Annotated in this window: 63 protein-coding genes and 1 pseudogene (1 of these 64 only partly in view); 19 read left to right on the forward strand and 45 right to left on the reverse strand. The window is 70.1% G+C overall.

The genetic code is table 11. From position 1 onward, the window contains the following. Positions 1-410: 410 nt before the first annotated feature. Together IE136_RS31785 and IE136_RS31790 are read left to right on the forward strand one after the other, a co-directional pair. Positions 411-1,496 carry a hypothetical protein gene (locus IE136_RS31785; RefSeq protein WP_229819362.1) on the forward strand — a complete coding sequence of 362 codons (1,086 nt, stop codon included), beginning with the start codon at positions 411-413 and terminating at the stop codon, positions 1,494-1,496. After that, a complete protein-coding gene (locus IE136_RS31790) occupies positions 1,493-4,159 on the forward strand; it encodes a DEAD/DEAH box helicase (protein WP_189602026.1) in 2,667 nt (888 codons plus the stop codon). The genes IE136_RS31785 and IE136_RS31790 overlap by 4 nt, the downstream gene beginning before the upstream one ends. 78 nt (positions 4,160-4,237) lie before the next feature. Here the strand turns inward: IE136_RS31790 and IE136_RS36885 are convergent, their stop codons facing one another. The 3 genes from IE136_RS36885 to IE136_RS31805 form a co-directional block, all read right to left on the reverse strand. Beyond that, the gene (locus IE136_RS36885; protein ID WP_373309188.1) at positions 4,238-4,975 is read right to left on the reverse strand and encodes a cofilin family protein; all 738 of its coding nucleotides are present in this window, start codon (positions 4,973-4,975) and stop codon (positions 4,238-4,240) included. 146 nt (positions 4,976-5,121) lie between these two features. Continuing rightward, a complete protein-coding gene (locus IE136_RS31800) occupies positions 5,122-7,128 on the reverse strand; it encodes an FtsX-like permease family protein (RefSeq protein WP_189602028.1) in 2,007 nt (668 codons plus the stop codon). Then, the gene (locus IE136_RS31805) at positions 7,125-7,847 is read right to left on the reverse strand and encodes an ABC transporter ATP-binding protein (protein WP_189602029.1); all 723 of its coding nucleotides are present in this window, start codon (positions 7,845-7,847) and stop codon (positions 7,125-7,127) included. The genes IE136_RS31800 and IE136_RS31805 overlap by 4 nt, the downstream gene beginning before the upstream one ends. A gap of 162 nt (positions 7,848-8,009) precedes the next feature. On the opposite strand from IE136_RS31805, the gene IE136_RS31810 reads away from it, so the two are divergent. Both IE136_RS31810 and IE136_RS31815 read left to right on the forward strand, forming a co-directional pair. Beyond that, positions 8,010-9,206: a sensor histidine kinase gene (locus tag IE136_RS31810; RefSeq protein ID WP_189602030.1), complete on the forward strand. Its 1,197-nt coding sequence runs from the start codon at positions 8,010-8,012 to the stop codon at positions 9,204-9,206. Next, positions 9,203-9,862, forward strand: a complete 660-nt coding sequence (locus tag IE136_RS31815) for a response regulator (protein WP_189602031.1) — start codon at positions 9,203-9,205, stop codon at positions 9,860-9,862. The genes IE136_RS31810 and IE136_RS31815 overlap by 4 nt, the downstream gene beginning before the upstream one ends. Positions 9,863-10,674: 812 nt before the next feature. On the opposite strand, the gene IE136_RS36155 is transcribed toward IE136_RS31815, so the two are convergent. The 4 genes from IE136_RS36155 to IE136_RS31835 form a co-directional block, all read right to left on the reverse strand. Then, complete coding sequence (locus IE136_RS36155) at positions 10,675-10,899, reverse strand: hypothetical protein (protein ID WP_229819363.1); 225 nt, start codon at positions 10,897-10,899, stop codon at positions 10,675-10,677. Between the two features lie 373 nt (positions 10,900-11,272). Continuing rightward, a complete protein-coding gene (locus IE136_RS31825) occupies positions 11,273-11,512 on the reverse strand; it encodes a hypothetical protein (RefSeq protein ID WP_189602032.1) in 240 nt (79 codons plus the stop codon). Positions 11,513-12,034: 522 nt separating this feature from the next. Then, entirely contained in the window at positions 12,035-13,138 is a 1,104-nt protein-coding gene (locus IE136_RS31830) for an RICIN domain-containing protein (protein WP_189602033.1), read from the reverse strand. Positions 13,139-13,276: 138 nt separating this feature from the next. Next, positions 13,277-13,867, reverse strand: coding sequence for an isochorismatase family protein (locus IE136_RS31835; RefSeq protein ID WP_189602034.1), 591 nt, complete (start codon positions 13,865-13,867; stop codon positions 13,277-13,279). 440 nt (positions 13,868-14,307) lie between these two features. Here IE136_RS31835 and IE136_RS31840 point away from each other — a divergent pair, with 440 nt between their 5' ends. Both IE136_RS31840 and IE136_RS31845 read left to right on the forward strand, forming a co-directional pair. Then, entirely contained in the window at positions 14,308-14,535 is a 228-nt protein-coding gene (locus IE136_RS31840; RefSeq protein WP_189602035.1) for an RICIN domain-containing protein, read from the forward strand. Positions 14,536-14,908: 373 nt separating this feature from the next. Next, positions 14,909-15,481, forward strand: a pseudogene (locus tag IE136_RS31845) (IS110 family transposase); the annotation flags it as partial. 415 nt (positions 15,482-15,896) lie between these two features. Here the strand turns inward: IE136_RS31845 and IE136_RS31850 are convergent. Both IE136_RS31850 and IE136_RS36890 read right to left on the reverse strand, forming a co-directional pair. After that, positions 15,897-16,397, reverse strand: a complete 501-nt coding sequence (locus IE136_RS31850) for a DUF2505 family protein (RefSeq protein WP_189602036.1) — start codon at positions 16,395-16,397, stop codon at positions 15,897-15,899. Between the two features lie 418 nt (positions 16,398-16,815). Beyond that, on the reverse strand, positions 16,816-17,187 hold the full coding sequence (locus IE136_RS36890) for a terpene synthase family protein (protein ID WP_373309192.1): 372 nt from the start codon (positions 17,185-17,187) through the stop codon (positions 16,816-16,818). Here IE136_RS36890 and IE136_RS31855 point away from each other — a divergent pair. The 3 genes from IE136_RS31855 to IE136_RS31865 all read left to right on the forward strand — a co-directional run bounded on the left by IE136_RS31855 (position 17,117) and on the right by IE136_RS31865 (position 18,869). Continuing rightward, on the forward strand, positions 17,117-17,278 hold the full coding sequence (locus tag IE136_RS31855; protein ID WP_189602037.1) for a fucose-binding lectin II: 162 nt from the start codon (positions 17,117-17,119) through the stop codon (positions 17,276-17,278). The genes IE136_RS36890 and IE136_RS31855 overlap by 71 nt on opposite strands. 374 nt (positions 17,279-17,652) lie before the next feature. Further along, a complete protein-coding gene (locus IE136_RS31860) occupies positions 17,653-17,838 on the forward strand; it encodes a hypothetical protein (RefSeq protein ID WP_189602038.1) in 186 nt (61 codons plus the stop codon). 449 nt (positions 17,839-18,287) lie between these two features. Beyond that, complete coding sequence (locus tag IE136_RS31865; protein WP_189602039.1) at positions 18,288-18,869, forward strand: hypothetical protein; 582 nt, start codon at positions 18,288-18,290, stop codon at positions 18,867-18,869. A 191-nt stretch (positions 18,870-19,060) separates the two neighbouring features. Here the strand turns inward: IE136_RS31865 and IE136_RS31870 are convergent, their stop codons facing one another. Then, complete coding sequence (locus IE136_RS31870) at positions 19,061-20,098, reverse strand: hypothetical protein (RefSeq protein WP_189602040.1); 1,038 nt, start codon at positions 20,096-20,098, stop codon at positions 19,061-19,063. Between the two features lie 130 nt (positions 20,099-20,228). Here IE136_RS31870 and IE136_RS31875 point away from each other — a divergent pair, with 130 nt between their 5' ends. Continuing rightward, complete coding sequence (locus IE136_RS31875) at positions 20,229-20,510, forward strand: hypothetical protein (protein ID WP_189602041.1); 282 nt, start codon at positions 20,229-20,231, stop codon at positions 20,508-20,510. 45 nt (positions 20,511-20,555) lie between these two features. Here the strand turns inward: IE136_RS31875 and IE136_RS31880 are convergent, their stop codons facing one another. Beyond that, positions 20,556-20,963: a hypothetical protein gene (locus IE136_RS31880; protein WP_189602042.1), complete on the reverse strand. Its 408-nt coding sequence runs from the start codon at positions 20,961-20,963 to the stop codon at positions 20,556-20,558. A 138-nt stretch (positions 20,964-21,101) separates the two neighbouring features. On the opposite strand from IE136_RS31880, the gene IE136_RS31885 reads away from it, so the two are divergent. Then, positions 21,102-21,308 carry a hypothetical protein gene (locus tag IE136_RS31885; RefSeq protein ID WP_189602043.1) on the forward strand — a complete coding sequence of 69 codons (207 nt, stop codon included), beginning with the start codon at positions 21,102-21,104 and terminating at the stop codon, positions 21,306-21,308. 37 nt (positions 21,309-21,345) lie between these two features. On the opposite strand, the gene IE136_RS31890 is transcribed toward IE136_RS31885, so the two are convergent. The 4 genes from IE136_RS31890 to IE136_RS31905 form a co-directional block, all read right to left on the reverse strand. Continuing rightward, positions 21,346-21,648 (reverse strand): hypothetical protein, encoded by a 303-nt coding sequence (locus IE136_RS31890; protein ID WP_189602044.1) that lies wholly within the window; start codon positions 21,646-21,648, stop codon positions 21,346-21,348. Positions 21,649-21,757: 109 nt separating this feature from the next. Then, the gene (locus IE136_RS31895) at positions 21,758-22,042 is read right to left on the reverse strand and encodes a hypothetical protein (protein ID WP_189602045.1); all 285 of its coding nucleotides are present in this window, start codon (positions 22,040-22,042) and stop codon (positions 21,758-21,760) included. A gap of 92 nt (positions 22,043-22,134) precedes the next feature. After that, positions 22,135-22,803 (reverse strand): ribonuclease FAU-1 family protein, encoded by a 669-nt coding sequence (locus tag IE136_RS31900; RefSeq protein ID WP_189602046.1) that lies wholly within the window; start codon positions 22,801-22,803, stop codon positions 22,135-22,137. Positions 22,804-22,921: 118 nt separating this feature from the next. Continuing rightward, positions 22,922-24,154 carry a replication-relaxation family protein gene (locus IE136_RS31905; protein ID WP_229819365.1) on the reverse strand — a complete coding sequence of 411 codons (1,233 nt, stop codon included), beginning with the start codon at positions 24,152-24,154 and terminating at the stop codon, positions 22,922-22,924. A gap of 582 nt (positions 24,155-24,736) precedes the next feature. On the opposite strand from IE136_RS31905, the gene IE136_RS31910 reads away from it, so the two are divergent. Further along, the gene (locus IE136_RS31910; protein ID WP_229819367.1) at positions 24,737-25,198 is read left to right on the forward strand and encodes a hypothetical protein; all 462 of its coding nucleotides are present in this window, start codon (positions 24,737-24,739) and stop codon (positions 25,196-25,198) included. Between the two features lie 364 nt (positions 25,199-25,562). Here the strand turns inward: IE136_RS31910 and IE136_RS31915 are convergent, their stop codons facing one another. Together IE136_RS31915 and mobF are read right to left on the reverse strand one after the other, a co-directional pair. Beyond that, positions 25,563-25,910 carry a hypothetical protein gene (locus tag IE136_RS31915; RefSeq protein WP_189602047.1) on the reverse strand — a complete coding sequence of 116 codons (348 nt, stop codon included), beginning with the start codon at positions 25,908-25,910 and terminating at the stop codon, positions 25,563-25,565. Next, positions 25,907-27,730: a MobF family relaxase gene (mobF, locus tag IE136_RS31920; RefSeq protein ID WP_229819370.1), complete on the reverse strand. Its 1,824-nt coding sequence runs from the start codon at positions 27,728-27,730 to the stop codon at positions 25,907-25,909. The genes IE136_RS31915 and mobF overlap by 4 nt, the downstream gene beginning before the upstream one ends. 959 nt (positions 27,731-28,689) lie before the next feature. Between mobF and IE136_RS31925 the strand changes: the two genes are divergently transcribed. From IE136_RS31925 to IE136_RS31935, 3 genes are all read left to right on the forward strand, one after another. Continuing rightward, positions 28,690-29,844 carry a ParA family protein gene (locus tag IE136_RS31925; RefSeq protein WP_189602048.1) on the forward strand — a complete coding sequence of 385 codons (1,155 nt, stop codon included), beginning with the start codon at positions 28,690-28,692 and terminating at the stop codon, positions 29,842-29,844. Beyond that, positions 29,841-30,998, forward strand: a complete 1,158-nt coding sequence (locus IE136_RS31930) for a ParB/RepB/Spo0J family partition protein (RefSeq protein WP_189602049.1) — start codon at positions 29,841-29,843, stop codon at positions 30,996-30,998. Before IE136_RS31925 ends, IE136_RS31930 begins: the two co-directional genes overlap by 4 nt. A 423-nt stretch (positions 30,999-31,421) precedes the next feature. After that, complete coding sequence (locus IE136_RS31935) at positions 31,422-32,039, forward strand: hypothetical protein (protein WP_189602050.1); 618 nt, start codon at positions 31,422-31,424, stop codon at positions 32,037-32,039. A gap of 414 nt (positions 32,040-32,453) precedes the next feature. Here IE136_RS31935 and IE136_RS31940 read toward each other — a convergent pair whose 3' ends face one another. The 9 genes from IE136_RS31940 to IE136_RS36895 all read right to left on the reverse strand — a co-directional run bounded on the left by IE136_RS31940 (position 32,454) and on the right by IE136_RS36895 (position 36,108). Continuing rightward, positions 32,454-32,618 carry a hypothetical protein gene (locus tag IE136_RS31940; protein ID WP_189602051.1) on the reverse strand — a complete coding sequence of 55 codons (165 nt, stop codon included), beginning with the start codon at positions 32,616-32,618 and terminating at the stop codon, positions 32,454-32,456. Next, a complete protein-coding gene (locus tag IE136_RS31945; RefSeq protein WP_189602052.1) occupies positions 32,615-33,097 on the reverse strand; it encodes a hypothetical protein in 483 nt (160 codons plus the stop codon). The genes IE136_RS31940 and IE136_RS31945 overlap by 4 nt, the downstream gene beginning before the upstream one ends. Continuing rightward, positions 33,094-33,300, reverse strand: a complete 207-nt coding sequence (locus tag IE136_RS31950; RefSeq protein WP_189602053.1) for a hypothetical protein — start codon at positions 33,298-33,300, stop codon at positions 33,094-33,096. Before IE136_RS31950 ends, IE136_RS31945 begins: the two co-directional genes overlap by 4 nt. Before the next feature lie 24 nt (positions 33,301-33,324). Beyond that, positions 33,325-33,591 carry a hypothetical protein gene (locus IE136_RS31955; RefSeq protein ID WP_229819371.1) on the reverse strand — a complete coding sequence of 89 codons (267 nt, stop codon included), beginning with the start codon at positions 33,589-33,591 and terminating at the stop codon, positions 33,325-33,327. Beyond that, on the reverse strand, positions 33,588-34,034 hold the full coding sequence (locus tag IE136_RS31960; RefSeq protein ID WP_189602054.1) for an ASCH domain-containing protein: 447 nt from the start codon (positions 34,032-34,034) through the stop codon (positions 33,588-33,590). The genes IE136_RS31955 and IE136_RS31960 overlap by 4 nt, the downstream gene beginning before the upstream one ends. Next, positions 34,031-34,705 (reverse strand): GGDEF domain-containing protein, encoded by a 675-nt coding sequence (locus IE136_RS31965; protein ID WP_189602055.1) that lies wholly within the window; start codon positions 34,703-34,705, stop codon positions 34,031-34,033. The genes IE136_RS31960 and IE136_RS31965 overlap by 4 nt, the downstream gene beginning before the upstream one ends. A 90-nt stretch (positions 34,706-34,795) precedes the next feature. Further along, complete coding sequence (locus IE136_RS31970; RefSeq protein WP_373309189.1) at positions 34,796-35,101, reverse strand: hypothetical protein; 306 nt, start codon at positions 35,099-35,101, stop codon at positions 34,796-34,798. A 103-nt stretch (positions 35,102-35,204) separates the two neighbouring features. Then, positions 35,205-35,552 (reverse strand): hypothetical protein, encoded by a 348-nt coding sequence (locus tag IE136_RS31975; protein ID WP_189602057.1) that lies wholly within the window; start codon positions 35,550-35,552, stop codon positions 35,205-35,207. A 31-nt stretch (positions 35,553-35,583) separates the two neighbouring features. Then, positions 35,584-36,108: a hypothetical protein gene (locus tag IE136_RS36895; RefSeq protein WP_373309191.1), complete on the reverse strand. Its 525-nt coding sequence runs from the start codon at positions 36,106-36,108 to the stop codon at positions 35,584-35,586. A gap of 212 nt (positions 36,109-36,320) precedes the next feature. Here IE136_RS36895 and IE136_RS31990 point away from each other — a divergent pair, with 212 nt between their 5' ends. Further along, entirely contained in the window at positions 36,321-36,893 is a 573-nt protein-coding gene (locus IE136_RS31990) for an RICIN domain-containing protein (protein WP_189602058.1), read from the forward strand. A 592-nt stretch (positions 36,894-37,485) separates the two neighbouring features. Here the strand turns inward: IE136_RS31990 and IE136_RS31995 are convergent. The 5 genes from IE136_RS31995 to IE136_RS32015 all read right to left on the reverse strand — a co-directional run bounded on the left by IE136_RS31995 (position 37,486) and on the right by IE136_RS32015 (position 40,227). Then, positions 37,486-37,893 (reverse strand): hypothetical protein, encoded by a 408-nt coding sequence (locus IE136_RS31995; protein WP_189602059.1) that lies wholly within the window; start codon positions 37,891-37,893, stop codon positions 37,486-37,488. A gap of 330 nt (positions 37,894-38,223) precedes the next feature. Further along, positions 38,224-38,454, reverse strand: coding sequence for a hypothetical protein (locus IE136_RS32000; RefSeq protein ID WP_189602060.1), 231 nt, complete (start codon positions 38,452-38,454; stop codon positions 38,224-38,226). A gap of 108 nt (positions 38,455-38,562) precedes the next feature. Continuing rightward, positions 38,563-38,739, reverse strand: a complete 177-nt coding sequence (locus IE136_RS32005) for a hypothetical protein (protein WP_229819374.1) — start codon at positions 38,737-38,739, stop codon at positions 38,563-38,565. 141 nt (positions 38,740-38,880) lie between these two features. Then, positions 38,881-39,684: a hypothetical protein gene (locus IE136_RS32010; RefSeq protein ID WP_189602061.1), complete on the reverse strand. Its 804-nt coding sequence runs from the start codon at positions 39,682-39,684 to the stop codon at positions 38,881-38,883. A gap of 48 nt (positions 39,685-39,732) precedes the next feature. Further along, positions 39,733-40,227 carry a hypothetical protein gene (locus IE136_RS32015; protein WP_189602062.1) on the reverse strand — a complete coding sequence of 165 codons (495 nt, stop codon included), beginning with the start codon at positions 40,225-40,227 and terminating at the stop codon, positions 39,733-39,735. Between the two features lie 223 nt (positions 40,228-40,450). On the opposite strand from IE136_RS32015, the gene IE136_RS32020 reads away from it, so the two are divergent. Continuing rightward, positions 40,451-40,612: a hypothetical protein gene (locus IE136_RS32020; protein WP_168725275.1), complete on the forward strand. Its 162-nt coding sequence runs from the start codon at positions 40,451-40,453 to the stop codon at positions 40,610-40,612. A 1-nt stretch (position 40,613) separates the two neighbouring features. On the opposite strand, the gene IE136_RS32025 is transcribed toward IE136_RS32020, so the two are convergent. The 10 genes from IE136_RS32025 to IE136_RS32070 form a co-directional block, all read right to left on the reverse strand. Continuing rightward, a complete protein-coding gene (locus tag IE136_RS32025) occupies positions 40,614-40,802 on the reverse strand; it encodes a hypothetical protein (protein ID WP_189602063.1) in 189 nt (62 codons plus the stop codon). A gap of 78 nt (positions 40,803-40,880) precedes the next feature. Then, positions 40,881-43,025: a chromosome segregation protein ParM gene (locus IE136_RS32030; protein WP_189602064.1), complete on the reverse strand. Its 2,145-nt coding sequence runs from the start codon at positions 43,023-43,025 to the stop codon at positions 40,881-40,883. 80 nt (positions 43,026-43,105) lie between these two features. Further along, positions 43,106-43,525 (reverse strand): conjugal transfer protein TraB, encoded by a 420-nt coding sequence (locus IE136_RS32035; protein WP_189602065.1) that lies wholly within the window; start codon positions 43,523-43,525, stop codon positions 43,106-43,108. Positions 43,526-43,546: 21 nt separating this feature from the next. Next, positions 43,547-45,787, reverse strand: a complete 2,241-nt coding sequence (locus IE136_RS32040) for an ATP/GTP-binding protein (RefSeq protein WP_229819391.1) — start codon at positions 45,785-45,787, stop codon at positions 43,547-43,549. Between the two features lie 128 nt (positions 45,788-45,915). After that, positions 45,916-46,224: a hypothetical protein gene (locus tag IE136_RS32045; protein WP_189602066.1), complete on the reverse strand. Its 309-nt coding sequence runs from the start codon at positions 46,222-46,224 to the stop codon at positions 45,916-45,918. Next, complete coding sequence (locus IE136_RS32050; RefSeq protein ID WP_189602067.1) at positions 46,221-46,700, reverse strand: hypothetical protein; 480 nt, start codon at positions 46,698-46,700, stop codon at positions 46,221-46,223. The genes IE136_RS32045 and IE136_RS32050 overlap by 4 nt, the downstream gene beginning before the upstream one ends. A gap of 116 nt (positions 46,701-46,816) precedes the next feature. Next, on the reverse strand, positions 46,817-48,682 hold the full coding sequence (locus tag IE136_RS32055; RefSeq protein WP_189602068.1) for a DUF2637 domain-containing protein: 1,866 nt from the start codon (positions 48,680-48,682) through the stop codon (positions 46,817-46,819). A 246-nt stretch (positions 48,683-48,928) separates the two neighbouring features. After that, entirely contained in the window at positions 48,929-49,288 is a 360-nt protein-coding gene (locus tag IE136_RS32060) for a hypothetical protein (protein WP_229819378.1), read from the reverse strand. 112 nt (positions 49,289-49,400) lie between these two features. After that, on the reverse strand, positions 49,401-49,577 hold the full coding sequence (locus IE136_RS32065) for a hypothetical protein (RefSeq protein ID WP_189602069.1): 177 nt from the start codon (positions 49,575-49,577) through the stop codon (positions 49,401-49,403). Positions 49,578-49,690: 113 nt separating this feature from the next. After that, complete coding sequence (locus IE136_RS32070) at positions 49,691-49,957, reverse strand: WhiB family transcriptional regulator (RefSeq protein ID WP_189602158.1); 267 nt, start codon at positions 49,955-49,957, stop codon at positions 49,691-49,693. Between the two features lie 176 nt (positions 49,958-50,133). On the opposite strand from IE136_RS32070, the gene IE136_RS32075 reads away from it, so the two are divergent. Next, a complete protein-coding gene (locus IE136_RS32075; protein WP_189602070.1) occupies positions 50,134-51,375 on the forward strand; it encodes an RNA-guided endonuclease InsQ/TnpB family protein in 1,242 nt (413 codons plus the stop codon). 160 nt (positions 51,376-51,535) lie between these two features. Here the strand turns inward: IE136_RS32075 and IE136_RS32080 are convergent, their stop codons facing one another. From IE136_RS32080 to IE136_RS32095, 4 genes are all read right to left on the reverse strand, one after another. Beyond that, the gene (locus IE136_RS32080; protein WP_189602071.1) at positions 51,536-51,721 is read right to left on the reverse strand and encodes a hypothetical protein; all 186 of its coding nucleotides are present in this window, start codon (positions 51,719-51,721) and stop codon (positions 51,536-51,538) included. After that, on the reverse strand, positions 51,718-51,921 hold the full coding sequence (locus tag IE136_RS32085; protein WP_189602072.1) for a hypothetical protein: 204 nt from the start codon (positions 51,919-51,921) through the stop codon (positions 51,718-51,720). Before IE136_RS32085 ends, IE136_RS32080 begins: the two co-directional genes overlap by 4 nt. A gap of 166 nt (positions 51,922-52,087) precedes the next feature. Then, positions 52,088-52,525, reverse strand: a complete 438-nt coding sequence (locus IE136_RS32090) for a hypothetical protein (RefSeq protein WP_229819380.1) — start codon at positions 52,523-52,525, stop codon at positions 52,088-52,090. A 104-nt stretch (positions 52,526-52,629) separates the two neighbouring features. After that, positions 52,630-53,199 (reverse strand): hypothetical protein, encoded by a 570-nt coding sequence (locus IE136_RS32095; RefSeq protein ID WP_189602073.1) that lies wholly within the window; start codon positions 53,197-53,199, stop codon positions 52,630-52,632. Positions 53,200-53,547: 348 nt separating this feature from the next. On the opposite strand from IE136_RS32095, the gene IE136_RS32100 reads away from it, so the two are divergent. Further along, positions 53,548-53,757 carry the 5' portion of a GntR family transcriptional regulator gene (locus IE136_RS32100; protein WP_189602074.1) on the forward strand. Its footprint extends 123 nt past the window's final position, so only the first 210 of its 333 coding nucleotides appear in the window; it begins with the start codon at positions 53,548-53,550; its stop codon lies beyond the right edge, outside the window.

The following is a 53,757-nucleotide window of genomic DNA, read 5'->3' on the forward strand; positions in this document are numbered from 1 at the left end:
CACATCGCTGCGCGATGTGCAAGGGGGGCGGTCGCTGCGCTCCCGCTGCCCACGCGATGCGTGGGCGGATCCCTTCGCTGCGCTTCGGGATCCGGTGGGGCCGGCCGCTGCGCGACCGCCGACTGAGGGCGTGTCAGATGCGACTAGTCGGGTGTGTGGTTGGGGAGTTGGGGAGTCCTGCGGACTCTGGGGCGGGTCCGCTGCGCTCCTCCGCCTGACGGTCCTTCCGGCTGCGCCTCCAGAACCTTGGGGCCCGCTGGCGCGGGCCGGGCTGGCTACGAGGGGTGGGGGTCGCTCGTTCGTGTGGGTTCCAGTGTAGCGCGTGCCTCAGGTTGATGCAGCATGTACCGTTGGCGGAAATACGGGACACCCCCCAACCACCCGGACGGGGCGCGGGAAGCGAGGACTCTTTGAATCCGTCGAGCTTCGAAAAGCGCTTTGAAGCGCGGAAGGAAAACGATCGTGAGGTTAATTCGGGGCTGGACCCGGAGCTGATCCGCTATCGGATCGTGGCGCAGTGCACCGATCCGGAGCACCCGGGCGCGTCGGTGGTGACGAACTACGCCTACGGACGGTCGGTCGAGGAGGCCGTCATCAAGGCCCGCAAGGCGCTGGAAAAGCCGGACGGTCTGTACGGGGACCGGGGCATGTACCGCGTGGTGGAAGTGGTCGAGGAGAGCCCTTCCAGCGAGCTCCGGCAGCAGGAGGACGCCCGCCGGCGGTACCTCACCACCATCCTGGAGAACGCCGCCACCACTGTGCGCGGCCGCGAGCCGGACAACCCGGATGCGGAACTCCTCAGCCGCCTGGACGACTTCTTCACCCGCGCCGTCACCTTCCCCGCCCCGCACACCAGAGGCGTACACCCCCGGCCCCACCAAGCCACCTTCGGCTGGACCGGCGAGCCGCCCGGGATTCAGCACGCCAGCGACCCCGGCCGGGCCCTGGCCCTGTTCCTCCTGGCCTACCTGGACCACCACGGCCTGGACCTGGTGGAGGCAAGTGCCCGCACCCGCGCCCTGCCCGAAGAGCGCACGGACGTCGGCCGGCCTTCGGCCCGTGCCGCGGAAGAGAACCAGGCGTCGCCGGAACTTGTCGAGCGCGTCCTGGACATCTGCGGACAGCACTACGCGGCCGTGACCGGCACCAGCTCCGAGCAGTGGGACCAGGAGTCGGCCCGGGAGGTCGTGCGCATCGCCCTGTGCACCGTGCAGTTGGCGGAGCGGGACACCTACTACCCGCGGGCGCTGGAGACCTACCTGCAAACGCACCGGGCGCGGCTGGAGCGGCTGTGGCGCCGCTACGGGCCCGGCGGCATGTTCGCGGGCGAGGTCGTGCTGATCGACCTGCCCGGGTGCTTCGTGCTGTGCGAGAGGATCGACGAAAGCCCGCTCTGGCTCGAAGGGGTCTGGACGCAGGAGGGCTGGAAGGAAAGCGCGCTGGAAAGGCTTGAGAACGCCTGGCTGTACGACACGGGAGAGGAGGACGGGCGATGAGCAGGATTCCGCTCAAGAAACACCAGATCGACCAGAAGTCGAGTTTCCGTAAGTGGGTCGGATTCCCTGCAAGGTCATCTGTGCCCCCTCAGGGTGCCCGTGGCACGATCGTGTCAGCGACCGGGTCCGGCAAAACGATCATGGCTGCCGCGAGCGCCCTGGAGTGCTTCCCCGAGGGCCGGATCCTCGTCACCGTGCCGACCCTGGACCTGCTCGTGCAGACCGCCCAGGCGTGGCGGGCGGTGGGTCACCGCTCCCCCATGGTCGCGGTGTGCTCGCTGGAGAACGACCCGGTGCTGAACGAGTTGGGGGTGCGCACCACCACCAACCCGATCCAGCTCGCCCTGTGGGCCGGGCGCGGGCCGGTCATCGTATTCGCCACATACGCCTCTCTCGTGGACCGCGAGGACTTCGACGTCCCGACGGGCCAGCGGAAGGTTCGCGGGCCGCTGGAAGCCGCTCTGGCGGGCGGAGAGCGGCTGTATGGGCAGCAGATGGACGGCTTCCACCTCGCGATCGTCGATGAGGCCCACGGAACCGCTGGTGATCTTGGTCGTCCGTGGGCGGCGATCCACGACAACACCCGCATCCCCGCCGACTTCCGGCTCTACCTGACCGCGACCCCGCGCATCCTCGCCGCGCCCCGCCCGCAGAAGGGCACGGACGGCCAGGAGCCGGAACTCGCGACCATGGGCCAGGACTCCCAGACCTACGGGCCATGGCTGGCTGAGCTGGGACTCTCGGAGGCGATCGAACGCGAAATCCTCGCGGGGTTCGAGATCGACGTGCTGGAAATCCGCGACCCCTCACCGGTCCTCGGGGAATCGGAGGAGGCGCAGCGGGGCCGGCGCCTGGCGCTCCTGCAGACCGCGCTCCTGGAGCACGCGGCGGCGTACAACCTGCGCACCGTCATGACCTTCCACCAGAAGGTCGAGGAAGCCGCGGCTTTCGCGGAGAAGCTGCCAGAGACGGCTGCGCAGTTGTACGCCACCGAGATGTCGGCTGAGGAGCTGGCGGAGGCCGACAAGAAGGTGAAGGAGTTGCCCGCGTCCTCGATCGGCGCGGAGCTGTACGAGCTGGAGGCCGACCGCCACGTCCCGCCGGACCGGGTGTGGTCGGCCTGGCTGTGCGGCGATCACCTCGTGTCCGAACGGCGCGAGGTCCTTCGCCAGTTCGCCAACGGCATCGACGCGGCCGGCCGCCGGGTACACCGTGCGTTCCTCGCCAGCGTTCGCGTGCTCGGGGAGGGCGTGGACATCACCGGCGAGCGGGGCGTGGAGGCCGTGTGCTTCGCCGACACCCGCGGCTCCCAGGTCGAGATCGTGCAGAACATCGGCCGGGCGCTCAGGCTCAACCGCGACGGCACCACGAAGGTCGCGCGCATCATCGTGCCGGTGTTCCTGGAGCCCGGCGAGGACCCGACGGACATGGTCGCCTCCGCCAGCTTCCGCCCCCTTGTAGCCGTCCTTCAGGGCCTGCGCTCGCACGATGAGCGCCTGGTCGAGCAGCTCGCCTCCCGGGCCCTCAGCAGCGGGAAGCGCAAGGTGCACGTCCGGCGCGATGAGGACGGGCAGATCGTCGGGGCCGGCGGCGAGAGCGACGGCGAGGACCAGGAGCAGGACAACACCGACGCCGCTGCCGAGTCGGCCCTGCTCCACTTCTCCAGTCCGCGCGACGCGTCGACCATCGCGGCCTTCCTGCGTACCCGGGTGTACCGGCCGGAGTCGCTGGTGTGGCTGGAGGGCTACCAGGCCCTGCTGCGCTGGCGGGCGGAGAACGAGATCACCGGCCTCTACGCCGTTCCCTACGACGTTGAGGTCGAGGTCGGGGCGACGAAGGCGTTTCCGCTTGGGCGCTGGGTCCACCAGCAGCGGAAGGCCCTGCGGGCCGGGGAGCTGGAGGAGCGGCGCAAGACCCTGCTCGACTTGCCGGAGGCCGGGATGGTGTGGGAGCCGGGCGAGGAAGCCTGGGAGAACAAGCTCGCCGCGCTGCGCTCCTATCGGCAGGCCACGGGCCACCTTGCTCCCCGCCAGGACCAGGTGTGGGGCGAGGGCGAGGCAATGGTGCCCATCGGGCAACACATGGCGAACCTGCGCCGGAAGGGCGGTCTCGGGAAGGACGCGGAGCGGGCCGTGGTGCGGGCGCAGCAGCTGGCCGCAGTCGATGAGGACTGGGACTGCCCGTGGCCGCTGGACTGGCAGCGGCACTACCGTGTCCTCGCGGACTTGGTCGACGCCGACGGAGTCCTGCCGGCCATCGAACCGGGGGTGCTGTTCGAGGGCGATGACATCGGGCGGTGGCTGGAGCGGCAGAAGAACCCGGGCACCTGGGCGCAGCTCCTGCCCGAGCAGCAGGAGCGGCTGTCGAAGCTGGGCATCAAGCCCGCTGAGGCCGCGTCTCCCGCCCCGGTAGCCGCTCGTGCGACAAAGGGGCAGAGCAAGGCGCAGGCGGCGTTCCAGCGGGGCCTGGCGGCCCTCGCGCAGTGGGTGGAGCGTGAGGGCGACCGGCCGGTGCCGAGGGGCCACAGCGAACAGATCACCGTCGACGGCGAGGCGGAGCCGGTGACCGTCAAGCTGGGCGTATGGATTTCGAACACGAAATCCAGGAGGGACCGGCTGGACGCCGACCAGCTCGCCGCACTCGCGGAACTGGGCATGGCATAAAGCTCAGGACACGGGGATTTAGAAGTTCAGGTGCTCGACAGCCCGGCCGTCAGCGGGCTCACGGATGCACGGGAGGCGCTACGAACGGGTGATGCAGAAGTAACGGATCGTGTCCTCATGAAGGTCAGCGCTATCGCTGGCCTGAAGGTCGAGCTGGATACCGGTGAGCGCGTTGCGGACCTCTTCCTTCTTCGCGACGTACCTCAAGCGCTCCCGGGACACCTGTGTATCGGGAGTCCAACAAACGAATACGATCCTGGTCTGTTGGGTCCCCTCCTCGCCGAGCCGGAGCGGATGAACGCACCCACACTGATGCCTGTCTGGCGCCCGGTTCGCGGCGATCGACGCCAGCCCGCCTTCCACGTACGTGGGCGAACCGGCGGCAGGCCCGGGTACCACCGGGAATCGCCGGTCGCCAACGGACCCGACGGAGATGTACGTGGGCGACGTCCTCGACTGGCCGCGCCGCCGCTTTCCCGAGGCGCGCAAGATGGGCACCGTCGGCTTCGGCGGGCACTGGACGATCCAGCCGGCCCTGCGCCGGACCATGTCGGTCGGACGACGAGTCAGGTACTCGCCGCAGATTCGCTCACGGCCGCCGGGGTCGCACCGGGTACCGGCACGGGATACGCCGCCAAGTCCGGTGAGGAGACCAAGAGCCTGAAACAGCTGTACCGCGAGGCGAAGGCGGAGGGCGGCATAACCAACCGTTCGCTCACCGTCAGGTCCGCTCGCAACATGCGGGCCGTGGTGATGCACAACGAGGCTTGGGCGCGTAAGCACACGTGTCGGGGGGCCAGCGCATGCCTCGATCATGAACTGGTCGGTTGACAGGCGGCGACCGCGGCGCCGTGCCCGGGCGGACGGTAGGCGAGCCAAGCCCGGATACCTGGCGCGGCCGTACGCCGGCTCCGTGCGCCGCGGGGGCTGGGCCCGGCCGTTGGGCTCAGCCCCCGCAGCGCTCACTCTCCCCGTGTCCCCGCCTGCCGGGTGACTGCCCGCAGCAGGGGACGGCTCAGGGCGCCGACCGCCAGGATTCCGCCGAACCCGGCGGCGCAGCACACCGCGAGAACGATCAGGCCGCGTGCGTCGAACGACGAGTCGCCGCCCGCCAGCATCATCGAGCCCCCGCACAGCAGCCCCGTCGCGACAGCCCCGCCCGCCAGCACCGTGACCGGGATCAGCGTCTCCCGGCTGCGGGCGGCGTCCAGGACCCGCAGCGGGGTCCCAGCCAGGTGCAGGAGGCCGTAGGTGCGGCGGCGGTCCAGGACGGCGGCGGCCGCGGTGATCCCGGCCGAGGTGATGGCGACCGTGAACGTCACCACGAGCACCATCCGGGTGATGGTGGTGAAGTCCCGGGTGAACCGTTCCTCGGACCAGTTCACCTCGGGCCCGGTGATCGGGTACTGGTCGGGGATCAGTCCCGTCAGCGCGGTACGGGCGCGGTCCAGGTCGGCCGGGCCGCCGGACACGGTGGCGGTGACCTGGCGGCTGTCGGAGGGGCCCTGGGCCACGAAGCCGTCGTCCCCGATCACCGCGGTCACCCCAGCGGCGTGCAGACGTTGTTCGGCCAGCGTCCGCACCTGCGTCACCTTGTTGTCCGGGACGGCGATGGCGAGCTGGTCGGGCCGTCCTCCCCACGAGGAAGCGGCGTCCAGGGTGAGCAGGGCGAAGAACCCGGCGACGAAACCGGCCAGGGTGAGCCCGGAGACGATCCGCCAGGCGGCCTTCGGATCGTCCAGCAGCCGGCGCCCGGCCAGCAGCGTCGCCGGCCGCTTGGCCAGGGCGGTGACGATCCTGCCGAGCAGCCGGACCACCCAGGGCCCGATCACGGCCAGCGCCAGGAAGAGCGCGGCGAACGCGTACAGCGCCATGGAGTCGTCGCTGCCGTACTTCTTCGTGATCCAGCCGTACACGGCGACGACGACCACGAAGACCACCGCTCGTACGGCGCTCGCTCCCCGGCTGCGCGAACGGCGTGCCACGCCCAGCGGGCCGACGACCACCTGACGGAGCCCGGCGAGCGCGCTGATGACGACCAGTGCGACCACCCCGGCCGTCACCGCCAGCAGTGGCGGCGCGCCGATCCACAGGTCGGCCGGATACCAGGCGCCGCCCGCGAGCGGCAGACTCGCCGCCACCGGCAGCAGCACCGCGTACCCCACGACGCCTAGCAGCGCCCCTGCCGTTCCGGTCAGCAGCGCCTCGGCGGCCGTCAGCCCGGCGATACGGCCCGGCGTGGCGCCGATCAGGCGGAGCGCGGCGAGCCGCTCGTCGCGCCGGGAGACCGACAGCCGGGCGGCGGAGGCCCCCAGCACCAGCAGCGGAACGACGACGAGGACGGTGGCGACCCGGGCCAGGGACTCGTATATCCCGCCCATGCCGTCCGTGAGCGGCGCGCCGGTGAAAGATGCGACGCGCGTGGGGGAGGCGATGTCGCCGACCCGGCGGGGATCGGGCTCGCGCGGGGTGGTGACCGCCGGGTCGGTCGAGCGGTGTCCGACCACCGCGACGAGTTCGCCGGGGTGCGTCAGCGCCGCGCGGCCCAGTGTTCCGGTGGGTGTGCCGGGGACGGGGTGGCGGTCGGCGGGCAGCCGGTCGAGCAGGGCGCCGAGCGCCGGGGAGACCCACAGCTCGCCCGGGGCGGGGAAGCGGTCGAGGCCGGGCGGGGCGGGAGCGGTGCGCCCGGGCAGCCGGGCGACATCCACGACGGTGACGGGCACTCCCCGGGTGAACGTCGTCCCGACCGCCTCGACGGCCACCGGACGGGAGGACTCCACCGGGTTGCGCCAGTCGGCGCGGTCCGAGCGGTGCTGGAAGCCCAGGTTCATCGCGACGCACAGCAGCAGCAGGGTGGTGGACACGGCCGCCGCAGCGACCGCGAGGCCGGTGACGAGCAGGCCGGTGCGTCCGCCGGCCCGGGTGAGTCGCCAGGTCAGCGCCCAGGTGGTGCGGTCCAGTGCCCTCATCGCCGGTACCCCGCATTCGCCTCGGCGCCGGTCTCCGCCTCGGTGTGCGCCTCGGCCAGCAGGCCGTCGCGGACCCGCACCGTGCGGTCGCACCAGCGGGCCACGTTCGCGTCGTGGGTGACCACGACCAGGGCGGCGCCCTGGCTACGACTCACCTCCGCCAGCAGGTGGATCACCTCCATGCCGGTGGTCTGGTCCAGCGCGCCGGTCGGCTCGTCCGCGAAGATCACCTTCGGGCGGCCGACCAGAGCCCGGGCGATGGCCACCCGTTGCGCCTGGCCTCCGGACAGCTGTCCGGGACGCCGGCTCTCCAGGCCCTGCAGGCCCAGCGGCCCGAACCACTGCCGGGCCTGCTCGACGGCCTCCCGGCGCGCCGTGCCGCCGAGCATCAGCGGCAGCGCCACGTTCTCGTCGGCGGGCAGTTCCGGCAGCAGCTGGCCGGACTGGAAGACGAAGCCGAACGCGGTGCGGCGCAGCTCGCTGCGGGCCGGTTCACGGAGCTGGTCGATCCTCTTGCCGTCCAGCAGGACTTCACCGGAGTCGGGCCGTTCGATCCCGGCCAGGCAGTGCAGCAGGGTGGATTTGCCGGAGCCGGACGGGCCCATGACGGCCAGTGACTCGCCGGCCGTGATGCCGATGTCGACGCCGGCCAGGGCGCGGGTCATGCCGTAGGACTTGAACAGGCCGGTCCCCGACAGGACGGCTGAGGGGGTGTTCATCGGGCGGTCTCCCCGGAGAGAAGGGTGCTCATCAGGTGCATGGCGTCCACGATCGGGGCGCACGGTTTCCGGCAGGCTCGGCCGGACGGCCGATTGTGGGGACCGGACATCGGCCATTCGGCCGAGCCCGCCGGGAATCGCCGCTTCCGTATCCTGCTGGGCGTGTACTCAGAAACTCCGCTGCTCCGCCGGGCGCTGATCGCCGCCGGCTGGATCTTCCTCGGCCTGTTGTGGCTTTTCGACGTGTTCGCCGACAGGGCGACCGACCACCGCTGGCCGAGCTTGCTGCAGATGGTGTCCGGCCCGCTCGCCTGCATGGCGCTACTGTGGCCCGCTCGTCGGCCGAGCGTGCCGGTACGTGCCGTGCTCGTCGCGGGCGGCTCGCTGGTCCTCACGGCCGTGATCGCCACGTGGGCGGGCCCGGACATTGCCAGTACGTTCGGGGCGCTGGAGAGCGTCGCTCTGCTGGTGCTGCTGTCCCGCGCGGTGTGGGCGGTGCCGGGCCCGAGGGCCGCGGTGGCCGTTTCGGCCGTGCTGACCGCGGTGGTCATCGTGATCCCGCTGCGCTTGCTGCCGGCGGACATCCAGAACGACGGCCAGAACGCCATCAGCGGGTCCCTGCTGATGGCGCTCGGCGCCGGCCTGGCTCTCGCATGGGGCCTGCGGGCACGGCTGATGGAGGAGCGGCGGGCCCGCGACGTCGCCGCCGTACGCCAGCGTCAGCGCCTGGAACTCGCCCACGACCTGCACGACTTCGTGGCCCACCACGTCACCGGCATCATCGTCCAGGCCAATGCCGCGCTGGCCCTTCAGCACACCGCACCGGAACAGGTCCAACCGCTGCTGCAGAACATCACCCGCTCCGGATCGGAGGCACTGGACTCGATGCGCCGTCTGGTGCGGGTCATGCGCGAGGACGACCACGCGGGCGTGCGGCCCGGCGAGGTGTGGGCGGAACTCGCCCGCCTGGTCTCCGCGTTCTCCGGAGACGATGCGGACGCCCAGTTGCACGTGGCCGCGGCGGCCCGCGAGGTGCGGCTCGCCCCCGAGGTGGAGACGTCCGTGCACCGCGTGGTGCAGGAGGCGTTGACCAACGTGCGCCGGCACGCGCCCGGCGCCGTGGTCGCCGTACGGATCGATGTGGACGGGCACCGGCTGCGGGTCGAGGCGTACAACACGGCGCCGGCCGCGCGCCACCCCGGCCCGGTCGGCGGGCGCGGCGGCTTCGGCCTGGTCGGCCTGCGGGAACGCGTCGAAGCGGTGGAGGGCACGCTGACCGCCGCTCCCACCGACGACGGCGGCTGGCGGGTGACCGCCGCCTTCCCGGTGCTGGCCGCTGTGGCAGGATCGGCGGCGTGAACGATGCGGCGATCCGGGTGCTGATCGCGGACGACCAGGAGCTGGTCCGCATGGGCTTCCGGCTGATCCTCGGCGCCCAGCCCGGCATCGAGGTGGTCGGTGAGGCCGCCGACGGCGCCGCCTGCGTGGAACTCGCCCGCCGGCTGCGGCCGGACGTGTGCCTGGTCGACATCCGGATGCCGAAGCTGGACGGCCTGGACGTCACCCGGGCGCTGGCGGGCCCCGGAATCCACAACCCGATGCGCGTGGTCGTGATCACCACGTTCGACCAGGACGACTACGTACACACCGCGCTGCGCAACGGGGCCTGCGGCTTCCTGCTCAAGGACGCCCCGCCCAGCCTGCTGATCGAGGCGGTGCGTGCCGCCTCCCGCGGCGACGCGCTGGTCTCCCCCGCCGTCACCGTCCGGCTGCTGAAGGAACTGTCCTCCACGCGGCCCGAGCCGGATGCCGCCTGCCCGCTGACCGAACGGGAACTGGACGTGGCCCGGCTCGTCGCAGTGGGCCGGACCAACCAGGAGATCTGCGACCAGCTGATGGTGTCGCTGTCCACCGTCAAGACGCACCTGGCCAACATCCAGCAGAAGATCGACGCCCGCAACCGGGTCGAGATCGCCGCCTGGGCGTGGGAGTGCGGCATGGTCCGGGAGCGATAGGGACGGCCTCCATCGGCCCGGAGGGTGAACCCGGAATGGCAGTCCTTCTGGGCTGTGCAGTCTCAAAGCGCTCGCCCTGCCACGGCGGAAAGGGTCAAGGCCGCACCGAGCCGCACGAGGGGCGCCGAAAACTCCGTCGGACCGAGGCGGCTGGGGTTGGCCGGCTTCTCCCAGGGGCGCCACACCTGCTACTTGGCGGACGAGCCCGCGCTGAACGCCGTGCACCGACTGGCCGCCGTGCTCCGCAGCTGCGCCTGAGCGCCCTCGTGCGCACAGTAGCCATCCATCGCGGCCGGCAGTGGCCTGACCCTCGGCGTCGTCTGCCCCCGAGACCGATCAAGTGGGGCGTGGGCAGCGTGCAGCGAGGTGATGCGTCACCATCGGTATCAGGGCAGGGCCTCAGCGGCCGCGGCTTCTTCCGCGGCTCCGGCCAGACCGACTCCAACGCCGCCTTCACCGTGCGGAATCCGACTCCGTACTCACGCATCGAGGCCCGGTACGACATCCCTGCCCGGGCGTCACGGCGGATCGCCGCGTACAAGTCAACCTTGGACTTCGGTGGCGCCATCGCAGCCTCATCCCGCAGAGCACGTCCATGCTCCCACCGCAACCCCTCAAGCGTTGCCAGAACTCACAGACATCGCCCTCCGGCGAAACAAGGCGTTCTCGACCCTGAGCGACAAGTGGTGTCGGATCCCGTCGACAAAACCAGGCACCGTACCGGCGTAAGCCTCCGAGGTCCTTGCGCCCGCCCGCCTCCCACGTCCTCCAGAAGGGCGGCCCGGGGCGCGGGCGTTCTTCTTGCGTGCCGCTCACGCGTGCCCGGCAGCCGGCTCCCAGAAGGGTCGGGCGAGCCCGGTCCCGTCGCAGTGGAAACACCGGCCGCCTCCCGGCGTGCTGCGGGCACCGATGGTGCCGGCGGCGTGGCGGAAGAGCCGGGTAAGGCCGGTGGTGTGCGCCGCGTGGATCGGGAGCTCGTGCCGTCTGCCGAGCGTGACCTCCAGCGCGACGCCGGGGCGGGTGAAGTGGGCGTGCATGCCCCGGTGATCGAGCGGAGCGTCTCGTTCACTTCGTGCATCGTCTCCGCGCCGGACAGCTGCACTCGGGCCGCGAGGACGGTGTCGGTGGCTGCGGCGAAGGACAGCAGTCCGACCGGGCGGGCGAGCGGCCCGACGCGGGCCACGGGGGCGGGATGGGTGTGCTGGAGCTGGGACAGGGCGTGCCACAGGTCGCCCGGCAGATCCTGGGGTGCGGTCTGTTCTCGGCTGCGTCTCATGCGGCCTGTGTAGGGCCTCCGGGGGGCTGGTGCCGTCGGATGGGCCCGTCCGTCCCGCCTGGTGGTGCGGTGACTTCGGGATTGGTCCCGCTGTGCGGCCTGGCGGCTGCCGACCGCACAGCGGGCGTGTGCGGTCAGGTCCTCCGGCGGAACCAGCCGCGGCCACGGCCCGGCTCCTGGTCGTCCTCCGGCCCCGGCGGTGCGGCGGCCTGGAGGCGGGCGGCTTCGGCGGCGGCTTCCTCGCGGGCGACGACGTCGGCGTGGCAGGTGCCGCACACGGACATGTCCCCGGCGTTCCAGGCAGTCCGGTGCGCGGTGGTCTCCTCCCAGTGCTGGTCGGTGAACTTCGTGATGGAGGCGGGAAAGAAGGTCACTGTCGACGTCGTGAAGCGGCGGCTCCCGGTATGGGCGGAGTGGCCTTCGGTCCTTGGCGATGGCCATGCTGAGGAAGATCCCCACCGGCAGCGCGACAGTCCTGTCCGCGCTGCGGTGGGCGGGGCCGTGTTCTAAACTCAGCAGCCGAAGGGGAGGCGAGCGAGGACAAGGCCGCGGACATCGGTGGCGCCCCCTTCGGTCATCAGCCGCTTCCCGACGGTGTGGAGGGTCGCACCCGTGTGGTGAAGACGTCGTCCACAAGCAGGACCCGCTTACTCTTTACGCTCTGGCGGAGTTTAAGAGACGCGGCGTGTTCCCGGGCGGCGTCCATCTTGTCGGACCAGCGCACGCGTACACGTGGATTACTCCGTAGGAGTCGCCCAGCACACCACGGACGCGGCACTTGAAGGCTTCCGCCAGGCCGCGTTGCCGTCTCCGGCAACGCGCCTGCGTAACAGTTTTTCTCGACGCGGCCCCCCGGTCGGCCCAGACGTATCTTCCGGGCCGACCGCGAGTGTGCCTTACGTCGGGTAGGCGTCGGTGATCATCCGATTGGAGTCACGGATGACCCAGTCCACGACCTTCTGCCCGTTCAGCCGCTCCAGCACGAAGCGGTCCTCCCGGTACCAGATCGCTTCCGCCCGCCGTTCTCCCCCACGATAGTCCCGCTGAATCGTGGTAGTGGTCGTGGTGGTGTCGGTGGTCGTGCTGGTGGTGGACGTCTTGAGCTGGTACTCGGCCTCGACGCTGATCTCGCTGGCAGCGCCGAAGAAGCTGAACTCCGACTTCGCGGTGACCTTCACACCCGCGGTGTGTTCGACCTGTTTGGAGTTGGACGTGGTCAGACCCACCGTGACGGTCTCCGCTTTGGTGTAGGACGAGGCGCCGGAGTGCTCGTAGTAGTAGACGTTGCGCCAGTAACCGAACCGCTTCAGGACGTAGTACGGGTTCTCCTGCGCCTGGCGGGGACGTGTGAGGACAGGGTCGTTGACGAGAGGGAACGGGACCAGCACAGAGCCGATGAGCGTCTCGTCGGTACGGTCGCGGGAGGGAGGCGCGTAGCCGGTCAGCCGGTTGATGTCGGGGATGTCGTCGGCGTCGCCGGACTCACGCTTGAGGTAGGGCGCGACCTCGCCGTAGCCGCCGTAGGTCGACAACTCCCACACCTGGCTGAAGTTACTTTCGGGGCCGAATGGCGCGGCCAGGACGGGCGCCTTGCCCGCATAGAAGCCGTACCCCGAGCGCAAATCAGGGCTCATCAGCAGGTTGCTGCCGGCATTGACGATGGACACCTCGCTCAGATGGTCATCCCTGAGCCGCATGTACCAGGTCTGCGCGCTGGCCGTTGTATCTGGTTGGATGCCGCACTGCTGGATCTGGGAGTTCACGCTCCGGCCGTTGTTCACAACGTTGAGGACCAGCCCGCTGGCTCGGTTCGTGATCAGGTGCCGGTCGTTGTCGAGTGGCATGACATACCACAGCTGCAGCTCGAAGTCGGGAGCGCCCTCGCTCCTGGGTTTCTCGAAGGTGACCAGCCCCGCCTCCGCACTCGGGGCGGTCAGGCACAAGTCGCTGCTCTGGGTCATGCGGTAGTACGCGCCGGGAATGTACGGGCTCTGCGGCATACGGAACGACTCCCTCTAGGTCACGGCGGCATGTATCCCTAAACACGGTCAGTGACAAGGCCATGATGCGGTCTTTCACCGGTGCCGGGGCGGCAGGGCGCACGGGATACGGCGGACGCCCGGCGCCCCCGGCCGGGACTAGTGCGCGGTGACGGCGCCGGATACGGCGACGCCGGCCTGCTGGAAGTCCTTGAGGGTGGTGGCTGTGGTGTCGGGGGCGACGCCGACGCAGTAGTCCAGGAGCACGCGTGCGCGGAAGCCGGCCTTCACGGCGTCCAGCGCGGTCGCCCGGACGCAGTGGTCGGTGGCGATGCCCACCACGTCGACGTCCTCCACTGCGCGTTCACGCAGCCAGTCGGCCAGGGAAGTGCCTTGCTCGTCGGCCCCTTCGAAGCCGCTCTTGGAGGCGCTGTGGGCGCCCTTGTAGAAGACCGCGTCGATCTTGCCTGCGTCGACGGCGGGGGCGAAGTTGGGGTGGAACTCGCCGCCCTCGCCTCCCACCACGCAGTGGACGGGGAAGCTGTCCTTGAAGTCGGGGGTCTGGGAGAAGTGGCCCCCGGGGTCGATGTGGTGGTCCCGGGTGGCCACGACGTACTGGTAGTCGCTCCCGGCGCTCTGCTCGACGAGGTCGGCGACAGCCGTCGCGATCCGCGCACCGCCCGCGACGGGCACACTGCCTCCTTCGCAGAAGTCGTTCTGCACATCCACGACGATCAGGCCTCGACTCATCACACACGTCCTTCGACACAGGGCTACACGACCCCCGCGTTCTACGGGCATCTCACCTCCGGCGGAAGCAACGACGGGCCGTCCTCACCCGCACGGCGCACGGACACTCACCGGTGGAAGCAACGCACGCCTACCACAGTGACCAGCACCAAGGCTGCGTCACGATGGCACGCGGGAACCTCGTGGCCGGCTCCAGCTCGGTGTTGATGACCGGACCGGCCATGTCCATAACGTCGACGGCCCTGTAAGGGCGGTGACGACCTGATCGACTGGGCGGTTGGCGAGGGCGGCGACGTCGACGGCTGGTCGGCCATGTGTCAGGAGGAACCCGGCGCCTATCTCGTGGGGCGGACGGACCCCAGAAGGATCGATACTGCTCATGGGCTGTCGGGAATGCGCCCGCTAATCCTTTACGCGGGTACTTCACCCCTTCATGGCTTATGAAGGACGCGAGCGTCCAGGACTACGCCACGGTCATCCAGTACGGGTGCGGGAACAACACCAACCAGCAGTGGCGGCTCGTTCAGAAGGACAACGGGTACTTCTCCATCGAGGCCCGGCACAGCGGAAAGTGCCTGACCGTCACCAGCGCGAGCAACGACAACGACACCACGCTGATCCAGTACGACTGCGTGGAAGGCAACAACCAGCACTTCCGCCTCGGCTGAGGCCCTGTCCAGGGCGGCCCAGGAGCCCTGGGCCGCCCTGACGCTGCGGGAAGGACATCACGCCTCATCGGTGGTGTCCCTCCCCTCACCGGTCACAGCCGCCACAGGCCGAGGAGCTGGAGGGAGTACGGCGCGTGACTCCATACCTTTCCTCGTGGGTTGGTCATGGTCATTCGTAGGATCAGGACGCCCAGGGGCGCCGGGCATGGCTCACGTGACTCAGCCGTCCTTATGGCTCAGGAGGATTGGCCGCCCAGCGCCCCACGACGACTCGACCGCTAATTGGGATGCGCGAACTGAATCGCTTGTATGGACACGTCGGCGAGGTCGTCTGTGGGAGCCCCACGCAAACACGACGTAATAGGAGGACCTGGTGCCCGAACTGTGGGCCGGGACGGACGCGGGCAAGGCCGAACACCACTGCACCGTGATTGATGCGGACGGCACCAAGGCGCTCTCGCGACGGGTGCCGAATAACGAGGACGAACTGCTGCAGCTGCTCGGTGATGTCCTGCAGCTCGCAGACGGCGACCCCGTCACCTGGGCGGCCGACCTCAACGCCGGCGGCGCCGCATTGTGGATCGCGCTGCTGGTCAACCACGGGCAGCGGCTGTTCTACATCCCCGGCCGGACCGTGCACCACGCCTCGGGCTCCTACCGCGGGGACGGCAAGAGCGACGCCAAGGACGCCTTCGTCATCGCCGACCAGGCCCGCATGCGCCGCGACCTCCAGCCACTGAAGGAGACCAGCGAGATCGCGGTCGACTTGAAGATCCTGACCGGCCGCCGCATGGATTTGTCCGCCGACCGTACCCGGGCGATCAACCGGCTCCGCGCGCAGATCCTGGAGTACTTCCCCGCTCTGGAGAGGGCCTTCGACTACAGCACCTCCAAGACCGCGCTCATCTTGCTGACCGGATACCAGACGTCGGCCGCCGGTCGAACCACGAACCCCGGCCTCACATCTCATCCATCGTCAGAATTCTCTGCGGAAAAATTTCCGAGGCTTATGGGATGGCGCGATTCCCGGACGATTCTCGGGGGTTATTAAATTTCGAATCTGAATAATTCCAGCGCTGCCGAAATCCTTTTATCCAGCCGAGCCGGATATTACTCCGAACACTCCAAAATGGAATGCAGGATTCGGCGGAACCGGGAGAATGGACGGATGAACGAACGTCGTGTCCTGGGCACCGGCCGCGCCCCGCCACTCCCCCAGCGCAGCCCACGGCCGGCCGCCGAGCCCGTCTCGCCGCCGAGCCGGCCGAGGCACCGCAGAGTGCTTGGCCCTCTAAGCCGCCGGGCCCGCTGAGGCGGGGCCCGGCGGGCAGCAGCGGGTGGGCCGTCTTTGGTCTGACTCTCTAGCCCTGAGCTGCGGCCAGTCTCTTAGAGAGGGACACCGCGAAGGTGTCTGCTTCCTCCCGGTACGCCTTTTTGAAAGTGGATTCCACCTGCGGTCCGACACCGAAGATCTTCGCCTCGATCACGGTCTGGATGACCATCCGACTGCCGGCTCCAGCCTCCTCGATACGCACCAGGCCTTCCTGGCGCAGCTTGTCCGCCATGGTGGAGGACACCCGATTCCACTGCCATACCCGGGCGGACGGGCTGAACACACTGTGCTCACTCTCCTGATAGTCGGAGCCGAACACCTTCGCCACCGGGCCGGGCATGCTGCGATTCGGCGTCATCAGCACCTTGCGCGTGGTCTTGCCGGAGTCCTCCGTGCGCTCACTTACGGCCCATTGCCGATAGCCCAGATCCTGGCGGTACACCTCCCCCACGAACTCGTCGTCGAGAAGCAGTACCCAAGCCTCGGGCGCAGCGCCGCGAAGCTCGTGAGTGATCGTGAACTTTTCCATAGCCGCACGCTAGAAGTGCCCGACCCCTCTTGTAGCCGTCAACACCCATCCGGCCTTCTCTAGCCAGACATTTGGCTCAATTTGTGCCTAGGTCGGGGCCGGATCCCGGGGGCATCAAAAAGATCAAGGTCCCGCCCATCAGACTGCCGGGCGAGACTGACCTGCGGGACTTGGGATGGATGCCGCCCAGGGAAACCGGGAGGCCTGCGGGGCCGGATGGTCGGTTACCTGCCCGGTCAGAGACACGAGGCAGATGATCAGCCCGGGTGATCTGCGCTATCGGACTCCGTTGCTGCCGCTGCCCGAAAGTCCTCGCCATGTACGCGACCGCCGCCGGCTACGCAGCCGTGACGCGGGCCTCGGTGTGCCAGGTGCCGCGGTCGACGCCGGGCCGGCTTGCCGACGGCGTAAACCGTCCCTACCGCCTGGGGTGATAGCGGGCACACATACCGGTCCAAGCCGAGTTGCCGTGCACCCAGTCCAGAAGTCCCCCAGTGACCGAGAAAGTACTGTCCGTGGGAAATTCCGCTCGTACCTCCCGGCAGTCTTCCTCCAAAAGGCGCAGTTCCTTGTCGAATTCCTCGGCTGCGGCAGCAGCCGCGCTACCCATGTCAAGGTCCAGCTCCTGGGCGAGGACAGTGACGATGTTGAGCGGATCGCGGTCCGCGGTCTCCTTCGCGAAGGAATGCAAGTCGTTGACGTAGGAACACACCAGGCCGGTGCGGTTGCGCAGGCGTTCCTGGGCGCTGCGTTCGCGGGGGGCCGGCCGCCCGTGGCCGATCTCGATCAGGTCGAAGACCGTGGTCGCCGCTGAGAACGGCGACGACAGCGACTACAACGACACCATCCTCGAGTTCAGCTGGCACACGCTGAAGGGGTAGCGCTCTTCCCGAGGGCCGGTGTTCGCCCGCCCTGCCGGGTCGGGCAGGGCGGCATCGAATCATCAATCTTCGCTGAGACGGGTTAGTGAGGGCCGGCCGGCAGCATCCGCTGCCCATCCGTCAGCTTGCCACGGAGCAGTGCTTCACCATGCTGCTGACCTGCGGCGGTCCATCTTCGCTGTCACAAACCACCATCCGTCCAAGTTCACTGTCACTCGGCTCAGGTTCGCTGTCACAGGTCAGTCACCTGCGGAAGCGGGAGAGCCAGGTTCCGCCGGCAACACCTCGCGGCCAGGGATCAAAAACACCTACTCAGAGGAAACCGGTGGGCGGCGGGCGTTCCCGTCGCGGGCTCTCGTCGTTGACCACGTGTGATGAAAACACAGCGCGTTCTCGCAGCCCTTGCCCTCGCCGTCGCAACCCTCAGCTTTGCGGCCCCCGCCGCCAACGCCGCACCGGACGATGGCGAGTCGTTCGGCGCACGGTTCCGTCTCCCCGTCGTCGTCGACGTGGTGCACGCTGAGGCCGCCCTCGACCTGGGCATCGTGGATCTTGACTGATTGGCGGGCAGCCTCCCGGTGACGCCAACGGTCGATAACTGGCAGCTGGCCGTCCTTGGGCTCAACTGGGCGGCATCCTGGCGCTGTCGGGCCGACCCCGGGCGCTTTGTACGGCCCGGGGTCTTTCGCTGTCCCGGGTCGGCGGCATCGCACTGGAGTGCGTGTAGGCGCTGGGATCCCGGGCTGCTCCCCCTCGGGCTATGTGGCGGCCGGGAGGGGTTCTGTGAGGCGGTCCCGTGCGGGGTGCGGCAGAGTGCTGTCGGCGGTGATGCGGGCCGTCCGGGGCTCGAAACAGTTCCTGATGATTTCATCCCCGAAGGTGTGGATCATCCGGTGCGTCCGGGCGTGTCGGTGGCGAGTGCCAGAAGCATTGTCGGGGCCGGGATCAGCTCGCTCCTGCGTCGCAGGAGCGGCCCTGGCCAGGACACTCGCAGAAAGGGGAGTCAGCGATGGCCAACGAACTTCACTACGGGGACCGGATCCACCTGCAGAACCTGTACCAGGGTGACGGGGGCTTCCTGGAGACCAACGGTACCTCCAGCGCGCCGGGGGGCCGGCTGCTGGTGAACACGGCCACCACCGCCACCCGGGGAGGCGGCACCGGCACGTGGGAGATCCTCTCCGGGTCCTGCCAGGCCGTCGGCTCGCCCGTGAAGAGCGGCGACGTCGTCTACCTGCGCAACCTGGCGGAGAACGGCACCGGCGGCTACCTGGACATCAACGGCCCGGCCAGCAACACCCAGAAGCAGTATGGCGGCCTCTACGACGTCATCACCGCCTGGGGCAAGGACCGCGACGAGAACAGCAGCCGCTGGCAGATCTTCGACCTCACCTCCAACCCCGGCGACGGCCTCGTACGCTTCAACGACACCGTCCAGCTGTGGAACACCTACCACGGCCGCGGGGGCTTCCTGGAAACCAACGACGTCAGCTCCACCACCGGAGCCAAGTACGACGTCGACACCAACGCCTACCTCAACCGCGGCAACGCCAACGTCACCCACTGGCAGATCCAGCGACCCCAGTCCTGAGCCGCACCCCGAAGTCCCTGGTCAACAGCGAGGCCCAGAGGCTCACAGCCGACAAGCTCCAGGCGCTCGCCGAACTCGGACTCGACTGGGCGGCGTAGGGAAACGTCGTCGCTCGCTGGAAGCGTCCACGAAGGCCGGAGCCCCGGGAGGGCAGACCCTCCTGGGGCTCCGTGGCGTTGTACGGCGAGGCGCTACTGCACCAGCGCTCCGAGGGCCTGCTCAGCCATCTGGACGCCCATCGCGGCGGCCATGGTGGTGCCGGCCTCCAGGAGCTTGTCCTTGAGCTGGGTGGTGAACTGCCGCAGGCGGCCCGGCTCGGGGTTCTCCGAGGTCGCTTCGTCGTGGAGGTCCTGGGCGACGCGCTCCAGCTCCACACGCTCCGGCTCGGGCATGCCCAGTGTGGGGCTGATCTGTCCGACGTACCCAGCCAGCTGGACGAACAGCGTCGGGTCGACGCCGTCGGTGTTGTTCTGGGTGAAGTGCTGCTGCTCGCCGATGATGACGCCCTTGGCGTTCGGCAGGAAGTTGTTGTACGTGGTGCCGGTGCGCGCCGCGTTGGTGTGGTCTTGCACGGTTCCTCCAGACAGGGCGCAGCTGACGCCTTCGGGGGTGATGGCGACCGTGGCTGGGTCGGTGTCGATACGTTTGATGAGGTTGTGCTCCGCCAGGTAGGCGAGCGCCTGGTGCAGGTCGGTCCCGGAGACTGCGGCACCGGCGAAGTACGCGGTGGGGGTCGCCAGGAACAGGGACGGGTCGGTGGGCGACTCGGCGGTGTTGAACAGCCACCGCAGGAAGGCGTCCATGGTGTAGCGGAGCCTGGCGACGCGGTCCTGCTGCAGCTGCTTCAGCCGATGCACCTCAACACGGCCTTCATCGCTGAGGTGCATAGCCATGGGTCCAGACGCGGCGCGCAGGAGCTTCACCAAGCCCCGCTGTTCCAATTGCAGAGCGAGGAGAACAGGGCCTTCCGGGAACGCCTGCTCGAGCTGGCCGATGCCGGCGCCACCTGAGGTCTGGGCGTCAAGCCAGAGCATCACCTGTGCCAGGTAAGCGCTGCTCTCGATCGGCTCGTAGCGGGCGAGCGCGCCGTCAGCGGTGGAAGCTTCTACCTGAACCGGAACGCGGGAAGGGTTTCGCCGGGCAGCCCGCTCCAGGCTCTTATTCATGTCGCTGACGAGGCCCTTCGCCCATCTATCCATGTCTCGCTTACTGCTTCCGCTACGGGCCACGCTGCCCCTCCTGTCGCAAGTACCTCGCGACCAGCCTACGGAGGGGATCTGACAATGGGCCGTCCCTTCCGCCGCCGTCATGGCGAATGGGTCGACGTGTGCCGTCGCCGGTGCGGCGGCGATGAGGGCTATGAGCACAGACGAGCCTGATGTTCCGTCGACCGACTTCCAGCCGGGTGACTCCCTCACCGGCTCCGCCTGGCCGGGCATCCTGGCCACGGCCGTGCCCGTCGCCACGGCGGTCACGGTGGCCGGGCGGGTGGCGAAGGCGCACATCGAGCAGCGCGGCGCGACGGAGCGGACTGCCATCGAGCAGCGTGGCGAGACGCAGCGCGCGGTCATCGCTGCCGAGGTCGAACGTGAGCGGATCCGCCGGCCTCAGCTTCCGGCCGGCGACGGCGACGCCGCCTGAACGCTCCGGTCCGTGTCCGTGCATGGCAGGGCTTCGCGGCCGCCGCTACTCGGTGGTGTGCTCGGGGTCCGGCAGTTGGGGCGGGAAGTGGCGCTCCAGGATCTCCACCCACTGGTGCAGGACCACGAAGCCGGTGGTGTCGGCCTGCGCCTGGACCAGTTCGGTCAGGGCGTCGACGAACGGCTGGGCGGGACTGTCCGGCGGCAGGGTTTCGGCAGCCTGCTCCAGCCGCTCGTGCACGGTCGGGAAGAGCTCCTTGGCCCACTCGTCCTGTTCCTTGATACGCCGGGAGCCTGCCTCCAAGCTGATCTGCATGACGGTCCACTCCGGACAGTCGGAGGTGTGCCAGATCTCGTACGGCGTGCCGCCCGCGACGCGGACGTTCTCCCGGGCGGGGCCCGCTGTGCAGTCCGGGCACAGTTCGCCTGGCGTCTCTGCGAAGCCGTTCTTCATCTTTTTGCTCCCTCCGCCTGGAAGGGCACGAGCCTGCCACGGAAGATCACGCGGTGACCAGGGCTTTGCCGCAGCGGCACCCAGCTTGGTGTCCCCACGGTATGGCCATCAGCCGGGGCGATCGTCCAGGGTGGGACGATGAGTGCGCTCCGACCCGGTGACATCACCGACGAGATGATCCAGGCCATGGACACGGTCAAGCAGCAGGGACTGCAGAAGGACCTGCGCGTCCTCGCCGCCAACATCCGCGCCGACGCCGAAGGCCGCTATGACAGCGCGGAGCCCGGGTGCGCTCCGGTGTCGAGTGGACGCTGCTATGGATCGAGAACACCGCCGCCCAGCTGACCGAGGGCGGGCCGGGCGCGGGTGCCGGCGGCCGGGGTCAGGGTGTGTCGCCGGAGTAGTAGAAGCGGCACACCACACCCGGGCCAGCGGCCGGGCGCGGATCGTCGGGGCGCGGGTCGTACAGCGCCCGGCCGCCGGGCCACCGCCCCAGCTCGGTCATCAGGGCGACGCCGTCGTCTATCTCTTCCGGCCGCCAGCCCGTGATGTCGAGCAGCAGCCCGTCCAGCGGGCCGCCGACCAGTACGGCGTACGTCTGGTGCGGCAGCGGGCCGGGGTGGGAGTCGTCGTGGTCGTGGCCGTACACCCGACCGCGCAACAGCTGCTCGTCATCGGCGTTCATCCGGCCAGCCTCCCAGCCACCGCCGACAGCGGAAGGCCGGCGGCGACCGACAGGCCGGCCTGTCCCGTCCTGCGGGAGGGTGCGGGGGTGCCCTCCCGCAGGACGGGCGTCAGGCGCAGGGCAGACGGCCGGAGGCGGGCCAGTCGATGCGCACCCCGCGGCGGATCAGCGCGGTGATGCTGTCGACCTGGCACGTGCGCGGCTGCTCCTGGGTGAAGCGGCGCAGCGCCCGGTACACGCCGTCGCGCAGCTGGCCGTCGGTCATCGTGGGCGCCTGCTCCTGCAGTTCGTCGAGGAACTGCCCGGCGCGGGTCGCGCGGGACAGCGCGGCGTCGGCGAGCGGTCCTTCGGCGAAGCCGTTGCGTACGTACAAGCCGGGCTCGATGAAGGTCATGGTGACGGTCCTCTCTGCCCGGCCGCGCTGGTCTCCCGGTTAAAGACGCGGTCGCGGGACCGAGCGGGCGGGAACATAGAGCACCGGCCCCGTTAGCGTCGCGTCGCGGCGACCGGCCGGGCCAGGCGCGGCGTGGGCCAGGCAGGATCCCACCGCCAGGCCGCCCACCGTTCCGCCTGCGCGAAGATGCCGGAGCGTTCGGTGAGCATCGCCAGGACCTCGCCGCGGGCGGCGTCGACGGCCCGGTGCTCGGTGTCGGAGACGATGCCGAGGCGTCGCACGTGCGTGTACTCGTCTTCGTCTTTCCACTCCCAGCGGGTGAGGTCGGGCGCGACGACCAGGTCCACGGTCAGGTCAAGGGTGTCGAACCCGGCCTCGGTGCGGCGGGTGGGGTGCTCGAAGTTGACGTACCAGTTCCGCAGTCGGCGCCCGTCCCCGTCGGGGACGAAGAAGGCGTTGACGCTGAACCAGGACGTGGGCGGCTTCCACAGCAGCAGGTCGGTCTCCTGCCACACCGCGCCCGCGAGCTCCCACTCCCCCGTCGCCATCGCGTCGAACGCCTCCGTGCGCACCGACCGGTCTCCCTGCGCGCGGGCTTGCGCGTACAGGGCCGGCCACCGAGCCTGAGCGCCGGGTGCGCACGCGGTCACCAGCGCCTCGCCGGTGTCGTCGACGACGCGCAGCGCCTGCTCACTCCACACCCGTCCCGACCGGTGGACATCGCGGCGTACGACCGTCTGGCCCGTCTCGAATCCGCGCACCGCATCCCCTCTCCGGCCCGAGGTCGTCTGGCCCGGCCCGGCGTGCCCACCTCAGCCCATCCCGTCCGGGGTGGGCAAGCCGCCATCCGAGGGTGACTTGCCCCCGCCCCCGCCGCACCTACCGGCGACGCCCGAACAGGCCGCGGCCCTTCTTCGCCTCCGCTTCGGCCGCCTCCCGCGCCGCGGCTTCCTCCGCCTGGCGCCGCGCGGCCTGCTCCGCCTGCACCTGTTCCCAGTGTTCGTGCAGGCACGACGTGCAGAGATCGCGGTGCTGCTCCGCCGGGTAGTGCCGGATCGAGTCCCAGCGGTCGTCGGTGAACTTCGCTCCGCAGCGCCTGCACACGGGCCGCTGCGCCTCGCGGGCCGCGGCTTCACGCTCCTTCTGGCGCCTGCGGGACTGCTCTGCCTGCACCACGTACAGCCGGTCACCGTCGGGGTTGTCCAGGGCCTCGCCCAGCGTCTGCCACTCATCACGCCCGAGCCTGCGCCACACCTTCCCCGCCGCCCCATCCGGATCGGCCGTGATCCGCTCCAGCTCGGTGACGACCACAGGCACCGCCTGGTGGTAGTCGACGGCCGTGATGCCCCCGCCCGCGTACTGGGTGCCGGCGAAGTAGCGGCGGGCGCTCTGCTCCAGGCGCCGCATCCGGCTCTCGCGCTGCGCGGCGGTCTTGCCCGTGAACACGAAAGCCACCGGCACGTAGCCCTCGCGCCCGGTCGCCGGGTAGATCCGCGACCACAGCCGGAGGTCGTGCACCCTCGCTCCCCCGAAAGCGCGGGCCACCCTCTCGCGGTCCTTGTCGGCCTTCGGTGCCAGGAGCTCGAACCAGTCGGTGTAGCGGCGCAGCTTGTCCACGAGTTCGTCGACGGGCTCGTTGACGCGGTCGACTTCCAGGAGCATCGCGGGCACTCCGGCGTCCGGGGCGCGCATCGTCAGGTCGGCGTACTGGGTGTAGCCGTACGGGAGGCGGTGGGCGATCTCGGTCTGCCAGGACAGCGGCGTGCCATACCCGGCGCCGGTGAGGACCGCGGCGGTCATCGTGACGGCGGCGGCGTGTTCGTCGTAGCCCTCGCCGGTGACCGGCTCGCCGTCGTCGTCGAACTCGAGCTTGCGCAGCGCGGAGACCCGGACGTTCCCCGGCAGCAGCTGCTTGGCTTCCTTGTGTCCTCGCTCGGTGAGCACCCACAGCTGGTGGTTCGACTCCAGCCGCGTCTCCACCCGGACCTTCCCGTCGTCCTTGAGGGCGTTGAGGGTGTCCCTCGTGCACCGGTCGTGTGCGTCTCCGGGGCGCAGCATCCGCCACAGGTGTTCAGCGGTAGCCCTCTGGAAGATCCCGAGAGCCTTCAGCACTTCCTTCTTCCTGGTGTGGGTTGGCTTCCATGTCTGCTTCAGAGACTTAGAAGGGTTGTCGAACGTGCCGGGGGTCCTGTTCTGCCGGGGCTGACCTGCGGGTACGCGCCTGGCAGGCGAAGAGGCCGTGGAGGGGGCAATGGAGGGGCCCGTAGAGGGGGCCGACGGCACCTGGTCCAGGTCCTCGCTGGGCTCCTGGTCGTCGGTCTCCTGCGGTTCACGGGCGGGGTCGGGCGTGAAGTCGGCGGGCACGGTGTCCTCGATTCCTCCGGCCGGCTGGCCGGGACGGTGAGCGTCCGGCCCGCACGCCGATGTGCGCACGGGCCGGAGCCACCGTCGGGAAGACCCCCTTGTCCGCTGTCTGACGCTCAACACCGATCGGTGTCTTCTATGCCTCAGAAACGCCTTGTCCGGGGCGATTTGTTCGTGACCAGCACCACACGCGCCCCTTGAAGTTGCCGGGTCCGGCGGGGAGGGAGAGCTCTCCCTCCCGAGCACCGGCCTCTGTCCACAGGGCCACCGCCGGAGGCTCCTCTTGAGGCCGCCACGATCAGCGAGGCGGCCCGTACGTGAGGAGCTGTCATGCCCGAGAACACCGTCACCACGCCGCTCGCTCCGATGGAGCTGGACGACGTCGCCGCCGCCTTCGCCTACATCCGGGCGATGCAGGCCGACGACATCGACACCGCCTGCGCGATTGCCGACGACACGGGCCCGGAGCTGCACCGGCTGCTCCTGGACGTCGCCGCGCGCGTCTTCATCCCCGTCACCGCCGAGCTGGGCATGGCCGACACCATCGTCCGCTTCACCGAGAACATCCTCACCGAGGACCACGGCGACGTCGCTGGCGTCCTGCGCCAGCTGGAGGCCGCGGGGATGAAGCAGGCGATGGAGGCGCATCCGGCGCACCGCACCACCGTGGTGCGCTCCACCCGCACCGCACCGCGCCACCGTGGTGCGCTCCACCGCGCCAACGCACCGCACCGGGGGCGCGCCACGGCCGGGCGAGCTCCTCTATCACAGACCCCCTTGACCGCGACCTGATCGCCAGCCGAAACCGGCGAGGTCAAGGAGAAACGTCCTCGGTAGCAGAGCTGGACAAGGGGGTGTAGCGGAGCCGGACAAGGGGGTCGCACGCCCCCGGCCGCCTCTGGTCAAGGGGTGGGCGCACCGTGCGGTGCGGAGCGTCGGGTGCGCGCGAGAGTGTCCGGCATCGTCGGGTGGTGCGGCGCACCAGGTGCGGTGCGCACCACGGTGGAGTCCATCGTCGTCCGGCGCACCGGAGTGGGCTCCACTCGGTGGAGTCCATCGGGTGGAGCCCACTGAGTGGAACCCACTCGATGTTCTGCATCCGGTGGCGATGCGCGACATCGGGTGGACTCCACTCAGTGGATGGTGCCCGGCATCGTCACCACAGCCAGGCGTTGGAGTGCCGCACTCGGGACAGGGCGCGGGCGTCGCGGCGCGCGGCGGCGTTGCCGATCCGGTTCTGCCGGGCGCGAGGCCGGCGCGAGTTCCTCGCGGCGAGGCGGTGCTTGGCGGCTTCCTGGAGTCGCTTGCGCTGCTTGCGCAGTTCCTCCTTCTTCGCGGCCTTCGACTTCGGCTTCCGGGGGCGCTTCCAGATCGGCTGCCATCCCAGGGGCTCGTCGGGGTCCGGCTCCTGGCACTCGGTGAGCGCGGCGGCCATCTGCTTGCGAGCGGCTCGGGCGCGGGCGAGCGCGTCGTCGGGATTGGGGCGTTCTTCGGGGGTGTTCACGTGACTCCTCTGGTGGTTCGGCCTGACGTGTGCTGGGTGCCGGGTTGCTGGGTGTGCGGCTGCGGGGCCGTCGCCGGGGTGGGCTGCGGGCGGGGGCCGTGGGCGGCTTCGCGTGCCCGCTGGCTGTCCTGGAGCGTGGCGGCCACCTTCGCGGCGGCGGCTTCGAGGGTCTGGAGCGTCCGTTCCACCGTGTCGACGCCGGTCTCCGGCTCCAGGAGGCGGCCGTCTTTCCGGCCTGCGCGGAACGGCCGCGGGTACGACCTCGAGGCGGCAGGCACGGCGACGGCGTACGGGCGGGGGCGGGAGCTCAGGCGCTCCGCTCGCCGCGCGGCGCGGACCCGGGCGGCCAGGGCGCCGGCGACGAGGCGGGCCCTCTCGTACGGGGCCGCCATGCGGCTGCGGGTCAGCGGGCGCAGCACGGCCTGGTCCTCGGTGTCGCCCGGGTACAGGGGACGCAGATCGGCGGTCAGCTTCCGGCCGCGCCCGACGGGGCGGGTGTAGTCGTCGACGACCGTCTGCACGATTCGTTCGTCCAGGCCCGGCTCGTGGGGTTGGCCGCGCAGGACGTAGGAGAGGTGGCGGCGCGCTTCGGCGAGCAGGTGGTGGCGCGCGAAAGCGCCGCGCATCACGTACACCACAGCGACGACGTCGACAGCCGCCAGGACGACATCGACCACCGGCCGCACACGCGCCCACACGGTCGCGGCCGCCGCCCGCGCCCGCTCTGCGAGCCGGTAGACGGTGCAGGCGCCGAACGCCCGGATCGCCGAAGCGCGCCATCGCGTCCGCAGCTCGGTCAGCGACAGCAGCTCGGTGCGCTTGGGCGGGCGGGTCTGGTCGGCGGCCTGGCAAGCCAGCGCGTAGGCGGCCCGCTCCCCCGGCGCGTGCCCCTGCCGTTCCTCGTACCTGGAAGTCAGGACGGGCAGCGCGTCCTCAATTTGCTGGCGGCGGGTCGACTGCCAGCCGATGAGCCGCCGGTCGATGCCCGCGATGTCCATAACGGGACGGCGGCCCGAGGTTACCTCGCGCGGCTCCCACGCCCACCCGAGCCGGGCGGACACCTCCTCCATGAAGTACAGGGTGTAGAGGGTGTCGGCCGCGACAATGTGGGTCATCAGCGAGTCCGCCGACAGGTTGCCCCACTTCCCGTCGTGCGGCCGCCGGGCGCGGATCGACACGACCGCGTGCGCGTGAAGCAGCGGCCTCGATTCCGTGGCGCGTGACTCGTAGTGCCGGAAGACCGCGACGATCAGCCCGTCCTTGACCCGGGCCCGCTGCTTGCCGCCGGCCTTCCAGCGGATCTCCGCGACCGACTCCCCCACCCACGCCAGCGTCTTGTCGCGGGCGATGTCGTCGCACAGCTCCAGCACGAGGCGGTGCTCATCGTCCATCAGGGCCCACGCGATGTGTGCCGTCGGCGGGGGCCGGAACACCAGGTCGAAGGCCAGCCAGGGAGTGCGCTCCTTGGCCTTGTCGGTCTTCGCCGACTGGTTGTGCTCGATGGGCCTTCCCAGCACGGTCGCCCGCCGGGCGCGGGCCGGGCTCTTGCCCTGCGCCAGGAACTCGCGCTCGATCCGGTCGGCGTCCGGGTGCCGGCCCTCCCCCAGGAGCAGTTCGGCCTGCCGCTCGGTCACCACATCCCCGGCTTTGAGACCGAGGGCGGCCAGGCCCCGGCCCTTCCACACGCCGGGCGGGACACCGGCCTCGTCCTGGGCGGCGCGCAGCGGCGTGCCCGCCCGGCGGTGGCCGTCGCCGACCATCACGCCACGGAAGAGGTAACGCACCCCGGCCCCCGGGCGAACTGGCGACATGCTAATCATCGGCCCATGGAACCCCGGCGCTGACCTGCGCAGAAGCGTGATCCGAGGTCCTTCCCGTCGGGCGGGAGGGCATCACCAGATCTTTACCGGAGCGCCCGCCAGGCGGGCCGCGACGCCAGCCCGAGACGGTAAGCCGCCGGTGTGTGCACAGTCCGCCGCCCATGCATACGACAAGGACCGGAATCGCCTGCGCTTTCTGCCACACACCCACCACGGAGTTGGTGTACCTGGTCCTCAGCGCCCAGTCGCCCTTCCGCAACGAGAGGACATCCAGGGCCGCTGGTGCTCCGTCGGCTGCGACCAGCTCCACCCCGGCGAGTGGAAGGAAGCGATGCCGCTACTGCCCGGCGCGGGCGCCTGAGGACGTCGTGCGAATGCTGCGCAGCGGCGCGCGTCAGTGCTGTGTTGTTGCTGGATCCTTCGGACACGCTCAACGATCTCTGCGTACTGCTGGTGCTACTGGGCGAATGCGCGATGCATGCCGGTAGAGAATCGCAGTTCGATCAAGCCGGTGCGCGCCGTGTCATCGAGTCTCACCATGTTCGAGGGCAGTGGCCGGCCGGAGGGCCTGGTCGAGGTGATGCGCTGGAGCTAGGGCTGTTCGTACGTCTTTGCCTGAGGGATCCGGCAGGAGCCTGGGCGGTGGGCAGCTTCACCGACGACCCATTCAGCCGGGAGCGGCCGAGTGCGAACCGCACAGTCTCACGTCGGCTGTGGGGCAACGGCACACGGTGGGAGCTCGAATGGGGTTCCTACCCCTTTGAGGAAGACCTCGTGTCCGCATTGACCGACCCTCTGGCCGGACTTACCGGGGCGAAACCAGTCAAGGTCCGAAGCGGTTGGGACATCAGGCTGGACGACGCACTTCTAGCTCTCAGACCGCAGCGGTAACCCGGGCCTTCTCTGCGACCCGGGGGTGTTGCCTTGCCCTCACACGCAAGGTGAGTAAGGTACCGCCCATGACCGCCCCCTACAGCCCCGATGACCGGGAAAAGGTAGTTGCCAAGTTGCCTGCTGCACTTCGGCAGGAACTCAAGGTCCGCGCAGCAGAGTTGGGCGTGGACATCAAGGATGCCGTCACCGAAGGTGTCCACGCCTGGCGAACCGAAGACTCGCCCCGTGCGCAGGTGGATACCTCAGGTGGCGCTTCGTTCGCCACCTACCTTCCCTCTGGGCTGTACGGGGAGTTCAAGGAGGACTGCAAGTCGCGCGGCATTGCCTTCAATCAGGGCATCGCCCAGTCGATCCGCCTGTGGCTGGACTCGCACCCTTCCCCTCGTCGCATCCCTCGCACGACCGGCGCCCGCCGCCTGATTTTCGGCAATCAGAAGGGCGGCGTCGGCAAGACCGCGACGTCCGCCGGCGTCGCCGAGGCACTCGCGGAAGCCGGCCAACGCGTCCTGCTGATCGACTTCGACCCCCAGTGCCACCTGACCAAGCAGCTCGGATACCCGATGCTCGACATCGACGACCCGAGCCTGGCGAAGCACATGCTGGGCGAAGGCAAGGGCAAGCTGCGCGACCTCCTCGTCCCGATAGAGGAGGGAAGCTTCGGCGGCCGGCTCTTCCTGCTGCCCGGCTGCAAGGACGCCTTCCTGCTGGACGCCAAGCTGGCCACCACTCGCCACGTGCGAATCAAAGAGACGGCCCTAGAGAAGGCGCTTGAGCCGCTGGAGAGCGAGTTCGACTACATCGTCATCGACTGCCCGCCCAGCCTCGGCTACTCCATGGACACCGCTCTGTACTACGGCCGCACTCGTGACGGCGAGCAGCCCAGCGCTTCCGGCGTGCTGATCCCTGTCCTGGCCGAGGACTCCTCCGCAGACGCCTACGACATGCTCTTCGACCAGATCGAGGACCTGACCGCCGACCTGGACATCGATATCTCCAAGCTCGGGTTCATCGTGAACATGTACGACAGCCGCAAGGGCTACATCGCCACCTCCTCCCTTGACAGCTGGAAGGCCATCGGAGACCCGCCGGTCCTCGGTGTTATCCCAGAGCGCAAGGAGCAGCGTGAAGCCGCCCGTCTTAAGCAACCGCTGTTGACTTCCGCACCTGATTGCGAGCAGTCCGAGGTCTTGCGCACGATCGCCCTGGCGGTGAACGGATGAGGGCCGCCGATCGATTGGGCACGGGATCTTCCTTCGGGAATGTGCCGCGTGGCCGCAGCGCGCGAGGCCGGGCGAAAGCCGTCACCCAGGGCGACATCCCGAACTACGAGCTTGTGCGCTTGCAACTGGTCGATGTCTCCCCCACGCCGCTCAACCCCCGGCGCAACTTCGGCACCACGGTGGAACTGGCTCGTTTCGGCGAGGAACTGCGGGCGGCGCAGTTGGCCGCGTGCGTGGCTGTCTCGCGTGATGTCTACCTAACCTTGTGGCCTGATCATGAAGATCACGTCGGCGGTGCCAGGTACGTCCTCGTCAATGGGGAGCGCCGCTACCGCAGTGCCTGCCAGGTCGGGTTGGAAGCGCTGGACTTCGTCGTCCGTGACGAGCTGGCGGCCTCGCGCGAGACGTTCATAAACCATCTCCTCAAGGAGAACCTGGACCGCGCGGACTTCGACATCATCGAGCGAGCCCGCGGTATCAATGAGCTCGTTGCGGTGTGTGCTGAGGAGTCGGAGCGGGGAGCTCGTGCCCGCGCTGCGGACCACTTGGGCAAGGACCGTTCTTGGGTCACGCATCAGTTGTCTCTGCTTGAGCTCCCCGAAGAGATTCAGGCGATGCTCAGCTCCGGTGACCTTCCGGAGCGCGACGGGCGCTTCCTCGTCCGGCACGTCAGAGACAATCAGGGCCTGTCCGCAGCGGAGCTGCTGCAGGTGTTGAAGCAGGAGAAGGCAACGCAGTCTGCGGAGCGAGAGGCAGAACGGGCCCTCCTTGCCGAGGCACGAAGCCGCACCGAGAACGCCGTAGAGCGGACGGATCGACAAGCCCCTGCACTCGAGCCGCCTGTCGCAGACGCCGCTGAGAAAACTTCCGGCTCCCCCACGCCGGTCGTAGGGGCGGGTGACGTGGCCGCTGGTAAGGAGCCCAACACCAGGCAGTCTTCTGCTCCGCAGCAGACCGGTGCTGTCGGCCAGCAGTCGACCGTGCCGGTGCAGAACAAGGAAGGGCGTTCCGCTGTACCGCCGACGCGGGCGGTGATCGAGGTTGGCAGTGTGGATCAGGTTGCTGAGGCTCTGGCTGATCACCTGTCCGCAGAGGAGCTGATGGAGCTCGCCGAACGTCTGATGGAACGAGCAGACAGCAAAGTGGACGCCTGACTCCGTACGGGCGCTGTCACTCACGGGCTGGGATGTTGTACGCGTACAACATCCCAGCCCGTTTCCCATCCCCTGCCAGCCCGCAGCGGCAAGATGCCTCTATGGCTTCCAGCACCTGGCTCGAGGTACGTGTACAACATTCACGCTCTGGCCGAGTCGATCCGCAAAGTTGTACGCGTACAACTTTGCTCCCCTGCGGCCTGCGGTGACAGGCTCACCGTTGGGGAGCAAGTGCTACGCCGTACCGACCTTGGTGCCCCTGGTCTCGGGCTGGCACCTGCCGGGCGGAAGCGAGGCGGGGCTACCGAGCGAAGATAAGGCGGAGTTCGACACCGGCCTGCTGCACCACCTGGGCCACTCGACCTTGCCAGGCGGGCACTGGGAAGAGGGTCAACTCCTGAGGCGGTCGATACCGTCCTTGCTATGGATGAAGGTGACTGGATTGCCCTCGTAGCGGTTGTCGTGTCTGTGACCGCTGCCAGCATCAGCATTTGGCAGGCATGGATCGCCCGCAGGTCGGCAGACGCTGCCAAGGAACAGGCCCGCTATGCACGCGAGCAGGCAGAGGCCGCGACCCAGGCGAACGAGCTGACCCGGCAGCAGATGGACCGAGAAGAGGTCCGTATTCAGCAGGCTGCTGCCGAAGCGGAGTCGGCAGCCTTGCGAGAGGCTGAGAAGGTGAAGTTGGAGTTCGCTGGTAGCGGCGGCTCCGTAGTCGTGTCGATCACGAACAACGGCATGGTTTCCATCACGGAAGTGGAGTTGCTGCGGGTGTGGGCGCTCCAGGAAGGGCCGTGGGCGGCGTGGAGCGTGAACCGCAACATGCCTGGAGGGCCGCTGACCCAGACCAGGCGCAGCATCCTGCATCCCTACGAGGAAATGAAGGTGGCCACATGGCTCCTCGACCGTGACGGGCAGCATGTAGGACAACTCCCTGAGGCCGTGGAAGCCCTTGTTCGTTTTCGCGACCAGGACGGCCAGTGGTGGGAGGTCACTGCTGGAGACGAGCCGCCCGCACGGGTGAGCCCGCCCACGGCGTGAGCGGCTGCATCGCTCGCGCACCCGCACGGACCGCCGAGGTCACCATGCGGGCCCGCCCTGCACCAGATCCTGGTCGCCGTACCCCGATGGCCACACCCGCAGCAGCTTCAAGCGCTGGGACACCGGCGTGGACAAGGACGCTCATGGCCGAAGTCATCGGCTAATCAGCCTCGCGGACCTGGACCGCAGAAACGTCTGTATGTTCCCCCCTGGCCTGCCAGGTGAATCAAAGTTGTATGCGTACAACTTTGCGGCCTGGCTCGGTCGGAGGGTGAATGTTGTACGTGTACAACATCTTGGCTGAGCGCAGGCCCGGCGCCCCGACGTTGTACGCGGACAACATCCGCTCCGTGGAACGCAAAAAGGCCCCTGCTCCGGTGTTCACCGAAGCAGGGGCCTTCTGTACTTGCGGGGTCAGGTAGTGGATGCAGGAGGAGCGTCGGTGGCGGCCACAACGGTGCGTGGCTGCTCGATGTCGGTGTGGCGCTCCGGGAGCGGGTGTAGGGCGATGGAGTCGGCGGCGATGCCGACGGGGAATCGTTCCAGGACGGTGCGCTGCGCGGGGAGGGTGGTCGTCATCGGAGGCCGCCTTCCTCGTAGACGTCGATGAGGTCGCTGATGGCGTCGGCGGTGGTGGCCTCGCCGACCCAGCGGCCGGACGCGGTGAACACCGGGACCTGGTCGCGGTCGGCGTCGAAGACGACGACGTAGTTCCCGAACCGCTCCAGTACGAGGCCGTAGACCATGGGGGCCGGGGCGGCCTCGAGGACCTCCAGGCCGTCGACGGTGAAGCGGGCCGGGGCCTGGGGGTCGTCGGGCTGGACGAGGGTGCCGGTGACGCGCAGGAGGTCGCCGGGTTGGATCTCGCGCAGCAGCACGTCGGCGATGCGCGGGTCTCCGGTGGTGCAGGCGTACACGGTGTCCGGGGTGTCGGGTGCGATCCGGTCCGCGTCGGCGGGGGAGTGGATCAGGTCGAAGCGGGCGGTGCCCCAGCTGGTGCCAGGGGCCGGGATCGCGTCGACGTAGCCGTCTATGGCTAGGTGCGTCTGGGGGTTCATCGGTTGGCCTCCGCCAGGGTATTGGTGGAGCGGGGGGAGCGGGGTCGGGGGGAGCGCTGTGCCAGGGCGAGCAGCTCGCGGTTGCGGCGCTGCTGCTCGGGGGTGAGGGGCCGGGCCTTCGTGCCGTGGCGGTGCCAGAGCGGCGAGGCCGGCGGCTCCGGGTAGGCGAGGGCGTTGTCGACGTCGGGTTGGGTGCTGCTCATGGGGGCCTCCGTCTGGAGGAGAGGTCAGGCGTGGTCGGTCGTCTGGCCGCCTTTGGGCGGGTCGGAGACGAACCGGGTCTCGCCGGGGTGCGCCGCGTTCCAGAGCTCCGCGCAGATCTTGTGGGCGGGCTCTTTGGCGTGGGACCTCAGCGGGGTGGTGGTGCCGCACAGCGCGCACGGGGCGGGCGGCCCGAAGTGCGAGTAGTGGCGCCAGTTCAGGAGGTGAACCGGCGCCACGGGCTGCTCCGGCAGGGTGGGCACCGCGCGCAGGTGGCGGCGCCGGGTGGTCACGGCCGTAGGTGGGGGAGCTGCTGGAGGACCTGGTCGACCAGATCCTCGGTGGGCCGCCAGGGGCCGAGCTGTCCGCGCGCAGGGATCGGCAGGGCGAGGGCCTGGACGTCGCTGAGTTCCAGATGCCATGCCCCGGGCTGCGCGAACTCGGTGCAGGGCGGGGAGCCGTCCGGGTCCTGGTGGCAGTCGGTCAGCCGGGCGACGCCGATTACCGCGCCGGTCGGCAGGTCGCGGCCGCGGACCGTGCGTGCGATCAGTGGCATGCGCAGGGCGGGGCGGTCGATCTGCTGGCTCGTGTGCAGCAGCAGCCAGCCGCGCCACGACCACGCCCGGGGTCGGTTCTCGATCGTCTTGGCTCCGGCGAGGATGCAGGCGGCGTGTGGCTGCTTGACGCTGATGCCGCGGATCCAGTCGCCCGCCGGCGGAAGGGTCTCGGTCCTCATGCCGCTCGCCCCCACATCGCCGTGCCGGGCCTGCCCGCGCGGCGCCCGTTGAGGGACGGCACGGTGGCGTGCGCGGCGGTCGCCAGGACCGCTCGGCCCGAATGCTTGCCGTCGTACAGGGCGGCGTCGGCTGCCCTCTGCAGGCGCGTCAGGTCGCGTGCGCCGATCACGTCCGGGGTCGCGGCACCGACCGAGGCGGCGACGTCAACGGTGCGGCCGTCGTCCAGGACGACCGGGGTGTGGAGCATCCGGACCAGCTGCTCCAGGCGGAGAGCGCGGCGGTCGGAGGGCAGCTGAAGGACCACGGCGAACTCATCGCCTCCGAGCCGGCCGACCGCAGCACGCGGGCCCGCCCACGCGGTGAGGCGGGCCGCGATCGACGCGAGGACGCGGTCGCCCGCCGCGTGCCCGAGCCGGTCGTTGATCTCCTTGAACCTGTCGGCGTCGACCATGACCACGGCCACGTGGCCGTGGCGGGCCAGGAGGCGGCGGGCGCGGGCGGTGTAGGCGTCGCGGCGCAGCAGGCCGGTCAGGGGATCGCGGCGGCTCGCAGCGATCTTCTTATGCAGGGCGATGGCGTGTACGGCCCAGCCGGTCAACGGCACGGCCGCGGTCGTCAGCAGGAGTGCGCGCTGCCCGAACCGGGTCTGTGTGCGCAGGGCGGAGTCCATACTGGGGATCTCCCTCTCGTCTCGTACGGGGTGGGAAGGCCCGGGGCAGGCGATCGGTTTGGACGCCTGGACGCCTGTCCCGGGGCGGATCTACAGATCGAAGTCGCCGTTGTCGGCGCGGGTCCAGCTGTACGGGTCGTTCCAGCGGCCGGCGGTCGCCGCCTTCCAGTCGAGCTCCCAGCCGGGCCGGTAGCCGTGTGCCGTCCAGCCGTCCGGCCGCCTGCCGGGGACCTCGAGCCCGGCCTGCTGCGCGGCGGCGGCCTGGTCGTAGACCTCGTGGGCGATCCGTACGGCGGCGCTGCGGCTGTCGGCGTGGCCGGTGAAGACGTGCACACCGCGCAGGCCGGCGGTGTTCCTTATGGGGACGTCGACCTCGTAGAGGGGGAGCAGGGTCATGACGTCCATCTCCTTTCGTTGTTCTCGGCGGTGAGGGACCACCGCGACCGCCCCGGCCTGCGTCGTACGCGCGGGGCCGGGCGGCACGGAGGACCATCACCGGCTACGGCGCGGACGGCTCCTCGGCGGGGACCTCGTAGACGTCGATGACGTCCTCGCCGCCGGACCAGGTGCCGGGGGCGTGGCGGATGTAGACGATGCGCAGCGGGGAGCCGTCGCGGGTGGTGACGTCGTACTCGTGGACCAGGTGCTTCTTGAGGGCCGAGCGGACGGCCGGGGCCACGGACCGGGCGGGCATCCGGGACGGGAACGGCAGGAGGCGGGCGCCGTTGACGGTGGTGTACTGCAGGGCCTGGCGCGGCCAGAGGCGGGCGGCGTTCATCGCGCCGTGGTCGCGCAGGGCCTGGAAGTGGGCGTCGTAGTACGCCTTCGCGGCGGCGGACATGGACATGAGCGGGTCTCCTTCGGCGTGCCGGTCCGGATCAGAAGTCGAGCTGGATCGTGATGGGCCTGCGGTGGTCGCCGTAGTCGCGGCGGGGGTCGTGGACGGTGTGGCGGTGCGCGGCGAGGCCAGCCGCGCCGCCTTGGACCGGGATGCGGCACTCACCACAGCCGTGCCACCACTCGTCCCCGGCCGGCAGGTCGGCCGGGGTGAGCGGGTGCGGGTGCGGGCCGTCGGCGGCGCGGCTCATTCGCGGACCGCCGCGGCGTACTGCTTGCTCTTCCAGGTCGGCGCGGCCGTAGGGGTCGTCGCCCATGCCGGTCGCGTGGTCGTCGGCCTCCTGGTCGACGTCGTCGTAGCCGCCGTGGACGTCGCAGACGATGTCGTCGCGGTGGTCCAGGCCGCCGGTGAGCGCGCGGTGCAGGCAGGTGACGCTGTAGGCCGGCGTCCAGGCGGTGGCGCTGCACTCGGGGTCGCGACCTGGTGGATGTCGGTGCGGTTCGTCGGCCTTCTGGACAACGGCGACGACCTCACCAGCCGCAAACCCCTGGCCCGGCCACGTCACCGCCGGGGCGGTGCTTGTCGGCCCCGACGGCCGAATCCTGCACAATCTCCGCAACGCAATCCAGAAGTGGCCGTCGAGCCGTACTCCAATCCGAACACGCCTCCCTCATTCGGAGTCATTCCGGGGCGGGCTCTTTTTGCAGTCGACCGTAGGGGCAGGGACGTCGACGACAGATACCCCCGGCAGATGCCGCTCGACGAAAGGGACCGTCCATGCGCAAGATCGCTCTCCTGCTCGGTTTGGCACTCTCCGCAAGCGTGGCTGCGGCCGCCCCGGCCGCAGCCAACGGCCCCGGCTACCCCCCCAGCAACCAGGCGGTGATCATCAGCAACGCATCGACCGGCTACTACCTGCAGACCGACACTCAGAATGAGAACCGGCCGCAGTACGTCCAGGCGTGGTACCCCTGGCCGCTGGCCAATGAGGGCTCGGGGTCGGTCTGGCGACTCAAGCAGAAGTACGGCGACCACTACGTCATCCAGACCGAACCGATCAAGAACCCGACCCCGGCCTGTCTGACGGTGCCGGACAACGCGAAGGACAACGGCCCGCTGACCGTGACCAACTGCAACGACGGTCCGGCACAGGACTGGATCGTCCGCGAGGACGGCACCTCCGAGACCTACACCATCACCCCGGCCGGAGCGAACTTCCGGCAGTGGGCAATCACTTCGCAGTCGCAGAACTACCCCCACCCTGATGTGTACGTGACCCTCAAGCACTTCACCGGAACCAACGCGCCCACCAACATGCGCTGGAAGATCGACCCGAGGTCGGCCGCCTGACCTCCCGGTCAACGAAGGCCGACAGGCGCGGCGGCCCCGCACGGCTGCTGCGGACCTGCGCCCCTGGGAGAAGCCGACAGAGCCAGATCTGCTGACCCCTCTTACCATCAGGTGAACAGTGACCCTCTGACGGCGGCTCGCTGCGGAACGCCCCCGCTTGAGCAGGGGTGTTCCGCAGCGAGCCCACGCCAACCTGATTTCTGCTGATCAGCGGGGCTGGCGTGCTGTCCCGGGGAAGTGCTCGTGCTGGTCTGGGTGGAGATCGGTAGCACGTGATCGCCTGTCACGGGTGTCATCTGCGGTTCTCGGGCAAGATCCTTGGCCTGTTGCGTAGGTTCCGCGGCGGGAGGGGTCTTCATCGTGGATGTGGTGACTTGGACGATCGAGCAGCGGGTGCAGCTGGCAGAACGCGCTGAGAACTGCTGCGCAAGGAGCTGGCCGAGATCGAGACGCGGGTGGCCCGGCTCGAAGCCGCCGAAGTGGCGTACGGGCAGTGGGCCGAGAGGGACCGACTGCGGGCGGCGGCCGTCGGGCATTGTGTCGCCGGAGCGGGTGGCCGGGCAGAGTCGCCAGTGCCGACCGGCGGCGGCCGTCACGTTGGTGGTCGGCGCAGCGGCACGACGTTGTCGGCGGCGGATGAATCCGTTCGCTGATTACCGTCGTGGATGAGCACGGCGCTGGCGAGGGTGAGTCTGGCTACCAGCTGGCGGAGATCTTCGATCTCGGCTTTCTGTCGGGCGACGGTCTCCTTGAGCTTGGTGACGGTTTCCCGCAGACGTCTTTCGGCCTCCGGGACCTGCCGGGTCTCGGTGCGCACTCGTTCGTAGAGTTCGTTCTTCAGGTCGGTGTGCCGTTTGAGGAGGGCCATGCGGTGTACGCCTGCTTCGACGGCGAGGGCAACTACGGTGAGGCTGCCGTTGGAGGCCGTGGCCTGTCCGGCCAGGAGACGGTCCATGGCCTGGCGAATGCGGGCGCGCTCGTCTTGGTGCTGGTCGTTCATGTGAGGGCCTCGGCTAACTGCCGCCTCGTGGCCAAGCCCTCGGGGACGCGCTGCGGTCGTACTCCGGGAACGTCGTCGCTGCGCGGCACCCGGAACACCTCGCGGCGGCGGCGCTTCTTCCTCGGGCGCGGCATCACCGGCTCCAGGCGCCGGGCAGCCGGTCGGGACGCTGCGGGAAACGGGGGCCGGGGCGCTGCGGACGGGGCCGGCCGATGCGGCGGCGCGGGCGGGGGATGAGCACGCGCAGTTCCTCCAGTCGTCGATGGGCAGCGCTGCGCCCCGCCGACGTCGTGCTGGTGTCGGCGGGGCGCAGCGGGTGGTGCGGCTGGGTTATGCGGCGAGGCCTTGGGCCGTGCGGGTGGAGTGCTCACCGGGCGCGGGCGTGCTGTGGCCCGGCCGGGGCGGGACCGGCTGCTGCTCGGGGGCGCCTGCCAGGTGGGTGCCGATCAGGTAGCCGATCAACAGCCCGCCGATGCCGAAGACCTTGTGGCGGTTGGCTTTCCACCAGGTCGGGGCCGGGGGCTCGGTGAGCACTCCTATGACGGTCGGCGCTTTCGCCAAGACGGGGTCTCCTTCTCTCGCGGGCGGGGTGGTGCGTGCGGCCGGGCGGCCTGTCCGGTCCTCGCCCGGCCCCATGCGGGGTGGGCGAGGGCCAGGCAGGGCGTCAGGTCAGTGAGCGCGGCGGGTGCTCAGTCGGCGGGTGGCCCACTGCCGCAGCCGGTCGAGGCGGGTGGGGTGGGTGTGCCGCCAGGCGCTGGGGAACACGCCGTCCTCGGTCGGGAACGAGCGCGTGGCGCCGCAGCCGCACAGCCAGAAGTACGGCTCGGGTCGGGTGTCGTCGCGCACGGCGGTGACCTTCGCCGGGGCGCCGTCGTGGCGGCCGTGGAAGGTGGCGATGCGGAACTCGGTGCCTTCAGCTGCATGGGATGTCCCTTCGTCAGTTCGGTGACCGCGCGCTCCGGCCCGGGGCGCGCGGCGGGGTGGGGTTCAGCGCTGGAGCGGGTGGACGTTGTCCGGTTCGTCGCCGTAGTCGTCACCGGCCGGGGTGGGGGCGGGCAGGGTGGCGTGCAGGTGCAGGGAGGGGCTGAACTGGGGCTGGAACTGGGGCGGGTAGTTGTGGACGATCGGCCGCAGGGTCAGGCCGCGCAGGGCGAAGATGCTGGCGAGCGCCCACATGAGGGCGGCGAGGCCGGTGGCGGCGGCGCGGCCGCCGCCCGGGGTGGCGGACCAGATCATGGCGAGGGAACCGATCCCGAACAGCAGCCAGGCGATGCGGGCTCCGGCGTTGCCGAAGAACCCGCCGACCAGGCCGACCAGCCCGGTCAGCTGCCAGAACGCGTACAGGGCGGCCGGGGCGACCGGCAGGTGCGCGGCCTGGTCGGCGAGGAACACGCGGATCGGGTGGTCGACCGTGCCCCACAGGCCGCTGCCGTCACCGGCGCCGGACGCCGGGACGTCGGACAGGCCCTTGAGCGCGGCGGAGGCGATGTCACCGGCGGCGTCCAGCATCAGCACGATGAGGCTGAGTCCGCCGAACAGGAGAGCGGCCTTGATCCAGTTGGCGATCTCGTACCAGCTGACGTGCCGGGCCTGGCCGACCTCCTCCCACCGCTCGTAGAGGAAGCCGCCCTCCTCCCAGGACCGCTTCCACGCGGCGCGCAGCCACGCGAGCCGCCCTGTGCCGTGCTGGCCGTGCAGTTCGGGGGCCGGCGGCTCGGGCGGCAACTGGTTGAGCAGGTCGAGGAAGGACGGGTTGTCCTGGCCAATGATCGGCTTGTCGTTGTGCGTCATGGCGTGGCTGCTCCCTGTGCCGGAGGGCGGGTGATGGTGGTGGGCGGGTCAGTGGATCTCGTTGCGGGTGCGGGCGAAGAACGCGCCGCGGGTGGTGCTGTTGTTGTGGATCTCGGTGTGGTGGGTGACCGGGCCCTCGTAGACGTTCTTGGTGACGGCCGCGCGGGCCTTGCTGATCGCGCCGCCGATGGCGGTGGCGGCCATGGCCAGGCCCGCGAACGGGAGGGTGACCATGAGGACCCCGGCGAGGGTGACGGAGGCCAGGCCCTGCAGGACGAGCCAGGCGCCGCAGCCGATGCCGGTGATCCCGGCGCCGACGCCGATGCTCGCGACGGCGATCCCGGCCGCCCAGGCCGGGACGATGCGGTGGTCGGGCTGCGGTACGGGCGGGGTGGTGCCGAAGGCTGGCGGCGCGGTGTCGTCGCGGTAGGAGGTGGGGTGCTGCCGGACGGGCTGGGCCGCCCACTCGTCGAGCAGGCGGCGGGCTTCGGCCGCGGCCTCGGACTCGGGCATGCCGGACTGGGTGGTGTGCAGGGGGTCCATCGGGGTTCTCCGATCACGCGGGAAAGGGGCGCGCCCTCCTGGCCGTGAGGCTGGGAGGGCGCGCGGGGGCAGTGGCCGTGCAACGGGGAAGGACGTCGCCGGAGTCGTGTCCGGCGGCGCCCTTCGGCGTTGTGCAGCAGGTGATTTGAGGCTGACGGGTGGGTAGTCACCGCACCGGCGCCCCGGGCATCCTCGATCCGGCAGACGCGGTGGAGGGAGTCGGGTGGAGTTCGTCTTCGATTGCGGATGGTGCGGCGGGGACAACTACTTCGTCGGCAAGCAGGTCGGCTTCTGGGTCGACAAGTGGGAGATCCCGTCGGAGTGGGACTGCCGCTTCTGCGACGGGCTCAACTACACGCCCGACCCGCCGTGGACCGAGGCGTAGGTCAGAAGCTGGCGAGCAGTCCGGCGAGCCCGGCAAGGCCGGTGTTGATGGCCGGGGCCAGGCCGGTGGCGGCGAGGGTGAAGCCGAACAGCGTGCAGGTCAGCGCGGGGCCGAAGCGGACGTGTCCGCCCTGGACCAGGACGACGACGATGATGGCGAGCAGCGCGGCGGCGGAGATGGACAGGGCCACGGCGGGGGTACTCCTTCGCGAACAACGGGGGCCGGCCGCCGTTCGGGCGGGCCGGCCCCTGGGTGATGGGTGGGTGGTTCAGGCGTCGGTGAGGCTCTTGATGGCCTCCAGCGCCTGGCGGGGCGAGGTGACCTTCGGTTCGGCGCTGCGGCCGCTCTTGGAGCCGCGCCCGCCTCCGCCCTTGCCGCCGCCTCCGCGCCGGCGGGGCTTGCCGTCGCCGTCGTCGTCCTCGTCGGGCTCGGGCCAGAACTCGCCGGGCCGCGGCTCGGGCTCGCTCCAGTCGAACCACAGGCCGAGCTTCTCCAGCTCGCTGATCTCGTAGTCGGTGAGCCGGTTGATCTCGCTGGGGAACAGGTCGGCCAGGTCGTCGTCGAAGTCCACGTACAGCGCCTTCATCAGGACGGCCCGCCCGTTGTCGAGGACCACGACCGCGACACCGCCGGTGGAGACACCGTTCTCGGGTTCGGCCTCTCCGGCCATGGCCCGCTCGATCGCACTGCCTTCCTTGGGGGCGTAGCGGGCGGGGATGGTCGGGACGTCGTAGGCGTTCTCCATGGTGCCCTCCGCCGCCTTGCGGGTGGCGCCGGGCGAACCCATGTTGAAGATGACCGGCCTCGAGTTCTGCCGGAGGTTGTCCTTCATCTCCGTGGAGAACCCGTTGTGCGCGAACGGGCTCTGTCCGGCCGGGTTGAAGCCGATGCCGTACTTGAGGCCCATGACGGTCAGGGCGTCGCCGTCGGCCTGGATGAACTCGCCATACTCGGGGTCCTGGCTCGCGGTCATGAACTCATCGGCGTAGACGTTGAGCTGCTTGTAGGGGCAGCGCGGGTCGCCGGGCTTGTAGTCGTGCGGCTTGCCGTCGTGCGCCCAGGGCATCTCCGCCCGGATCTGGCACAGGGCCTTGGCCGCGCGCAGCTGGCGGGCCATGTAGAGCGGGGTGATGCCCTGGCGGTCGATGTACTCACCGAGGGCGGTCGTCTTCTCGTCCTTGAAGCAGGACGACAGCCACACGATCTGTCCGGCGTTGGACTCGGCCACCATGGTGACGGCGAAGAACTGCGTCTTGCCGCCGCGGGTGACGCCGAGGACCAGGCCGTGCTTGGCGGCGTTCTTGTCGTGCTGGAACACGAAGTTGTGCACCGGCTGGCCGGTGATGCTGAACCCGCACACGTACATGCCCTTGGCGTCCGGGCTGAGCAGCTCGCGGGTGGCGGGGAACTTCGGGGACAGCGGCGGGGTGTCGAACACGCTGATCAGGAACTCGGCTCCTTCGACCAGCACGAAGACGCGGCTGTCGTCCTCGGGCAGGCCCAGGGCGCGGCAGAGCTTGGGCAGGTCGATGCGCGGGGTGTCGGTGGGGTCGGCCATCCTCGCCCGGTAGAACGTCACGCCGCGCTCGTTGTCGCGGGTGGTGTGGACCAGCTCGGAGCCGGGGGCGCCGCCCTTGGAGCTGGCGACCCGGTCCGTCCACTTCTCCTGGTCGGTCGGCTTGGTGCGACGGCGCTGGTTGGCGTCGGGGGTGATGTGAGCCTCCATCCAGCCGGGGCCGCCCTGGCGGCCGGGCTGGATGGCGACCTCCGACAGCGCGACGTCGCTGGACGGCACCGCGAACGGGGCTGCGACCGCGGCCTCGGTGAGGCCGGTGATCGGCCGTCCGGTCTCCGAGGCGCGCAGCAGGATCGTCATGTCGTGCCGCTGCCCGGGGTGCCGGGTGGCCTTGACGACGTGGGTGCGGCCGGGCATCCCGGCGTTCTCCCACAGCATCCGCACCTCGCGGGTGAGCAGGTCCGCGCCGTCGTCCGGCACCGGCGGGGCTACCGGCTCGGGGATTTCGGCGGGCGCCGGCTGCGGGGCGGGGGCGGCGAGGGCGGGACGGTGGCGACGGCGGGTGTGCCGGGAGTAGGGCAGCACCAGCAGGCCGAGTGCCGCCCATCCGGCGGCGAGGAGGCCGTCCATCCCGTACGGGCCCCAGCCGCTGGTGTTCTTGGCGGCGACGTCGATCGCGGCGGCGGCCACGAGCGGGGTCCAGCGCAGGATCTTGCGTCCGGCGCCGGGCTCGTCGCTCTTGGCGGCGAGCACCCAGCCGCCGATCCCGGCCGCGCCGGCGAGCTGCACGACCTGGTTGACGGGGCTGTCGGGGTAGAGGTTCGGGGCCACGGCCAGCACGGGCGCGGCGAGGGTGTAGGCGAGGCGTTCGAGCGTGACACTGCGCGGCGTGGCCACCGGCTTCTCCTTCGGGGCGAACGGGCACGGGCGGCCCCGCTGGTGTGCGGGGCCGCCCGTGGCGGGGTGGGGGAGTGGGGTCAGCGGTTGAAGAACCCGGGCCGGGGCGTCTTCTCGCGCCGGCCCGAGCGGATGTCGTCCAGCGCGCCGTAGAGCCGGGCGTGGGTGCGCCGGGTCTGGTGGGTGAGGTCGGCGGTCTCCTGGGCGGTGTCGGAGAGCTTCTTGACCTGCACCCCGGCGCCGCCGAGGGCGACGGCGACGTTGCTGGTCAGCTCCACGAACTTCGTGTCGAGTCCGGCGTTGTCGATGTCGCGGGCCACGTCCTCGGCCCGCTTGGCGTTCCTCCTGACGCTGCGCACGAGCTCCTCGAGGCCGAGCCCGGCGTCGTCGAGCGCGCGCCCGAGGACGTCGAGCTTGGCCTGGACGGCCTTGTAGCGGTTGTCGCCGTCGGCGACGGCGGGCGCCGCGCCGTTGGGGCGGGGTGCGGGGGCACTGCTCACAGCGGGTTTCCTCCCTGCTTTCTAGTCGTGGTGGGCGGCGGCCGACGTGTACGTCAGGCCCGCGTCTTCCTTGGCGGCCATGTCCTCGCCGTACACGCGGGCGACCATCGCGGCCGCGAGCTTGGCGGCCTCCAAGGCCAGCCCGCACTCGGTCGCGCACCGTTCGGCCTGCTGCTTCATGCGGGCCGCGGAGTCGGCCAGGTCCGAGATCAGCTCGGTGACCTGGGTGCTGACGTTGTGGTCGCCGACCAGGTCGGTGGCCATGTCCCGCAGGGCGTCGGCGACCTTGTCCAGGGCCTCCGCGAGGGCTTCGGCCCGCTCCTGGTCGGAGGCGGCCTGGATGGCGATGTTCGCCATCCCCATCAGGTACTCGTCGAACGTGATGTCGGTCCGGTGCTGGGCGGCCAGGCCGCCGTTGCCGGACGGCCTGCTGACCTGCGAGCTGCTCACGCTGCTCCCTTCCGTGCTGGTCGGCCGGCTGGTGCCGGGCCGTACGGTGTGCGGCTCCGGCGCGGGCGGCAGGCCCCGCACGCCGGTCGTGACGGCCGCGGGTCCGTCGGGGACGATGTCGGCGTCGACGATGTCGTCCTCGCCGCTCTTGGTGCCGGTGCGCGGCGGGCGGGTGGGACGGTCGGGCCACTCCACCGTCGGGGTCGACTCCTCCGCGCCGAACGGGCTGTCCGCCGGGCGGCCGGAGCGACCAGCGCGTCCCGTACGACCGCGTCCCGCCCGGCCGGTTCGACCGGTGCGGCGGGTACGCCCGCGACGTCCGGCCCGGCCCGTGCTGGCGGCGCGCCGGCGCCGGAACCGGCGGCGCTTCTTCGCGCCGTCAGACGCCCCGTCACCGGCCTTGGAGTCCTTGCCCGGCTCGTCGCCCGCCTTGCCGTCCTTCGCGGCGCTGGAGGCCCCGTCAGGGCCGTCCTTGGCGGTCTTGGAGTCCTTGCCGTCGGCGCCCTTCGCCTTGGAGTCCTCCGAGTCCTTGCCCTTGGAGTCCTTCTCCTTGGTCAGGCTGACCTTCTCCGCGCCGGCCTTGCCGTCCTTCGCGTCGGCGGCGGCCTTCGCGTCGGCGCGGCGCTTGTCCCAGCGGCGCTGCGCTTCCTCGCCGACGGCCCGGCCCAGCGTGGTGCGGCCCGGGTCGGCCGACGCCGCGGCTTCCCGCTTCGCCTTCCGCGCCTCCGCCCTCGCTGCCTTCTTCGCGCGTCGGTCCTCCCACGCCTGCTGCCGCTGCGCTCGGGCCTGATCGCGGTCCTTGGACCGGTCCGCGACATCGGCGGCGTGCCCGGCGCCGCGCCGTTCCTGCCGCCCGGCCTGCCGGGCCCCGGCGCGCTCCTGGCGGCCGCGGGCCCGCTCGGCACGGGGGCTGGACGCCGGACCGCCGCTGTCGGCCTTGGAGTTGCCGTTCCGGCCGGAGCCGCCAGAGCCCGTCTGAGAGCCTTTCGAGCCCCCGGACGACCCGTTGTGCCCGGAACCGGCTGCACGGCCGCCAGAGCCCCGCTCGGAGCCCTTCGCGCCGCCCTTGCCGCCTCCGCCGCTCCCGGTCGAGCCGGACCCCGAACGGCCGCCAGGGCCGCCGGAGTTGGAGCCGCGTGACGGCCCGGTCCGGCTCGGCCCGGCGCCGGAGTTGGTGCGGGAGGCCCCGCTGCCGCCTCCGCCGCGCGAGGAGCCGCCCCCGCCGCCGGCCTTCGAGCGGCCCTTGTCCGCCCCCATCCCGGAGCCGGACGCCGCGCCGGACGCCTTCGTGCGGTCGGCGTCGGCTTTTCCACGCGCCGCCGCCTTGTCGCCCTTCGCTTTCATCATCGCGGCGTGGAGCTTTCCGTTCTGCTCCATCATCGCGACTTCCTGCGCGGTGCGACCCTCCAGCAGCGCCGCCTTCCGCGCAATTTCAGCCTCGCGGAAAGGCGTCTCGCTTTCGTGATTAGCCCGCGCCATTTCCAGCCGGAGTTCCAGCCAGTCACCGAGGCGGTCGGCGAGAGAGCGACGCTGCTCGTATTCGCCTTCCTCGTATTCGCCTTCGGATTCCTCGGTTACCGGCGGGGCGATTCCTTCGGAACGCATCGCCAGTACGGGGTCCGGGGCCGCCGGAACTGCGGGAAGTTCCATGGTGGTCTCCTCCGGGCTTTCCGGGGGAGCCTCCGGGACTTCTTCCGGCGGCGGAATGGTGTCGATGAAATCCGGAATCGGCGGCAGCTCATAGGTGGAATCACCGCTCCACGGACCGTGGACCAGGGTCCCGCCGCCGGTCTCGTCGGACTCGTCGGACACGGGGCACCTCCCTCCTGGGGACTTGACAGACAGTGGGGTCTCGTGTGCACGCGCGTGCACGTGCACGTGTGCACGCTTTACGCGCGCGAGGCCCCGCCGGAGCCCGGCGGGGCCTTCGTGGGTGACGCTCAGTGACGCGGGCCGTGCTGCTTCAGGACGGTGTCCGCGTACTGCATGAGGTGGTCGAACAGCCGCGGGTCGCCCGCCTGCCGCTTCTCCAGCACCAGCTTGAAGAGGCGGCAGACCAGCGTGAATGCGGTGAGGACATCGTCACGACCGGATTTGACTTCCCTGGTGATTTCAGTCCGGGTGACGCGGAGCCAGAATTCCATCCGGCCGGTCTCGCCGCGACTTTCGATCGCCTTGCGCTCTTCTTCCTGCAGCCAGCCGTTCCGCCCTTGAATGGAGCGTTCGATGCTGCTGAGGGGGCGCGTCACGCCGACTCCCTCTTACCGAGGTCGTAAATCGACGTGGGACCACTGTAGCCGGAATTCTGCTGCTGCGCACCCTGCTGCGGCGGGTTGGGCGCGGCCTGGAGGACCGGCGGGTTCTTCTTACGGTGCTTTTCCAGCTCCTTTTCCTTCCTTTCCTTGGCCGTATTCACCACGGCCTCGTCGTGGGCCCGGCGCTTGTAGGCGCTCTTTTCCAGACCCTCGGTGAGGTTCTTCAGGTTCTTGAGGACGTTTCCGAGGGCCCTTTCGACGGGCATCGCGCGCAGCCTGGCGTGGTACCAGCGGTCGCCCTCCACGTGGGTGTCGCGCAGGTGCACCTGGGTCTCGATCGAGAGGGTCTCCAGGTTCTTGCCGATGTCCAGCAGGACCCGCTGGACGTCGGCCAGGTACCGGGCGGTTGCCTCCGGGCTCTGCGCGACGTCGCGCAGGGGGGAGTAGTTCGGGTCGTTGTTGCTGTTCACGGCGGGGATTCCCTCCTGGGGTGTACTGGTGGGGCTGTGACTGCTTCCGGCAGTCGCAGCGAGGGCCAGCCCGATTCGCGCGGGCTGGCCCTCACTGGTGTGTGCCGGACGGTGGATCAGGGGCGGTAGCCGCCGGCGAGCAGCTCGGCCGCCTCCTGGCGGTACTCCGAGGCCGTGCCGGGCGAGGTGACCGCCAGCTCGTGCTGGATTTCGGAGAGCGGCAGCCGGTCGGCGTCGCCACCGGCGGCGAGGATCATCCGGGCGACCTTGCGGACCGCCCGCTCGCGCGGCTTGAGCTTCGCGGCGTCCTCAGCTTCGACAGCGCGCCGCTCGATTTCGGCGGCGGCCCGCCGCGTTTCGGCAGCGGCCCGCTCGGCTTCGGCAGCCTCCTTCTGGGAGCGCGCGATGTCGGCGAGAGCGGCCGCCTGGCGGCGGTCCTCCTCCGCCTTCTTGCGGTCGGCTTCGGCAGCGGCCCGCCGCGTTTCGGCAGCAGCCCTCTCCGTTTCGGCAGCACGCCGGTCCGCTTCGGCAGCGGCCTCGCGGGCCTCGGCGATGGCCTGGGTCTCGATGGCCTGCGCCTCCGCCGCGGCGACCCGGTCGGCCTCCGCAGCTTCCTTCCGCTTCTGCGCCGCCCGGCGCTCCAGCTCGGCCGCCTCCAGGTCGGCGGCAGCCTTCACCTTGCGCGCCTCGGCGATCCGGGCGGTCTCGATCGCGCCGGCCTCCGCCGCCGCGACCTTGTCTGCCTCCGCCGCCGCCCTGCGCTGCTCGGCGGCCTTCCGCTCGAGCTCGGCCTTCGCCAGGTCGGCGGCCGCCGCCGCCTTGCGCTCCTCGGCCTCCGCTCGCTCCGCCTCGGCCTCACGGGCGCGGGCTTCGGCGACCACAGCGTTGTCGAGGGCCTGCAGCTCCAGCTCAGCGGCCCGCTCTGCGGCGCTGACCTGGGCTCGGGCGTGCGCTCGGGCCTGCCCGGTCTGGCCGTCGACCTCCGCCTGGACCAGCTCCACCTTCCCCTTGGCCCGCAGCCGCTCGGCTGCGGACTCCGCCTTGGCGACCTCGCTGCGGGTCTCCGCGTCCAGGCGGCGGCGCTCCGCCTCCTCCTCACGCTCGGCGGCTGCCTGTTCCTGCTCGTCGGGCATGGCCAGGGCCTGGGCGACGGTGTAGCCGTACGGGGCCATCTTCATCGGCAGCAGCTCGTCCTCGGTGGCCTGGGAGATGTCGCCCTCGTACTTGCGCTTGAGCCACTGTTCGTAGGCGATGAGGTCCTGATCGCGGCGGATCATCTCCGGGTAGGAGGTGACGCCCCACAGCCGCATCCGGCGAAAGATCCGGGCCGTCGCCACGGGGGCGAGCACCCACCGCAGCCATGGGATCGAGTCGCGTTCGGCCTGGTCAGGACGGACAACGCGGTCGATCGCGTCGCGGCCGAGCTCCACCACCATGATGAACAGGACCGGCACGACGCCGTGGGCGCCGGCCGCGACGTAGTCCATCAGCGCCCACGCCCGGTCCCGGGGAGCGCCGGACGCGGCGTTGAGGACGACCGTGACGGCCGTCAGCAGCCACACCGGGTAGCGGATCCAGCTGATGGGGCGCTTGAGCCAGGCCATCAGCAGGTCGACGGCGATCATGACCATGATGCCGACGTCGACGCCCACCGCGAACATCTGGCCCTTGCCCAGCGAGCCGAAGCGGAGCCGCTCGAAGGCGAAGATCGCGACGTGCTCGAAGGACAGGTACAGGCCGATGCCCGCGAGGACGAGCGCGGCGATCACGATCGCCCCGGCCGCCCACTTCTGAGTGCCGGTCAACTTCCCCGGGGAGGGCTTCGTTCCGGTTCCGCTTTCCGTCTCCGAAACGAACTCCGCCGTCTCCGAAACGACGTCGGTCGTCCGCGAAACCGGCGTGGGCGTTCCCGAAACGGCGGCCGGTGAAGCCGTCTCGGGGTCGGGTTCAGCCGCGGTTCGCGGCCAGTCGGTGATCGTCATGAGGGCCTCCGAAGGGGGTCGTTCAGGGTGTGCGCGAAACGGCGGGGGCTGCTCCCGAAACGCGGTGAGGCGTTCCCGAAACGGCCCGGGGTGGGGATGGTTGCTTGCGAACTGGACACCGGCTCTACCCGCTCCGCACCCACGAAAGGGCCGGCGGCCCGGGGGGCGGGCGGCCGTACTCGCGAAGCAGCGCGGGGCGGGCTCGAAACTGGGATCAGCTCCCGCCGGGCGGACGCGAAGTCAGCGTCAGCGCTCGGGGAACTGCGCGCCGTGCCGCCGAAGGTCGGCGGTGGTGATGCCGAAGTGGCGGCACCGGTCGATCAGCGGCTGGAGCCTGGTGCCCTCGGCGAGCGCCTCGGGCGAGCCGACGCCGTACAACCTCTGCATGGCGAACAGCTCGTTGAGCGCGGTCGCGGTGCGGGCGGCGTGCCGCACGAAGCGGCCCTCGCCCACCCACTCCTCCGCGATGACGTGGAGGGTGGTGCGCCAGCTGCCGTCGTAGTCGTCGGGGTCGATCGGCGGGATGTCGCTGCCGAAGATCGCGAACGCGGCGGCCGGGGCGGCGGCTTCCGTGCCGGGCTGGAGCGGGGTCATCGTCGTGGCCATAAGGGCCTCCCTCGACTGTTCGGTCCGGGCTGTCCAGCTCCCCCTCACCGCTCGTCCCGGCCGCCGTGGTGCGCGGCGGCCGGGACGAGCGGATCAGGCAACCGGCAGTCCGTCACTGCGGGCCGGTGGTGACCTCGTCGCGGGTGGGGAAGTTGTGGCGGCCGTCGTCCATGCGGACCGTCAGGTGGCCTCCGGTGTGCACCTCCTCCACGGTCCCCTGCTCCCCGGCGCGGTGCCGGGTGCCCAGGGCCTCGATGTCCGCGGTGAGGGTGATGCGGTCTCCGCGCATGTCTGTCCTGCCTTCCAGGAATCGGTCCGGGCTGTCCGGCTCCCCGTCACCGCCCGTCCCGGCCGCCGTGGTCGACGGTCGGTGCGGGCGGATCAGGCAGCCTGCAGACCGGATCAGGAGGCGTTGCGAGCCCGCTGGCGGGCGGCGCGGCGCTTCATGGCCCGGCGCTCGTCCTCGCTCAGACCGCCCCAGACGCCGCCGTCCTCGCCGTGCTCCAGCGCCCACCGGAGGCAGGTCTCCATCACGGGGCAGCGACGGCAGACGGCCTTGGCCTCCTCGATCTGCAGCAGCGCCGGGCCGGTGTTGCCGATCGGGAAGAACAGGTCGGGGTCCTCCTCGCGGCACGCGCTGCGGTCCCGCCAGTTCGTGTTGACCGGCATGTCAGCGGAGGGGGCGTAGCTGGTGCGTACGACGGAGCGGTTCATCGGATCTCCTTCGTGGATGTCCCACCGTCAGGTGGGGGAGAAAAGGGGGCGCTCCTGCAGAGCCGGGCTGGGAAAACCAGTCGCTTTGCGGGCGGAACGGTGCTGTCAGTGGCGACCGGTACGTTGATCACGTGTATCTGCGGTACTCGTTCCGGATCGAGCCGACGCCAAGGCAGCGCATCGCGCTGGCCCGCACCTTTGGCTGCGCCCGGGTGGTCTACAACGACGCGCTGGCCTTACGAAAGGCCGCATGGAAGGCGGACCGGTCCAAGATCTCCGCAGGCGAACTTGCCCGGAGGGTGATCACGGAGGGCAAGCGGACCCCGCAACGGGCGTGGCTTGCGGAGGTGTCTGTGGATGCGCTCCAGTCCTCGCTCCGGGACCTGGATGCTGCGTATAAGAACTTCTTCGACTCGCTGTCAGGAAAACGGCGCGGCAGGCCGATGGGCCTGCCGACCTTTAAGAAGCGGTCCGATAGCCGGCAGGCAGTCCGCTTCTCGAAGAATGGGTTCCGCCTCCGGAACAACGGACGGTTAAACCTCGCCAAGATCGGCGATGTGCGTGTGCGGTGGTCTCGGCCCCTGCCTTCGGCCCCGTCCAGTGTGACGGTGATCATGGACGCGTCGGGCCGATATTTCGCTGTCTTCATCGTCCAAGCCGAGCCGACCTCTCTGGAGCCAGTGGACACCGAGGTCGGCATCGACCTTGGGCTGTCCACCTACGCGGTGCTCTCCAACGGCAAAACGATCGACAATCCCCGCTTCCTGCGACGTGCCGAGCGGAAGCTACGCAAGGCCCAGCAGAACCTCAGCCGGAAGGCGAAGGGTTCAGCGAACCGCGCCAAGGCGCGTACAAGACTGGCCAGGGCTCACGCCCGGGTCGCCGACGCACGCAAGGACTGGTGCCACCAGACCGCTTCGAGGCTGCTCCGCGAGAACCAAGCGGTGTACCTCGAAGACCTGGCGGTTTCCGGCCTCGCGCGCACCCGCCTCGCGAAGTCCGTCCACGACGCCGCGTGGGGGCTGTTCCGCCGCGTGCTGGAGGAGAAGGCTGCAAGGCATGGTCGACACGTTGGTGCTGTCTCGCGGTGGCTTCCCTCCTCCCAGACCTGTTCGGTGTGCTGGGTAGTGGACGGCAAAAAGCCCCTCCGCGTCCGGACCTGGACATGCGGTGGGTGCGAGACTGTGCACGACCGCGACCTCAATGCGTCGCGTGTAATCCTCGCCGCCGGGCAGGCGGAGAGGCTAAACGCCCCCGGAGGGCCGGTAAGCCCCGGCGTGGAGATCCCACACCAGGCGCGGCCCGTTGAACGGGGAACCCACCCGAAGCCGGCGCCAGGCACAACTGGCAGGCAGGCGGGATCCCTTCCCTAAGAGGAAGGGAGGATGTCAACAGGGCCTCCCAGAAGGGTCCGGCGGACCGATCCGTACAGGACACGGTCCTTGGGCGGCAGGGCGGCCAGAACGGGGGAAGCTCCCGGCTCTCCGCCGGCCCCGGCCGGGAAGGGCGCGGGGACGACGGGCAGGGCCGGGGTCAGCGCTGCTGCTTCTGTCGTGCGGTGTAGGCGTCCTGGAGTCGGGCGAAGCGCTCGTGGATCGGCGCTCCGGTCTCGCACGGCTGCTCGGCCTGGCAGGCCGCGCAGGCACCGAGGTGGGTGGTGGAGTCCTCGAACGACTTCATGTAGCGGACGTACAGGTCGTCGGTCGGGCGGGCGGTCATCGGCCGCTGCCCTGCGAGGAGCGCTTGTTGACCTCGGCAAGCTTCCGGCTCAGCTCCTCGGGGTCGTCGGCCATCAGGGGGCGGACCAGCTGGTAGAAGGTGTCGGTCTCGTCCCGCTCCGGGCCGCGGGCGTTGTCCTCGTCTTCCATGTCGCTGTAGAGGCCGGCCGACGGAGCGGCGGGAAGGGGACGTGTCATCATGCTGAGCATCAGGTCCTCCGAGTCAGGTCCTGGACAGCCCCGGGGGCGCAATCCCCGGGGCTGTCGCCGTTTTGGCGGGTCGTACGACCGGCCACGACCAGCGGCCACCCCCTTGGTGCAGTAGGGGGTGGCCGCTGATCGTGGGCGTCCGTCCAGGGCCGTCTGTTCAGGCGGCGGCGTACTCGGGGCGGCATCCCGAGCGGACCGTCCTGCGCAGGCGGTCGGCGTGGGGGAGAAGGATGTCGACCAGGCGCTCGCGGACGCGGGCGGTGATGGGCGGGTCGGCGGCGAGGATGTCGCGGGACGCGTCGACCCGGGCCGCGATCTCCGCGCCGTACGTGAGGGCGAGCTCGTGGCGGCGGTCGGGCGGGACGGTCAGGACCGCGGCCGCGTACCGGCGCATCTCCCGGGCGCTGCCCGCGGGCTCGTACATCTCCAGCGGCGTGCCCCAAGCAATGTCGAGGTCGGCGTCGAGGTCGGCAAGCTCGGTGGGCAGCGGGACGTCGAGCTCGTCCAGGAGTGCCAGGGTCTCCGCGTCGAAGACCTCGCCGTGCTGGACAGATCCGGCGGTCAGCCGGACGGTCAGGGCCAGGGTGTTCTGCATGAGGTCCTCCAGGTCAGGGTGATCGGGCGGGGCGGGAACGACCACGGCCCCGGTCACCCCGTGATCAGGGCGGCCGGGGCCGTGGCGGGTCGTACGAGGGTGGGTCAGCAGGCGGGCCGCTGGACGGTCAGGTGCTGCTGCGGCACGCTCCGTGCCTCCGCCGGGGCGTCACCGGCTGGCACCGCCCGGCGGGCCTCGTCGGCGTCGGCCACGCGGGGGAGCACGGCGGCCCAGTCGGCTACGCGTCCGGCCGGCGTGCGCTCCTCCCGGGCCCGCAAGGTGCGGTCGGTCTGCGGGCTGAACGCCTTGGGCAGCACCGTGGTGGCCTGGCGGCTGGACGCTTCCTTATCGGCGTCGGTCAGGGCCCGCTGCCACTCGGGGATCGTCAGGTCGAAATCGACGAGACGGTTGCTGCTCCGGCAGCGGATCGCGGCGGCGGCGCTGGCCTTGCCGGTGTGGTGCGGGACGAGCTTCTGGACCTTGCCCTGCATGCCGGTGATCGGCACCCAGGTCTCGCAGTCCGTGCAGATCAGGACCGCCTTGAGCGGCTTGCGGAGGTCGATGTGCGAGGGCAGGAGCTTGGAGAGCTGGATGGCGGGGAGGGGGCTGACCTGCTTCGTGCGGGTCCGGCGGGGGCGCTTCTTGGCGGTGGGCATCGCGGCGGTGATGGACATGGGGGAACTCCTCATTTGCGAAGGGGGGAGGGGAGTGCGTCGCGGTGCTCTCTCCGCCCCTCAGGTCGCACGGGTGGTCCCGGCGTCCTGACGGACGGACAGCGCATAGCGCTGCGACGTGCAGTGGAGGTCGAGAACCGGGGGATTTGGTGGCGCCATCACCCCGGCCCCCTCTTGCGAGGTGGACGACCTACCGCATTGGTGCAACAAGCACGTGAAGATCTTGCCGACCCGTTTACTTAGTCGGCATACCTAACTTAACTGATACAGTGAGTGGTGTGTCAAGTGGTTCGTTGATGAAGCTATCCAAGCTAGCTATGTCGAGGGGGTCGACCTACCATGTCGGTCATGAGCACCGAGGCCACACAGCCCTACCAGCGGATCGTCCAGGACTACCGCGAAAAGATCCGGCTGGGGCGACTCACCGCTGGCGCAAAGTTGCCGAGCACTCGAGAGCTGGCCGACGAATACGGTGTCGCGCCGGGCACGGTGCAGCGCGCTCTGACCGAGCTGCGCAACGGGGGTCTGATCTACTCCCATCAGGGTCGCGGCTCCTTC

Source organism: Streptomyces lateritius (assembly GCF_014649715.1).
Lineage (GTDB): Bacteria > Actinomycetota > Actinomycetes > Streptomycetales > Streptomycetaceae > Streptomyces > Streptomyces lateritius.

What these genes read in the sequence shown, in the direction of transcription:
- IE136_RS31970 (WP_373309189.1), bottom strand. Translation starts at nt 35,101, where the DNA reads ATGACCCTGCTCCCCCTCTACGAGGTCGACGTCCCCATAAGGAACACC.
- IE136_RS32015 (WP_189602062.1), bottom strand. Translation starts at nt 40,227, where the DNA reads ATGGACCCCCTGCACACCACCCAGTCCGGCATGCCCGAGTCCGAGGCC.
- IE136_RS31830 (WP_189602033.1), bottom strand. Translation starts at nt 13,138, where the DNA reads ATGCCGCAGAGCCCGTACATTCCCGGCGCGTACTACCGCATGACCCAG.
- mobF (WP_229819370.1), bottom strand. Translation starts at nt 27,730, where the DNA reads ATGATTAGCATGTCGCCAGTTCGCCCGGGGGCCGGGGTGCGTTACCTC.
- IE136_RS31865 (WP_189602039.1), top strand. Translation starts at nt 18,288, where the DNA reads ATGGCCAACGAACTTCACTACGGGGACCGGATCCACCTGCAGAACCTG.
- IE136_RS31880 (WP_189602042.1), bottom strand. Translation starts at nt 20,963, where the DNA reads ATGAAGAACGGCTTCGCAGAGACGCCAGGCGAACTGTGCCCGGACTGC.
- IE136_RS31835 (WP_189602034.1), bottom strand. Translation starts at nt 13,867, where the DNA reads ATGAGTCGAGGCCTGATCGTCGTGGATGTGCAGAACGACTTCTGCGAA.
- IE136_RS31935 (WP_189602050.1), top strand. Translation starts at nt 31,422, where the DNA reads ATGGATGAAGGTGACTGGATTGCCCTCGTAGCGGTTGTCGTGTCTGTG.
- IE136_RS31860 (WP_189602038.1), top strand. Translation starts at nt 17,653, where the DNA reads ATGAAAACACAGCGCGTTCTCGCAGCCCTTGCCCTCGCCGTCGCAACC.
- IE136_RS32055 (WP_189602068.1), bottom strand. Translation starts at nt 48,682, where the DNA reads ATGACGATCACCGACTGGCCGCGAACCGCGGCTGAACCCGACCCCGAG.
- IE136_RS32080 (WP_189602071.1), bottom strand. Translation starts at nt 51,721, where the DNA reads ATGACCGCCCGCCCGACCGACGACCTGTACGTCCGCTACATGAAGTCG.
- IE136_RS31975 (WP_189602057.1), bottom strand. Translation starts at nt 35,552, where the DNA reads ATGTCCATGTCCGCCGCCGCGAAGGCGTACTACGACGCCCACTTCCAG.
- IE136_RS31895 (WP_189602045.1), bottom strand. Translation starts at nt 22,042, where the DNA reads ATGACCTTCATCGAGCCCGGCTTGTACGTACGCAACGGCTTCGCCGAA.
- IE136_RS31840 (WP_189602035.1), top strand. Translation starts at nt 14,308, where the DNA reads ATGAAGGACGCGAGCGTCCAGGACTACGCCACGGTCATCCAGTACGGG.
- IE136_RS32070 (WP_189602158.1), bottom strand. Translation starts at nt 49,957, where the DNA reads ATGCCGGTCAACACGAACTGGCGGGACCGCAGCGCGTGCCGCGAGGAG.
- IE136_RS32090 (WP_229819380.1), bottom strand. Translation starts at nt 52,525, where the DNA reads ATGCAGAACACCCTGGCCCTGACCGTCCGGCTGACCGCCGGATCTGTC.
- IE136_RS31850 (WP_189602036.1), bottom strand. Translation starts at nt 16,397, where the DNA reads ATGGAAAAGTTCACGATCACTCACGAGCTTCGCGGCGCTGCGCCCGAG.
- IE136_RS31940 (WP_189602051.1), bottom strand. Translation starts at nt 32,618, where the DNA reads ATGACGACCACCCTCCCCGCGCAGCGCACCGTCCTGGAACGATTCCCC.
- IE136_RS32060 (WP_229819378.1), bottom strand. Translation starts at nt 49,288, where the DNA reads ATGGCCACGACGATGACCCCGCTCCAGCCCGGCACGGAAGCCGCCGCC.
- IE136_RS31910 (WP_229819367.1), top strand. Translation starts at nt 24,737, where the DNA reads ATGCCCGAGAACACCGTCACCACGCCGCTCGCTCCGATGGAGCTGGAC.
- IE136_RS31805 (WP_189602029.1), bottom strand. Translation starts at nt 7,847, where the DNA reads ATGAACACCCCCTCAGCCGTCCTGTCGGGGACCGGCCTGTTCAAGTCC.
- IE136_RS31875 (WP_189602041.1), top strand. Translation starts at nt 20,229, where the DNA reads ATGAGCACAGACGAGCCTGATGTTCCGTCGACCGACTTCCAGCCGGGT.
- IE136_RS32085 (WP_189602072.1), bottom strand. Translation starts at nt 51,921, where the DNA reads ATGATGACACGTCCCCTTCCCGCCGCTCCGTCGGCCGGCCTCTACAGC.
- IE136_RS32010 (WP_189602061.1), bottom strand. Translation starts at nt 39,684, where the DNA reads ATGACGCACAACGACAAGCCGATCATTGGCCAGGACAACCCGTCCTTC.
- IE136_RS31800 (WP_189602028.1), bottom strand. Translation starts at nt 7,128, where the DNA reads ATGAGGGCACTGGACCGCACCACCTGGGCGCTGACCTGGCGACTCACC.
- IE136_RS31950 (WP_189602053.1), bottom strand. Translation starts at nt 33,300, where the DNA reads ATGAGCAGCACCCAACCCGACGTCGACAACGCCCTCGCCTACCCGGAG.
- IE136_RS32095 (WP_189602073.1), bottom strand. Translation starts at nt 53,199, where the DNA reads ATGTCCATCACCGCCGCGATGCCCACCGCCAAGAAGCGCCCCCGCCGG.
- IE136_RS36885 (WP_373309188.1), bottom strand. Translation starts at nt 4,975, where the DNA reads ATGATCGAGGCATGCGCTGGCCCCCCGACACGTGTGCTTACGCGCCCA.
- IE136_RS31945 (WP_189602052.1), bottom strand. Translation starts at nt 33,097, where the DNA reads ATGAACCCCCAGACGCACCTAGCCATAGACGGCTACGTCGACGCGATC.
- IE136_RS31885 (WP_189602043.1), top strand. Translation starts at nt 21,102, where the DNA reads ATGAGTGCGCTCCGACCCGGTGACATCACCGACGAGATGATCCAGGCC.
- IE136_RS31925 (WP_189602048.1), top strand. Translation starts at nt 28,690, where the DNA reads ATGACCGCCCCCTACAGCCCCGATGACCGGGAAAAGGTAGTTGCCAAG.
- IE136_RS31790 (WP_189602026.1), top strand. Translation starts at nt 1,493, where the DNA reads ATGAGCAGGATTCCGCTCAAGAAACACCAGATCGACCAGAAGTCGAGT.
- IE136_RS31995 (WP_189602059.1), bottom strand. Translation starts at nt 37,893, where the DNA reads ATGAACGACCAGCACCAAGACGAGCGCGCCCGCATTCGCCAGGCCATG.
- IE136_RS31890 (WP_189602044.1), bottom strand. Translation starts at nt 21,648, where the DNA reads ATGAACGCCGATGACGAGCAGCTGTTGCGCGGTCGGGTGTACGGCCAC.
- IE136_RS32065 (WP_189602069.1), bottom strand. Translation starts at nt 49,577, where the DNA reads ATGCGCGGAGACCGCATCACCCTCACCGCGGACATCGAGGCCCTGGGC.
- IE136_RS31965 (WP_189602055.1), bottom strand. Translation starts at nt 34,705, where the DNA reads ATGGACTCCGCCCTGCGCACACAGACCCGGTTCGGGCAGCGCGCACTC.
- IE136_RS31990 (WP_189602058.1), top strand. Translation starts at nt 36,321, where the DNA reads ATGCGCAAGATCGCTCTCCTGCTCGGTTTGGCACTCTCCGCAAGCGTG.
- IE136_RS31960 (WP_189602054.1), bottom strand. Translation starts at nt 34,034, where the DNA reads ATGAGGACCGAGACCCTTCCGCCGGCGGGCGACTGGATCCGCGGCATC.
- IE136_RS36155 (WP_229819363.1), bottom strand. Translation starts at nt 10,899, where the DNA reads ATGCACGCCCACTTCACCCGCCCCGGCGTCGCGCTGGAGGTCACGCTC.
- IE136_RS31930 (WP_189602049.1), top strand. Translation starts at nt 29,841, where the DNA reads ATGAGGGCCGCCGATCGATTGGGCACGGGATCTTCCTTCGGGAATGTG.